This is a genomic window from Vibrio tapetis subsp. tapetis, from assembly GCF_900233005.1.
Lineage (GTDB): Bacteria > Pseudomonadota > Gammaproteobacteria > Enterobacterales > Vibrionaceae > Vibrio > Vibrio tapetis.
Genome location: NZ_LT960611.1, coordinates 2,191,277 through 2,248,947 on the forward strand (window position 1 = coordinate 2,191,277; position 57,671 = coordinate 2,248,947).

The 57,671-nt window shown below is 43.6% G+C and carries 45 protein-coding genes, 1 tRNA gene, 2 pseudogenes and 1 riboswitch (2 of these 49 running past the window's edge); of the genes and pseudogenes, 29 read left to right on the top strand and 19 right to left on the bottom strand.

The features are described 5' to 3' along the window. Positions 1 to 316 carry the 5' end (the start) of an Hpt domain-containing protein gene (locus VTAP4600_RS09705; RefSeq protein ID WP_102522614.1) on the bottom strand. It extends 1,010 nt beyond the left edge of the window, so only the first 316 of its 1,326 coding nucleotides appear in the window; it begins with the start codon at positions 314 to 316; its stop codon lies beyond the left edge, outside the window. 91 nt (positions 317 to 407) lie between these two features. Next, positions 408 to 1,412 carry a nucleoid-associated protein YejK gene (gene yejK / locus VTAP4600_RS09710; RefSeq protein ID WP_102522615.1) on the bottom strand — a complete coding sequence of 335 codons (1,005 nt, stop codon included), beginning with the start codon at positions 1,410 to 1,412 and terminating at the stop codon, positions 408 to 410. An 82-nt stretch (positions 1,413 to 1,494) separates the two neighbouring features. On the opposite strand from yejK, the gene VTAP4600_RS09715 reads away from it, so the two are divergent. The 5 genes from VTAP4600_RS09715 to VTAP4600_RS09735 all read left to right on the top strand — a co-directional run bounded on the left by VTAP4600_RS09715 (position 1,495) and on the right by VTAP4600_RS09735 (position 7,110). Next, positions 1,495 to 1,722, top strand: coding sequence for a YejL family protein (locus VTAP4600_RS09715; RefSeq protein ID WP_102522616.1), 228 nt, complete (start codon positions 1,495 to 1,497; stop codon positions 1,720 to 1,722). Between the two features lie 26 nt (positions 1,723 to 1,748). Beyond that, positions 1,749 to 3,551 carry a DUF3413 domain-containing protein gene (locus VTAP4600_RS09720; RefSeq protein WP_102522617.1) on the top strand — a complete coding sequence of 601 codons (1,803 nt, stop codon included), beginning with the start codon at positions 1,749 to 1,751 and terminating at the stop codon, positions 3,549 to 3,551. 248 nt (positions 3,552 to 3,799) lie between these two features. Beyond that, positions 3,800 to 3,890: transfer RNA gene (locus VTAP4600_RS09725), tRNA-Ser, on the top strand. A 527-nt stretch (positions 3,891 to 4,417) separates the two neighbouring features. Continuing rightward, positions 4,418 to 5,194, top strand: a complete 777-nt coding sequence (locus tag VTAP4600_RS09730; RefSeq protein WP_102522618.1) for a hypothetical protein — start codon at positions 4,418 to 4,420, stop codon at positions 5,192 to 5,194. Between the two features lie 59 nt (positions 5,195 to 5,253). Next, complete coding sequence (locus VTAP4600_RS09735) at positions 5,254 to 7,110, top strand: hypothetical protein (protein WP_102522619.1); 1,857 nt, start codon at positions 5,254 to 5,256, stop codon at positions 7,108 to 7,110. An 82-nt stretch (positions 7,111 to 7,192) separates the two neighbouring features. Here VTAP4600_RS09735 and VTAP4600_RS09740 read toward each other — a convergent pair whose 3' ends face one another. Next, a complete protein-coding gene (locus VTAP4600_RS09740; protein ID WP_102522620.1) occupies positions 7,193 to 8,101 on the bottom strand; it encodes a histone deacetylase family protein in 909 nt (302 codons plus the stop codon). Positions 8,102 to 8,317: 216 nt separating this feature from the next. On the opposite strand from VTAP4600_RS09740, the gene VTAP4600_RS09745 reads away from it, so the two are divergent. Beyond that, positions 8,318 to 9,004 (top strand): SDR family oxidoreductase, encoded by a 687-nt coding sequence (locus tag VTAP4600_RS09745; RefSeq protein WP_102522621.1) that lies wholly within the window; start codon positions 8,318 to 8,320, stop codon positions 9,002 to 9,004. 85 nt (positions 9,005 to 9,089) lie between these two features. On the opposite strand, the gene VTAP4600_RS09750 is transcribed toward VTAP4600_RS09745, so the two are convergent. The 3 genes from VTAP4600_RS09750 to VTAP4600_RS09760 form a co-directional block, all read right to left on the bottom strand. After that, positions 9,090 to 11,054 (bottom strand): DNA topoisomerase III, encoded by a 1,965-nt coding sequence (locus VTAP4600_RS09750; protein WP_102522622.1) that lies wholly within the window; start codon positions 11,052 to 11,054, stop codon positions 9,090 to 9,092. A 101-nt stretch (positions 11,055 to 11,155) separates the two neighbouring features. After that, positions 11,156 to 11,704 (bottom strand): NAD(P)H nitroreductase, encoded by a 549-nt coding sequence (locus tag VTAP4600_RS09755; RefSeq protein ID WP_102522623.1) that lies wholly within the window; start codon positions 11,702 to 11,704, stop codon positions 11,156 to 11,158. A gap of 144 nt (positions 11,705 to 11,848) precedes the next feature. Further along, entirely contained in the window at positions 11,849 to 13,861 is a 2,013-nt protein-coding gene (locus VTAP4600_RS09760) for an NADPH-dependent 2,4-dienoyl-CoA reductase (protein WP_172443110.1), read from the bottom strand. Positions 13,862 to 14,025: 164 nt separating this feature from the next. On the opposite strand from VTAP4600_RS09760, the gene sppA reads away from it, so the two are divergent. Then, positions 14,026 to 15,876, top strand: coding sequence for a signal peptide peptidase SppA (gene sppA / locus VTAP4600_RS09765; protein WP_102522625.1), 1,851 nt, complete (start codon positions 14,026 to 14,028; stop codon positions 15,874 to 15,876). Between the two features lie 105 nt (positions 15,877 to 15,981). Then, positions 15,982 to 16,995 carry an asparaginase gene (gene ansA / locus VTAP4600_RS09770; protein WP_102522626.1) on the top strand — a complete coding sequence of 338 codons (1,014 nt, stop codon included), beginning with the start codon at positions 15,982 to 15,984 and terminating at the stop codon, positions 16,993 to 16,995. A gap of 81 nt (positions 16,996 to 17,076) precedes the next feature. On the opposite strand, the gene VTAP4600_RS09775 is transcribed toward ansA, so the two are convergent. Further along, entirely contained in the window at positions 17,077 to 17,358 is a 282-nt protein-coding gene (locus VTAP4600_RS09775) for a YeaC family protein (protein WP_102522627.1), read from the bottom strand. 111 nt (positions 17,359 to 17,469) lie between these two features. On the opposite strand from VTAP4600_RS09775, the gene VTAP4600_RS09780 reads away from it, so the two are divergent. Further along, positions 17,470 to 18,285 (top strand): DUF2989 domain-containing protein, encoded by an 816-nt coding sequence (locus tag VTAP4600_RS09780; RefSeq protein ID WP_102522628.1) that lies wholly within the window; start codon positions 17,470 to 17,472, stop codon positions 18,283 to 18,285. Between the two features lie 74 nt (positions 18,286 to 18,359). Here VTAP4600_RS09780 and msrB read toward each other — a convergent pair whose 3' ends face one another. Next, positions 18,360 to 18,791 carry a peptide-methionine (R)-S-oxide reductase MsrB gene (gene msrB, locus VTAP4600_RS09785; RefSeq protein WP_102522629.1) on the bottom strand — a complete coding sequence of 144 codons (432 nt, stop codon included), beginning with the start codon at positions 18,789 to 18,791 and terminating at the stop codon, positions 18,360 to 18,362. A gap of 300 nt (positions 18,792 to 19,091) precedes the next feature. Between msrB and gap the strand changes: the two genes are divergently transcribed. From gap to VTAP4600_RS09865, 16 genes are all read left to right on the top strand, one after another. Next, positions 19,092 to 20,087, top strand: coding sequence for a type I glyceraldehyde-3-phosphate dehydrogenase (gene gap / locus VTAP4600_RS09790; RefSeq protein WP_102522630.1), 996 nt, complete (start codon positions 19,092 to 19,094; stop codon positions 20,085 to 20,087). Between the two features lie 88 nt (positions 20,088 to 20,175). Beyond that, positions 20,176 to 21,060, top strand: coding sequence for a D-hexose-6-phosphate mutarotase (locus VTAP4600_RS09795; RefSeq protein ID WP_102522631.1), 885 nt, complete (start codon positions 20,176 to 20,178; stop codon positions 21,058 to 21,060). A gap of 508 nt (positions 21,061 to 21,568) precedes the next feature. Further along, complete coding sequence (locus VTAP4600_RS09800; RefSeq protein WP_102522632.1) at positions 21,569 to 23,605, top strand: methyl-accepting chemotaxis protein; 2,037 nt, start codon at positions 21,569 to 21,571, stop codon at positions 23,603 to 23,605. 143 nt (positions 23,606 to 23,748) lie between these two features. Further along, the gene (gene rlmA, locus VTAP4600_RS09805) at positions 23,749 to 24,567 is read left to right on the top strand and encodes a 23S rRNA (guanine(745)-N(1))-methyltransferase (protein WP_102522633.1); all 819 of its coding nucleotides are present in this window, start codon (positions 23,749 to 23,751) and stop codon (positions 24,565 to 24,567) included. Positions 24,568 to 24,644: 77 nt separating this feature from the next. Continuing rightward, positions 24,645 to 25,547: an AraC family transcriptional regulator gene (locus VTAP4600_RS09810; RefSeq protein ID WP_102522634.1), complete on the top strand. Its 903-nt coding sequence runs from the start codon at positions 24,645 to 24,647 to the stop codon at positions 25,545 to 25,547. A gap of 140 nt (positions 25,548 to 25,687) precedes the next feature. Then, positions 25,688 to 27,811, top strand: coding sequence for a TonB-dependent siderophore receptor (locus VTAP4600_RS09815; RefSeq protein WP_102523957.1), 2,124 nt, complete (start codon positions 25,688 to 25,690; stop codon positions 27,809 to 27,811). Positions 27,812 to 27,995: 184 nt separating this feature from the next. Further along, positions 27,996 to 28,631, top strand: coding sequence for a siderophore ferric iron reductase (locus VTAP4600_RS09820; RefSeq protein ID WP_172443111.1), 636 nt, complete (start codon positions 27,996 to 27,998; stop codon positions 28,629 to 28,631). Then, the gene (locus tag VTAP4600_RS09825; protein ID WP_102522636.1) at positions 28,609 to 29,376 is read left to right on the top strand and encodes an ABC transporter ATP-binding protein; all 768 of its coding nucleotides are present in this window, start codon (positions 28,609 to 28,611) and stop codon (positions 29,374 to 29,376) included. The genes VTAP4600_RS09820 and VTAP4600_RS09825 overlap by 23 nt, the downstream gene beginning before the upstream one ends. Continuing rightward, a complete protein-coding gene (locus tag VTAP4600_RS09830; RefSeq protein WP_102522637.1) occupies positions 29,370 to 30,290 on the top strand; it encodes an iron-siderophore ABC transporter substrate-binding protein in 921 nt (306 codons plus the stop codon). The genes VTAP4600_RS09825 and VTAP4600_RS09830 overlap by 7 nt, the downstream gene beginning before the upstream one ends. Beyond that, the gene (gene fhuB / locus VTAP4600_RS09835) at positions 30,290 to 32,266 is read left to right on the top strand and encodes a Fe(3+)-hydroxamate ABC transporter permease FhuB (RefSeq protein WP_102522638.1); all 1,977 of its coding nucleotides are present in this window, start codon (positions 30,290 to 30,292) and stop codon (positions 32,264 to 32,266) included. Before VTAP4600_RS09830 ends, fhuB begins: the two co-directional genes overlap by 1 nt. 156 nt (positions 32,267 to 32,422) lie before the next feature. Then, on the top strand, positions 32,423 to 32,785 hold the full coding sequence (locus VTAP4600_RS09840; RefSeq protein WP_102522639.1) for a hypothetical protein: 363 nt from the start codon (positions 32,423 to 32,425) through the stop codon (positions 32,783 to 32,785). Positions 32,786 to 32,863: 78 nt separating this feature from the next. Then, positions 32,864 to 33,166, top strand: a complete 303-nt coding sequence (locus tag VTAP4600_RS09845; protein WP_102522640.1) for a ribbon-helix-helix domain-containing protein — start codon at positions 32,864 to 32,866, stop codon at positions 33,164 to 33,166. Between the two features lie 89 nt (positions 33,167 to 33,255). Continuing rightward, positions 33,256 to 33,651 carry a VOC family protein gene (locus VTAP4600_RS09850; RefSeq protein ID WP_102522641.1) on the top strand — a complete coding sequence of 132 codons (396 nt, stop codon included), beginning with the start codon at positions 33,256 to 33,258 and terminating at the stop codon, positions 33,649 to 33,651. A 45-nt stretch (positions 33,652 to 33,696) separates the two neighbouring features. Beyond that, positions 33,697 to 33,987, top strand: a complete 291-nt coding sequence (locus VTAP4600_RS09855) for a putative quinol monooxygenase (protein WP_102522642.1) — start codon at positions 33,697 to 33,699, stop codon at positions 33,985 to 33,987. A 107-nt stretch (positions 33,988 to 34,094) separates the two neighbouring features. Then, a complete protein-coding gene (locus tag VTAP4600_RS09860) occupies positions 34,095 to 35,993 on the top strand; it encodes a BCCT family transporter (RefSeq protein WP_102522643.1) in 1,899 nt (632 codons plus the stop codon). 189 nt (positions 35,994 to 36,182) lie between these two features. After that, positions 36,183 to 36,370: riboswitch (cobalamin riboswitch) on the top strand. 38 nt (positions 36,371 to 36,408) lie between these two features. Then, a complete protein-coding gene (locus VTAP4600_RS09865) occupies positions 36,409 to 37,086 on the top strand; it encodes an energy-coupling factor ABC transporter permease (protein ID WP_102522644.1) in 678 nt (225 codons plus the stop codon). 48 nt (positions 37,087 to 37,134) lie between these two features. Here VTAP4600_RS09865 and VTAP4600_RS09870 read toward each other — a convergent pair whose 3' ends face one another. Continuing rightward, positions 37,135 to 38,073: a LysR family transcriptional regulator gene (locus VTAP4600_RS09870; RefSeq protein ID WP_102522645.1), complete on the bottom strand. Its 939-nt coding sequence runs from the start codon at positions 38,071 to 38,073 to the stop codon at positions 37,135 to 37,137. A 100-nt stretch (positions 38,074 to 38,173) separates the two neighbouring features. Between VTAP4600_RS09870 and VTAP4600_RS09875 the strand changes: the two genes are divergently transcribed. Continuing rightward, positions 38,174 to 39,517 carry an MATE family efflux transporter gene (locus VTAP4600_RS09875; RefSeq protein WP_102522646.1) on the top strand — a complete coding sequence of 448 codons (1,344 nt, stop codon included), beginning with the start codon at positions 38,174 to 38,176 and terminating at the stop codon, positions 39,515 to 39,517. Positions 39,518 to 39,582: 65 nt separating this feature from the next. On the opposite strand, the gene VTAP4600_RS09880 is transcribed toward VTAP4600_RS09875, so the two are convergent. Beyond that, on the bottom strand, positions 39,583 to 40,083 hold the full coding sequence (locus VTAP4600_RS09880) for a GNAT family N-acetyltransferase (RefSeq protein WP_102522647.1): 501 nt from the start codon (positions 40,081 to 40,083) through the stop codon (positions 39,583 to 39,585). A gap of 607 nt (positions 40,084 to 40,690) precedes the next feature. Continuing rightward, positions 40,691 to 44,971 carry an NACHT domain-containing antiphage protein HyoA gene (locus VTAP4600_RS09885; protein ID WP_102522648.1) on the bottom strand — a complete coding sequence of 1,427 codons (4,281 nt, stop codon included), beginning with the start codon at positions 44,969 to 44,971 and terminating at the stop codon, positions 40,691 to 40,693. Positions 44,972 to 45,315: 344 nt separating this feature from the next. Between VTAP4600_RS09885 and VTAP4600_RS09890 the strand changes: the two genes are divergently transcribed. After that, on the top strand, positions 45,316 to 46,275 hold the full coding sequence (locus VTAP4600_RS09890) for a transposase (RefSeq protein WP_172443112.1): 960 nt from the start codon (positions 45,316 to 45,318) through the stop codon (positions 46,273 to 46,275). A gap of 829 nt (positions 46,276 to 47,104) precedes the next feature. After that, positions 47,105 to 48,244, top strand: coding sequence for a hypothetical protein (locus tag VTAP4600_RS09895; RefSeq protein WP_102522649.1), 1,140 nt, complete (start codon positions 47,105 to 47,107; stop codon positions 48,242 to 48,244). A gap of 45 nt (positions 48,245 to 48,289) precedes the next feature. Here VTAP4600_RS09895 and VTAP4600_RS09900 read toward each other — a convergent pair. After that, a pseudogene (locus tag VTAP4600_RS09900) lies at positions 48,290 to 49,501 on the bottom strand (IS256 family transposase). Between the two features lie 587 nt (positions 49,502 to 50,088). Between VTAP4600_RS09900 and VTAP4600_RS25935 the strand changes: the two are divergent. After that, positions 50,089 to 50,238: a hypothetical protein gene (locus tag VTAP4600_RS25935; RefSeq protein ID WP_172443113.1), complete on the top strand. Its 150-nt coding sequence runs from the start codon at positions 50,089 to 50,091 to the stop codon at positions 50,236 to 50,238. A gap of 82 nt (positions 50,239 to 50,320) precedes the next feature. On the opposite strand, the gene VTAP4600_RS09905 is transcribed toward VTAP4600_RS25935, so the two are convergent. The 7 genes and pseudogenes from VTAP4600_RS09905 to ltrA form a co-directional block, all read right to left on the bottom strand. Further along, positions 50,321 to 51,232 (bottom strand): AbiJ-NTD4 domain-containing protein, encoded by a 912-nt coding sequence (locus VTAP4600_RS09905; RefSeq protein ID WP_102522650.1) that lies wholly within the window; start codon positions 51,230 to 51,232, stop codon positions 50,321 to 50,323. A 27-nt stretch (positions 51,233 to 51,259) separates the two neighbouring features. Then, complete coding sequence (locus VTAP4600_RS09910) at positions 51,260 to 51,784, bottom strand: hypothetical protein (protein ID WP_102522651.1); 525 nt, start codon at positions 51,782 to 51,784, stop codon at positions 51,260 to 51,262. A 90-nt stretch (positions 51,785 to 51,874) separates the two neighbouring features. Further along, the gene (istB, locus tag VTAP4600_RS09915) at positions 51,875 to 52,615 is read right to left on the bottom strand and encodes an IS21-like element helper ATPase IstB (protein WP_012397030.1); all 741 of its coding nucleotides are present in this window, start codon (positions 52,613 to 52,615) and stop codon (positions 51,875 to 51,877) included. Between the two features lie 9 nt (positions 52,616 to 52,624). Continuing rightward, on the bottom strand, positions 52,625 to 54,157 hold the full coding sequence (istA, locus tag VTAP4600_RS09920; protein WP_102521770.1) for an IS21 family transposase: 1,533 nt from the start codon (positions 54,155 to 54,157) through the stop codon (positions 52,625 to 52,627). 514 nt (positions 54,158 to 54,671) lie between these two features. Further along, positions 54,672 to 56,209 (bottom strand): annotated as a pseudogene (locus tag VTAP4600_RS09925) (transposase). An 85-nt stretch (positions 56,210 to 56,294) separates the two neighbouring features. Further along, on the bottom strand, positions 56,295 to 56,537 hold the full coding sequence (locus VTAP4600_RS09930) for a hypothetical protein (RefSeq protein WP_102522652.1): 243 nt from the start codon (positions 56,535 to 56,537) through the stop codon (positions 56,295 to 56,297). Positions 56,538 to 57,053: 516 nt separating this feature from the next. Next, positions 57,054 to 57,671: the 3' portion of a group II intron reverse transcriptase/maturase gene (ltrA, locus tag VTAP4600_RS09940; RefSeq protein ID WP_102522654.1), read on the bottom strand. The gene runs 597 nt beyond the window's last position; 618 of the gene's 1,215 nt are visible here — the last part of the coding sequence; the start codon falls outside the window, past its right edge; the stop codon is at positions 57,054 to 57,056.

A 57,671-nucleotide genomic window follows, 5' to 3' on the forward strand; every position in this document is an offset into this window, starting at 1 on the left:
GGTTTTTAAACCGGTCGGTAAGATAACCTAATTGAGTAAGATCGCTCGAAATCAACCCGTTGTTGTTAGTCTCATTAACCAATTGAAGAGCGGATGATATTCTTACTATACCGCGCTCCAACTTCGAAAGTTGCGCCATTCGATCATCTTGAGGCGTCGCTAGCGAGCTTCTAAAATTTTCAAATTCTCCAGCCAACACTCTCAAAGAAACCCGCTGAGATTGCACAGCTTGATGTTGGATCAGCACCAAAGTAGCACTCAAACCCCATAGTAAAAATGCAATCAGCAGGTACCACTTCAAATGACGCTTATTCATCTATATAGCCATCCTTTGCTACCAATCAGAAATTGGGTAGACTTCAGCCCACCCTATTACTGTTGAATTATCACGTTCTAATTATTGCTTGTTACGAATTTCTACGAGTAAGCTGATCTCGTAAGTTTGGTGGAGTACCTTTGATCGTTAACGTGTCTGTCTCTGGATCATAGAAAATACGCTCACCTAATAGCAAACTATCAAAGTTTATTGATACGCCACCACCTGCGCCAACAAATTTAGTTAGCTTTCTTACTGTGGTACGATCACCAGGGAAACTTTCTTCTAAATCATAACCCTGCTCTTGAGTGTAGTCCAAAAAGCTAGTGCCATCACTGCTCGCTGGCAATTCACCAGACAACTCTTTTATTGCGACTTCATCGCCAGATTTGATCTGCTCGTTACAATAATCAGCCACTTGCTTACGATAATTAGATGCTTCTTCTTTTTCTAGTTTTTCATCACTGCAAAAATCCTCTACCGCTTGCATCAGTACCAGGTTTTGCTGCTTAGAGTCCAAACCCACTTCCGCTTGAAGAAAATCTAGGAAGAAATCCGACACTTTACGACCCACACGACCTTTAATAAAAGCCAGGTAACGGTTTGACTCTGGATCACTGTGGTAAGTAGATAGGTCAATTCTTGCCGCGATGTCCATTTTTGTGATATCTAAATAGTCAGTCGCACTGATATCTAAACCTTCTGTCACTTTAAGGCTTTGGTTTGATGGCAACAAACCAATAAACAAGAAATCTGTCGCAAGCGATTGATATTCAGCAAGAACCAAAATCCCTTCATCCGCAAAAGGATACTTAGAGAGTTCTTCTTTCAAGCGATTTGCACTAATTTGTGAGAAATCGTAAAAATCTCGCTCACCTTGGCGAAATTCTTGCAACCATGATTTAAAATTGCTGTCGGAACTAAAGGTACCAAAGCCTTTGCCTGCTTTGCTATTAAATACACGATGCAGTTCAGCAACAAGGCTTTCTGAAGATGCGTCGTTTTCCAAAGCGGCTTGGCGAAAGTTAACCACTAGCTCGTCTTGGTCATTTTTCTCTAATTGATGAAGAATTACGTTAGAAAGATAAAGGCTCATAGGGATTTTTTACGTTCTAGTTTCAGTTGTAAGTGAGAGTAGGTTATCATAAGCCGCTTTTACTATCATTATTAGAGTCTATATGCCTATTACATCGAAATACAGTGACGAACAAGTTGAAACTATTCTGGCAGAAATTGCTGCCGTGTTAGATAAACATGGAGCGGGTACTGAGCTAACATTGATGATTGCAGGGAATATTGCGACCAATGTACTAAATCAAAACGTTGCGGCTTCACAACGTAAAGCGATTGAAGAAAAGTTTGCACAAGCACTGACTTCATCTGTTGATGGCCATGCTTCTCACTAATACTAAATATTAAGAACGATTATTAAATGGTAGATAGCGGAAATTCATACAGTGAACGTGTTTCAAAGCTAGTAAGCTGGGGACATTGGTTTGCCTTCTTTAACATCATTGCTGCGATGTTAATTGGTACACGTTATATCACTCAGTCTCCATGGCCTGAAACAACGTTAGGGCAAGTGTACCTTTCTATTTCTTGGGTCGGTCACTTTAGCTTTCTGATTTTTGCTATCTACATATTAATCCTGTTCCCAACCACGTTTATTTTGCCATCTCGCAAACTATTCCGCTTTGTTGCCGTCTGCTTTGCAACCGTTGGCCTAACTGCACTATTGCTTGATACCCAAGTTTATCAAGAGATGCACCTGCATCTAAGTCCTTTAATTTGGGAGCTATTAGTCAGTAAAGAAGGGAATTTGGCGCCAAAATGGCAGCAGTTATTTATCCTAATTCCTGTCATATTCCTGCTCCAGCTCGCCCTCTCTGAATGGGTATGGCGCAAACAAAGAAAACTTGCACACAAGCATATTGGTAGGCCACTCGCGGGCGTCTTTTTTGTTTGTTTCATGGCAAGTCACGTCTTATTTGCATGGGCTGATGCGTATTTCTATGGCCCGATAACGAGTCAGCGCGCTAATTTTCCTCTTTCTTATCCGATGACGGCAAAAAGCTTCATGGAGCGCCATGGGCTTTTGGAACGCACAGACTATCTACAACGATTAGATGAATACAGCGGTGAAGTGAAGCTAGTGAAGTACCCACTTGAGCCTTTGCAGTACAATAACCGTGGTGACAAATATAACGTATTGGTTGTCATGTTAGATAACATGCGTGCCGACACGGTATCAGAACAAAATACTCCTAACCTGTATCAGTTTGCACAAGAGAGTCAGTACTTCCAAAATCACTACAGTGCTAGTAACGATATGTACGGCGTGTTTGGTTTGTTCTATGGTTTACCAAGCAGTTATGCCGATAGTATTAAAGCACAGGGTGATAACCCTCTTATGCTCTCTTTACTACAAGAAAAAGATTACCAGTTTGCGCTATTTAGCGGAGACAACTTTGATGATGACCTTTATAACGAAACCATTTTTCGCAATCAGTCTTCAAAAAACAGCGAGACTCCAGCAGAAGAGCAAAATGACGAACGCGCTGTGAATGATTGGCAAAATTGGCTAGCAGACTCATCATCTGAGCCTTGGTTTAGTTACATTGAACTAAATACGTTGGCAAATTCACAGCATATCAAGACAGAGCAACTATCAAATAATGATACTTCTGTTCGTTTGAAAAAGGCCTATTTGGAAGCAACATCAAATGCAGATGAGCTAATAGGAAGCATCATAGAATCGCTTCAAGAAGCAGACCTAATAAAGAACACGGTGGTTGTATTTACGTCCAACCATGGCACCGAATTCAACGACACAAAAACAAATTCTTGGGGTTCAAACACCAACTACAGTAAGTTCCAACTTCAAGTTCCGATGATCATTCATTGGCCGAACATGGAACCGACTAAGTACACCCATAAAACAAGCCATCTCGATTTCTCTGCGACGATTTTACATGAACTGATTGGTGTATCGTCTAACCCAACGGATTTCAGTAGCGGTAAGAATTTATTTGATAAAGAAAATCGCAGCTGGATCATTGCGGGAGATCGACGAGAAGTTGCGCTGATTACAGACAAATCCACCACTGTGGTTGATAAGTTTGGTAACTACAAAGTTTACAATCAAGACTATCAACGCCTTTCAGATGCAAAACCGAAACTGTCTATTCTGATGCAAGGTTTATCTGAGCAAAAACGCTTTTTCAACGAACAGTAGTTGTTGCTTGTAACATCCTTAGCTTCAATACGTAAACGCCGTAGACTGAGTCTGCGGCGTTTTACATTGTGCAGGTTTTGTTTCTCCTTTAGTTCGGTACTGGCTCCCACCCCGTCGATAAGTACCTAACAATTCACCATAAAATGATAAAACCCTATTTTTTACCCTAAATTGCGCACAAAACCAGCAAACGATTCATTTGGGGGTTTACAAGGTTTCCAGTCCCCTATATTATTCGCTTCAACAACGGAGAGATGGCTGAGTGGTCGAAAGCACCGGTCTTGAAAACCGGCAGTCGTTTGTAGCGGCTCTAGGGTTCAAATCCCTATCTCTCCACCAATTCGAAGAAACCGCTAATTATTTAGCGGTTTTTTTTCGCCTTGAATTTGGGAGGTAAGATTTGAAGCAAATCCCCCCTAGTCCTTGTCTGGCTCCACCAATTCAAAAAAACCATTAATCATTTAACCGCTTTTTTCGTCTTGAATTTGGGTGGTAAGATTTGAAGCAAATCCCCCCCTAGTCCTTGTCTGGCTCCACCAATTCAAAAAAACCATTAATCATTTGGCGGTTTTGTCGTCTTAATTTTGAGAATAATACTCAAAGCAGCGTCTTCAAATTCCAAACCATAATCACTCGCCTTTTCCGATGCTATTGAAAATAAAACGTTTATCTCGTCGAAAATCCAAATCGTAACCGCGCTATAACCAGTGCTACCCATCTATAAAATGAGTGATAGTGATCACTAATATATAAAATATCAATAACTTCACCTTGTTTGTTAGCTTATGATTGCATACGAAAAATCTAATATAAGAAACACGGCACTAAGCCACTTTATTGATATATCTATTAGGGAAGAATACTGAATGAACACACGTTGGTTGTATAACAACAAAACCATACTTGCGACGGCGATTACTGCGGCACTAGTTTCTGGCTGTGGGGGAGGCAGCGATGACTCTACATCATCAAATCCGTCACCATCTAAGAGTTTCACAGTAACAGCATTGGATGGCTACTTACATAAAGCGTCCGTAAACATTGATAGCGATGGTGATGGTATATGTGAGACAAACGTCGGGTTAACTGATGATAAAGGTCAAATAAAGGTTAGTGAGCTACATAAAGGTAAAGCGGTATGCGTAACCGCTACCGCAGGAACAACGATTGATATGACCCGTGGTCTTATTGCTCAGGCCTTCACGCTTAAAGCACCTGCAGGCTCAGAGGTCGTTAATCCTCTATCTAACTTAGTTGTGGAAAAATTAGAAAAAGATAACACCCTTACATTAGCTCTTGCTCAGAAAGCAGTGGTTGACGCTATCGTTGAAAGTGGTGTTCAAATTGATGAAACCGATGCGTTTGGGGATTATCTTGCAACGTCTAACTCTCCGGAAGATAAACTTAAGAGCAAGCAATTAGAAGTTATTGGCGAAGTCCTAGTTGATAACCATGCTAAAACTAACATCACGCCAGAAGCAAAACTCACCATCGTTAAGCAAGTTGCAACTGAAGTCAAAAACAAAGCAACAGCGAACGATTTAGAGGGTTTCAACCCAATTATTGGTGACATAGCAGAAGATGGAAGTGTCGCGCCAATTACAGTTAACCACCGACCAGTAAGTGCTGGTGAAAAAACCTGACAAAGACAGCAGAAGCATCCGGTGGGACTGCCAATTTCAATCTAGTAGCCGATCATGGCTTGTTATTTAATGACAACGACACCGGTGACGTTTTCACCTACAAAATTGCCGTCGATAGCGGGCACCAAAATGGGGCAACGATCAGTAACGATGGTGTGCTTTCTGGTGTGAAAATGGATAAATCCGGAGTATATGGCTTCTACATTTCGGCAGTCGATAATCACGGTGCAAAATCTAACCCAGTAGAGTTTATTCTTACCTTAACTTCAACAAATGCAGCGCCTACTATCGATTCAACGGTTCAAGCGGCATTAGAACAGACTCTTAAAAGCCTCGACTTCACAAAAGGCGTTGAATTTCCGAGCCAAACATTCAGTTTAGATGGGTTATTCCTTGATGAAGATGTTGCTTCTTTGACTATCAAAACCCATCTAGACGGGTTTGGGCTTTCTTCATCTATTGTAGATAGGCAATTGGTTATCGCAGGCACCCCTACTGTCGAAGGTGAAGTTAACATCGCTATTTGGGCCGAAGATGGAGTCAACCAAGATCAAGCCAGTACCACAATTTTCTTCACGGTTAAACCTTCCGATGTAGCGGTCACCCACCCACTAGAAAATCACGCATTTTATAATATTGATAATCAGAGTATTTCTGAGCACCCTCAACTTACGTGTAACGGTGTCGAGTTTAAAAACGGCCTTGTCTATTTCTCGCCAAAACAAAACGAGCTCACCTATGCGTGTATTGAGCCGACGGAGCACGTGGGAACATATCAAGTGAATGGCGATACTCTACGAACCACGGTTACTGAAGAGAACAAAACCGTCGTAGATGACTTCACAATTCTAAAGCCAATAGATACTTTCACTAATAACGGCTACTTCGTCCGGGCAACCTCAGTCGCCGGACAAAATACCGGAGGACCAACGGTCTGGTTAACAAACTTCTTTGGTAATACAAAACACGCAGATTTGGCACTAAATATGGAAAGTGGCTATAGCTTGTATCGTTACTTTGTTTGGAAAAATGATCAGTACATAAACGGTGACGTAGGCATAACACTGAATGGCCGATCCAACCTAAATGAACAACCTATTGCCGCTGTTAGTTTCAGCTCTACTCTAACATGTGCAGATTTAGGAACAATTTATGGTAGTTTCTATCTCTCTAACGAAAATCGCTCAACAGCCATCACAACGCTATGTCAGGACACCAGCAATGGAGAACCGGTTATTACGTTCAACAATTTGAACGGTACCGGAGATGACAACTTAATCGATGGTAAGTATTACACCATCACATCTGATCTCACTGCGGGCTACCAAGATAAGATGGCACCACTAGCAATGCGTGTGAAATACATAGCGACCAAGGCGTGTAACACCTCAGATGATGCGGTCAATCAAAATGATATTCCGACTTCATTAACGACACCAGAGCAGTACCAACAAGCCATCTCAGAATGTAAGAGCAATAGCGCAACAGTCACAAACGTCGAGTCCGTAATCACCAACTTTGTTCGAACCTTAGCCTCTAAGTCATTTTCTTTACGTAGCTCCCAAGATAACTACGTGTTCTATGAAAATAACCTTGGAGAGCGTTCGGTTCACATCAAAGAACTGAATGATTCAGGTCAGAATGGTGATACCGTCACTGAACAGCTAGTCGCGAAGGCTAAGTGGAAATATGAAAATGGAGATATCGTCATTTTCGAAGCAACACATCCGACTAATAACAATGCGATGAATGTGAAAGAAACCATCGCCCTTACCAGTTGGAGCTACGAAGAAAAAAACCTTGCTCTGAAAAAACTATTTCAAAGCGATGAGTACGATCAACACCAACTTGGTGGTTGGGAGACTCATGGAAAAATGTCTTCTATCGTTTACTCATTAAAAAGCATTTCTCACTAAGAAGTAGCGTCCAGTACAATCTTTAACATTAGGTGACTGGTATCCCAAAAGGCGCTGTTATTTCAGCGCCTTTAATTTATTCTCAGAAAACACGCTCCACCGCGTGTAGCAACTGCATATGTAACGGCACCAATTCAGCATGATCAGCTCGATACCCCCCTCCAACGACGGCTGCAATAGGTATCCCTTTTTCTTTAGCCATACTTAGCATCAAACAATCTCGCTTGTACAAGCCTTCCGTGGAAATATTCATATAACCCAGCTCATCATCGATATGAATATCAACACCCGCGTCATAAACGATAAGATCCGGTTGGTGGTGTGCAACGGCCATTGTCACGACGGACTCAAAATATGACAAGAACACATCGTCCTCGCACTCTCGCTCCAGAGGAACGTCGTAATCGGAACTTGGTTTTCTTGCGGGGAAGTTCTTTGCGCAATGAAAAGATAAGGTGACAATGTCTTCTCTGTTAGCGCAAAGGGTCGCCGTACCATCGCCATGATGTACATCAGAATCAATAATGAGCACTTTATCAACGCCATCTTTGTCAAGAGCAAAATGAGAGGCTAAAACCAAATCGTTAAATAAACAAAAGCCACTGCCGTAATCGTAATGAGCATGGTGATACCCACCACTTAAATGTACTGCAACACCTTCTTGTAAGGCCATTTGAGCTGCGAGCACTGTTCCCCCAGCTGAAGTCAAAGAACGCTCAATCAGCTCTTTACTCCACGGGAAACCGATGCGTCTCATTTTGGCGGCAGGTAACTGGCCTTCAACCAATGACTCAACGTAAGCCAATTCGTGTACTGAACAAACGTCTTCAACGCTTAAAGGCTCCGACTTGCATACCTTTATTGCGATGCCCTCTGTTTGCTCCCATACTCGTACGTGCTGGTACAACAAACGATATTTATTAATCGGATAGCGATGGCCTGAAGGCAGGGGCAAATCAGAATAGATAGGGTGATAAATAACAGCTAGCATGGCAAATCAATAATACGAGATAACAAAAAGTTATGTCTATGTTAACGGTTCAGGCACTAGAAATCACCTTACTAAAATGGCTCGCTTGCGAGATATGACTTAGATCAAGGCATCCTATTAATTACATCAGACTCTACTTAAGGATTGATCTCTTCACTTCCAGCTTACAGAATAATTCGCTACAGTGATTTTCCGATAAAACAAGGTGGAGGCTCAATGAGCCATGTAATGATTACCGGCGCCAATAGAGGCATCGGATTAGCACTAGTGCAGCAATACTTAACCAATGGCTGGCAGGTTTCTGCTACTTATCGACTGGCATCGAGCGCTCAAGAGCTGCTCGAGTTAACGGAACAATACCCAAACCTGACACTTTACTGCATTGATATTACCGATTACGACGAAATTGCCAGTTCCGTGTGTGAGATTGACCCCATCGACGTTCTGATAAACAACGCCGGATATTATGGACCAAAAGGATACGGCTTCGGTAAAACCGATGTTAATGAATGGCGAAAAGCTCTAGAGGTGAATACCATTGCACCATTAAAACTAGTCGAACTCCTGCACGAGAAGCTAGAAAACACCTCAGGAAAAACCATTGTTTGTATTTCTTCAAAAGTCGGCAGCATGACAGAGAACACCTCTGGTGGAGGCTATATCTATCGCTCTTCTAAAGCGGCGCTCAATTCTGTCGTAAAAAGTCTTCACAATGATTTATCAGAACAAGGTTATAAAGTCGCTGCATTACACCCTGGCTGGGTTCAAACTGAAATGGGTGGACCAAATGCTTTAATTTCCACAGACGAAAGTGCAAAAGCATTATTCAAGCTTATCTCAACACTCACGCCACAACAAAGCGGGCGTTTCATTAACTACGATGGTAACGAATTACCTTGGTAATCGTCAACGCCCCTCACACCGTTAAGAACCGAGAGTAAACTGCCTCACCGCCATACTGATAAAAGAAGCGCACGGATACGCGCTCTTACTTTTTGTTAGATGAACCTCTAGTTTTCGCCGCTCCCTTTTTGGCTCCTGTCGCTCTTCGTTTTTTATAAGCCGGACGTTCAACTTTTGGCAAATGACGCAAAGATTCCGGAACTGGCCCCGTTTTTACTTGAGTCATTAATCCGTCAATTTTATCTTCTAATGCTTGCATGAAAGGTTGGTAAGCTTGATTCTTTTCTGCCATCCCCTGCAACTGATGCTCCCAATGTGCGGTCATGTCTGGAAAAGTGGAATCATTGGGTAACGCGTGTATTAATCCTCTTCCAGCCACAGAACTGTGGATAGCTTTACCCTGTCTCGTAAGCAATTGTCGCTTAAATAGCGTATCTAAAATACCGGCACGAGTGGCTTCTGTCCCGAGGCCATCAGTATCTCTCAGTATTTTTTTAAGCTCTTTATCTTCAACAAAACGAGCTATGCCTGTCATCGCTTGTAATAGGGTAGCTTCCGTAAAGTACTTTGGTGGTTCGGTCTTTCTATCTTTGATGTCACCCTCACGGCAAGTTAGCACTTCCCCTTTATTTAACGGTGGGACGGTATCCACCCCGTCATCATCTTCAGCGGCTGCTTTGCCTAGCAAGGCTTTCCATCCAGGTGACAGCATCTGCTTACCTTTCGCAACAAACTGACCACCAGCGATATCGAACACCAGCTTAGCTTCGGCATATACCGCCGCAGGATAGAACTGCATCAGGTATTGACGCGCTATCTGCTGATAGATTTTCATTTCATGGCCAGACAAAGCGTTGGCCGACGCCTTTTTGGGGGTTGGGATAATGGCGTGGTGGGCATCCACCTTTTTGTCATTCCAAGCTTTAGATTTAATCGACAGATCAGCCCCGTTGACCGCTTGTGCCAACTCGCTTGTATTGTTTGCAATCGCACTTGTGACCGACGCCGCCTGAGCATAATGTTCATTGGGCAAGTATCGGCAGTCCGAACGCGGATAGGTGATGAGCTTGTGTTTCTCGTATAAAGATTGACAAGTATTGAGAACATCTTGAGCACTCATGCCAAATCGTTTAGCTGCGTCAATTTGCAAAGAAGATAACGAATAGGGCAAAGGCGCATTTTGTTTGGTTTGCTTTTGCTCAGATTCAACCACGGTTGCCGGTTGCCCCTTAATTCGATTAGCGACATTCTCGACCAGCTTGCGGTTCAGAACTCGCCCTTCTTCATCTTGCCAAGGCGCACAGGCTTCACTTGGTATCCAACGAGCTCGAATATCAAAAGTACCATGAGTAGATTGATAAGGAATAAGAGCATGAAGTGTGAAAAAATCTCGCGGAACAAAGTTCTCTATCTCTTCATCTCGGCGAACCACTAGGCCTAAAATAGGGGTTTGTACACGCCCAACAGACAGCACACCCTGATATCCTGCCTTTTGGCCAAGCAAGGTATAAGCGCGAGTCATATTCATCCCGTAGAGCCAATCAGCACGAGAACGAGCGAGAGCAGAAACAGAAAGAGGAATGTAATCGCGATTAGAACGCATCGTCGTCAACGCTCTTTTCACTGCAGGTAAGTTCAAGTCGCTGATCAACAGGCGTTGCATCGCGCTTTTTTTTGTTTTAGACACTTTACAATAGTCGATGACCTCATCGACCAGCAGTTGCCCTTCTCTATCAGGATCCCCTGCATGCACTATGTCACTGGCACTTTTTAGCAGCTTTCTTATCACCGTAAGTTGCTTGCTCGAGCTTTTGCGAGGACGTAGTTGCCATTGATCTGGCACGATAGGTAAATCGCCTAAATTCCATTTTTTGTATCGGTCGTTATAAGCGTCTGGTTCGACTTGCTCTAACAAGTGACCAATGCACCAAGTAACAATGTCGCCATTACCACAGCGGATAAAACCTTGATCATTTTTATGAGGTTTAGGTAACGCTGAAGCAATAGCACGACCAAGGCTGGGTTTTTCGGCAATAAACAGGCGTGACATGCAAGATGTTCTTTTATAGGAATAAGAGCCACATTATCCAATCTGGCTCTGGGAATGCAAGAAAAACTGGCTGTATATACAGCTACTAATTTCTATAAGTGCTATAGGTACTCAACAAATTTACCAAGATCGCGTTTTGGCGCACCCATCGGTTCACAACCAGGAGTCCCCAAGTGCAGGAATCCGACAATTTTGTCTTCGCCCGTTAAACCCAAGCCTTGCTCAACATGAGGATGAAACATTAACGGCCCTGAACGCCAAATACCCTGAAAACCTTGCGCTACCGCTGCCATTTGCATCGCTTGCACTGCACAGCCCGCTGACAAGTGTTGTTCAAATGCAGGGACTTTAGGGTGTTCCGATACTTTTGCCACAACAGTAATAACCATGGGTGCTCGGTGCGGCGCGTTCTGAGCTTTTCCTTGAGCGATTTCATCGCCACCCTCTGCCACTACGGCGTCGTGCAATAGTGTGCCTAACTTGGTGAGCCCCTCTCCTTGAGCAATCAAGAAACGCCACGGAGTGAGACCACCGTGATCCGGAGCTCGTAGCCCCGCTTGAATGATGTTTTCTAACGCGCTTCCCTCAGGGGCAGGCTCTGCAAGACGAGCAATCGATCGGCGATTTAGTAGCAGTTCTAACGCATCCATTATAAGTACTCCATTGTTTTTCTTAACTTTAGCATAACACTCAATATTTATTGACGCGCAAAAAATAAGGGTATTGAACCTTTCTAGGTTCAATACCCTTTTATATCATGTAGGCACCAGTAAGAATGCGCTGGTTATTTGATATTACAAGCTTATTGCCAGTTTCACACCTTGACGAATGGCACGAACGGCATCAAGTTCACCGGCCTGATCTGCGCCGCCAATAACATGTAGCTTATCGCCCATCTCTTCCCACATTTCATGGAATGGACGAACCGATTCTTGGCCGGCACATATTACAACCGTATCGGCTTCAAGCAACTTCGCTTCGCCGTTATGTTGAATATGCAAACCTTGATCATCGATCTTGTCGTAACTCACGCCACCCATCAGGTTGACACCGCGTTTTTCTAGCGTGCGTTTATGTATCCAGCCCGTGGTTTTACCCGGCCCTTTACCCACGCGACCTTTACGACGTTGCAATACCCACACTGTTTTTTCTGATGACTCATGAGGGTATGGATACAAACCGCCAGGGTGGGCAATCTCTTTATCAATGCCCCAATCATGTAGCCAATCATCAAGATCATGACCATGAGGTTCTGTCAGCATAGACGCAACATCCACCCCAATACCACCCGCTCCGACAATCGCTATTTTGTCTCCAACGAGGGACTTTTCTTTTATCAGGGTTTGGTAATCAATTACTTTTTCAGGGTTGTCTATCCCTTCTATCTTTACTTTACGCGGCGCAACACCGGATGCCATGACGATTTCATCGTACTGATCCAAAATGTCATAAGTGGCTTCTGTTTCCAGTTTGAGATTGACACCCGTATCATCAATACGATTAGCAAAATAGCGGATGGTTTCTCTGAACTCTTCTTTGCCCGGGATTTGCATCGCCAACCTAAATTGGCCACCAATGCGGTCATTTTTCTCAAATAGGTCAACATCATGACCCCGTTCCGCAGCCGTCGTTGCACACGACAAACCAGCAGGGCCGGCACCGATAACAGCAATACGCTTTTTAACCGTCGCTGGTTGTACGACAATTTCTGTTTCATAACATGCTCTTGGATTCACCAAGCACGTGGCGCGCTTGCCTTTAAAAATGTTGTCCAGACACGCTTGGTTACAGCCGATACAGGTATTGATCGTTTGTGCTTGCTCGCGTTCCGCTTTGACAACAAATTCTGGGTCCGCTAAGAAAGGCCTCGCCATCGACACCATATCAGCATGACCGGACGCCAGTGCTTTTTCTGCTTCTTCTGGTGTATTAATTCGGTTACACGTAATAACAGGAACATTCAAATGGGGTTTGATTTTTTCCGTCACCCAAGAAAATGCCGCTCGCGGCACTTGTGTGGCAATCGTCGGGATTCGAGCTTCATGCCAACCAATACCAGTGTTGATAAGAGTAACACCTGCTTTTTCGAGTTCTTTCGCAAGCAACAACACCTCTTCAAACGTACTGCCCTGCTCGACTAAATCCAGCATAGACAAACGGAAGATGATCATGAACTCTTCGCCTACGGCTTTACGAATTGATCTGACAATTTCTAATGGAAAGCGGATTCTATTTTTGTATTCTCCGCCCCACGAGTCGTAACGCATGTTGGTTCTTGCACAAATAAATTGATTGAGTAAGTAGCCCTCAGAACCCATTACTTCTACGCCATCGTAACCCGCAAGTTGAGCCAGTGAGGCACTGTTAGTAAAGGCTTCAATGGTTTTCTTGATTTGTTTTTCGCTCATTTCACTCGGCGCGAATTTGGCGATAGGTGCTTTAATCCCTGATGCGCTTTGCGCGAATGGATGCATTGCATAACGACCAGCATGCAGTATTTGTAGCGCTATTTTACCGCCGTGCTTATGCACCGCCTCAGTCACAACCTGATGCGCCTTGGCGTGTTTCGGTTTACTAAACTCAGCACTTAACGGGTGTAATCGACCCCGTAAATTGGGAGAGAAACCACCGGTTACAATAAGGCCAACGCCACCTTTAGCCCGCTCCTCATAAAACGCCGCCAATCGGTGCATGCCTTTTTTGTCTTCTTCAAGACCGGTGTGCATTGAGCCCATAAGGACACGGTTACGTAGTTGAGTAAATCCTAGGTCAAGCGGTTCTAATAGGTTCGGATACATAGGCGACATCACTTATTCACGTTTATAGTTATGGTCTGACCAGAATATCCACTTCAACACAAAATATCAAACACCTGTTTACATTTCTACAACATAGATCAATCTTCTATGTTCAACCCTACAAATATGACGTAGGATTACTTCATCTTTAATAAGGCCTAAACTGGTAGAAAATGAAGAAGCTATTCAAATTTATCGGCATGATTTTTAAAGGCATATGGAAAGTGATCAACTTTATCCGTGTGGCTATTTTTAATGTATTTTTTCTGATCATTCTTGGTGGGGCGTATTTCGCCTTTACTCAAGCTGATTCTCCTCAACCAACAGTGAAAGAAGAATCTGCACTGGTTCTTAATTTATCTGGCCCTATTGTCGAGCAGCGCAGTTACATCAATCCGATGGACTCAGTCACAGGATCTCTGTTTGGAAAAGATCTTCCAAAAGAAAATGTCCTGTTTGATGTCGTTGACTCGATCCGTCACGCCGCAAAAGATGACGCTATTTCAGGGCTAGTTTTGGCATTACGTGATATGCCAGAAACAAACTTGACCAAACTTCGCTACATTGCAAAAGCCATCAATGAATTCAAAGCTTCAGGCAAGCCAATTTACGCAATCGGTGATTTTTACAACCAGAGCCAATACTACTTAGCCAGCTATGCCGACAAGGTATATCTTTCTCCTGATGGTGGCGTTTTACTAAAAGGCTATGGCGCCTACACGCTTTACTATAAAGAGATGCTCGATAAGCTCGACATCAACACCCATGTATTCCGTGTTGGTACTTACAAGTCGGCCATTGAGCCTTTCATTCGAAACAGCATGTCTGACGCTTCAAAAGAGTCCGCTTCTAATTGGCTAACCCAACTGTGGGATGCATACGTACATGACGTATCGATAAATCGCAATGTTGAAATGCAAACCCTAACGCCATCAGAAGATGAATTGATTGCTCAGATACGCAGTGTCAAAGGTAATGTTGCCCAACTGGCCTTGGATCTCAATCTTGTTGATGAACTTGCTACACGCCAGCAGGTACGTAAGGCATTGGTTGAAGTCTTTGGAGACAACAGCAACGATAGCTTTAAGCACATTAGCTACTACGACTATTTAGCGACCATGCAGGCTAAATCCAACGAATCTGCTAACGACATTGCCGTGATCGTAGCCAGTGGTGCCATTATGGACGGCTTCCAACCACGTGGAACCGTCGGCGGTGACACTGTTGCCTCTTTAATGCGCGATGCTCGTATTGACGACAAAGTGAAGTCTGTGGTTCTTCGAGTCGACAGCCCAGGTGGCAGTGCTTTTGCCTCAGAAGTCATTCGCAATGAAATTGTTGCGCTGCGTGAAGCGGGTAAACCAGTTGTTATTTCGATGTCTAGCCTAGCGGCTTCCGGTGGCTACTGGATCTCGATGAGTGCAGACAAAATCATCGCACAGCCAACCACCTTAACCGGCTCCATCGGCATATTCAGCGTGATTACGACGTTTGAAAAAGGCTTAAACAAATATGGCATTCATAATGATGGCGTTGGTACCTCACCATTCTCGGATAGCGGAATCACTCGTGGTCTCACTGCCGGCGCATCGGAAGCCATTCAGCTTGGTATTGAACATGGCTATCAACGCTTCATCGGATTGGTTAGCGACAGCCGTGCTATGTCCCTTGAGTCGGTAGATAAGGTTGCTCAAGGTCGAGTTTGGACAGGTAAAGATGCGCTCGAATTCGGTCTTATCGATCAGATAGGAGACTTTGACGATGCGATTAACGTTGCCGCTGAACTGGCAAAACTAGACGACTATAATATCTACTGGATTGAAGAACCGTTGTCCTCAACGGAGCAAATTATCCAAGAGTTGATTAAAAACGTCAGTGTGTCGCTCGGGATGGACTTTGAAAGCTTAATTCCTGCCGCCTTGCAGCCTGTATCTAAACAATTAGTACAAGATAGTAACTTGCTAACAAGCTTTAATGATCCCCGTGGTCAATATGCATTTTGCTTAAATTGTCAGGTTGAGTGACCCACAACTCAATACGAATTAAAATAGGCGCAATTGCGCCTATTTTTGTATCTGCCTTTCTTCTATACTTCCGCCACTGTTCCCACGAATCGAATCATTAAAGTCATGTCTAAAAAGCACATCTATATCGCGTACACTGGCGGCACAATTGGTATGCAAAAATCCGATCACGGGTACGTCCCGATTGCGGGTTTTATGGAAAAGCAACTGCAACGTATGCCAGAGTTCCATCGTCCTGAAATGCCAGATTACACGATCCATGAATATGAACCGTTGATCGACTCTTCAGACATGACCCCAATGGATTGGCAACAAATCGCCGATGACATTCGTGACAACTACGAAAAATACGACGGCTTCGTTATTCTTCATGGTACTGACACCATGGCCTATACTGCATCTGCGTTGTCATTCATGCTAGAAAACCTAGGCAAGCCTGTCATTGTTACGGGTTCTCAGATCCCGCTAGCTGAATTGCGCTCAGATGGCCAAGCCAACCTACTCAATGCGTTGCACATTGCCGCTAACTTCCCGATCAACGAAGTCACCTTGTTTTTCAACAACCAACTGATCAGGGGTAACCGCAGCACTAAATCTCACGCAGATGGTTTTAATGCATTTACGTCACCCAATATCCCGGCTTTACTTGAAGCAGGGATCAATATTCAAGTAAGCAGTCACGCAACGGTTGACGAAAAGCCAGAAGGCGCATTCAAAGTACACAACATCACGCCACAACCTATCGGTGTGATTACCATGTATCCGGGAATTTCTCACGAAGTGATCCGCAATACACTGCTACAACCCGTGAACGCGATGATCTTGCTGACTTTTGGTGTAGGTAATGCCCCTCAAAACCCAGAATTGCTCGGTCACTTAAAAGAAGCCTCTGAGCGTGGTGTGATTGTTGTTAATCTCACCCAGTGCCTGGCAGGTAAAGTTAACATGGGTGGGTATGCAACAGGCTGTGCCTTAGAGGAAGCGGGTGTAATCAGTGGTTACGATATGACCCCTGAAGCCGCATTAGCAAAGCTTCATTACTTACTCAGCCAGAATTTGGGTTATGAAGAAGTGAAAGCGCAAATGCAGAAAGTGCTGCGTGGAGAAATGAGTTTGTAATCAAGCCGACAGGCTATCGCTCTACAGGTTATAGGCAGTCCCTGTAACCTGTAACCTGTAACCTGTAACCTGTAACCAAGCCTATTCTTCAATCTTCATTCTAGCGATATCATCTGCGCCATCGACGAATTGTCTTTTCAGCTCAGACTTGGACTTAAACTCTATTTCACCGCCCGCAGCTACGCTCATGTGCTCTGGCTTATGATTGTGCTTTGACTGATACAGCATCACCGCTTGCATACAAGAAGCACGTTGCTCTTGCGCCAGTGGTGTTCCGTCTGGCCACTTTCCGGTTTCGACCGCATAGCTCAATCGTTCGTATATCTCTGGCGTCATTGACGCAATAAGTTGCTCTACATTCACTTTCTGTCCTATTAATAAGTAAATGAGTTTAGATCACGAGCATATCCAGTTAGTATTTCTGGTCAAGTATATGCATTTGAATTAGAGCTTTAGATCACAAGCGGAACGCCCATGACAAACAAACAGCTACTTTTAATATTCAGCTCTGCTTTTCTTCTTTCGGGCTGCCTCGAAGGCCGTAAGAATACAGACCAACTGTGCGAAGACAATGCCCCATTACGTTGTGAGAGTCTGAACATGAGAGATGGCCAGTGCCGTATTCCTAGAACAGATCTGGTTTGGCACCGTTTTGATGCATTGAGAGACAATACGGTTGAAAAACGAATTAAAGAATACAACATTTTACATGAATACCAACAGTGCCTTGAACTCGCAGCTCAAATCCAACCCATCGATCAAGGCAATTTAAAAGAACGCCGTTTCAATGCATTAATGCATACTTATGATGAACAAGAACGTGTCATCAATGAACTTGCAATGAGCAGCGATCCCAACGCTTTTTACTTCCGCTGGATACATGGAGACGAAGATGCTAAACGTTCCTTCTTGCAGTTAGAAGGATCAGGCAAACTTCAAACCGCAGAATTACAATATGCATTAGCAACATATTACGTAAATAGAGATCGACTAAAAACATTATCACTACTTGAGAATGCATTGCGGTTAACAAAAGAAGATGAATTGAATACGGACGTAATTAAATCTTTAGCCAGTACAAACCAAGCGCTTGGCCGATACGAGCATGCTTACATTTGGGCAATGGTAGGCAAAGAATTTAACCTACCAATTACGTCCGAACGAAATTTACAACGATTATACGCATTTGGTGATGAGAAAAGAGCGGCACTCAATGAAATAGCCGACAATATCAGCAGTGACATTAAAGACGGCGAATATAACCCCTCGTTATTGCCACCTATCGTGTAAGCTCGTTAACTAAACTGACAAAAAGTTGCAATAAAGTGAAAGTAAATTTCAATTACAAGGTAATTTGCTTCACTTTAACTTTCATTGTTGAAAACTAACGACACAGAGTTCACACAAAATCTTTCGCCTGTAGTCTTAGGCCCATCAGGGAATACGTGGCCTAAATGGCTATCGCATTGAGCACAACGAATCTCTGTTCTACTCATTCCATGAGAGTGATCGCTAATGTAGTTTATCGCTGAATCATTGATCGGCGAGTCAAAACTTGGCCAACCACAGCCAGAATCGTATTTATTACTAGAATGAAATAAAATCGAACCGCAACATACGCACTGATAGTCACCAGTTTGATGGTTATGCAACAGCTTTCCAGAAAACGGAGCTTCCGTACCAGCTTGACGACAAACCTCAAACTCTTTATTAGTCAGTGAGTTACGCCATTCCTCTTCTGTTTTTACTACTTTTTTCACTCTTACCTCTCTCTTTAGAAAACCATTTTTGAACATTATTTGCACGAAACCTTAAACAAACTCTTGCTTATCAATGCGGTTGTAGCACATACTTTCAAGCCAAAATATGACGAGTCCTCCATTTTTTACTTTTTATAGTTGACTCATTCATCAATAAGATGAATGTAGACTAAAAAGTGTAAAAAATGAACATTTGCAACGATATGTTAAAAAAAGCCACGCTTTTTTTTGACTTTAGACAAGTTAAACGAGATTATCGCTTGCAGAAACTTACTGGGTTTTGTAATTTTACTACCAGTTATCTTTATTCAGAAATTAAGTTGTGGAGCAACTATAATGACTATCAAAGTAGGTATTAACGGTTTTGGCCGTATCGGTCGTTTCGTATTTCGTGCAGCACAAGAACGTGCTGACATCGAAGTTGTAGGTATCAATGACCTTATCGACGTAGAGTACATGGCTTACATGCTTAAGTACGACTCAACTCACGGCCGTTTCAACGGTACTGTTGAAGTTGAAGGCGGTAACCTAATCGTTAACGGTAAAACTGTACGTGTAACTGCAGAGCGTAACCCTGAAGATCTTAAGTGGGATGCTATCGAAGTAGACGTAGTTGCTGAAGCAACGGGTCTTTTCCTAACTGACGAGACTGCACGTAAGCACATCACTGCTGGTGCTAAGAAAGTTGTTCTTACTGGTCCATCTAAAGACGCAACTCCAATGATCGTTATGGGTGTTAACCAAGACACTTACGCTGGTGAAGATGTTGTTTCTAACGCGTCTTGTACTACTAACTGTCTAGCGCCTGTTGCTAAAGTTCTTAACGACAAGTTCGGTATCGAGTCTGGTCTTATGACTACAGTACACGCTACTACAGCAACTCAAAAGACTGTTGATGGCCCTTCTGCTAAAGACTGGCGCGGTGGCCGTGGTGCTTCTCAAAACATCATCCCATCTTCAACTGGTGCTGCTAAAGCGGTAGGCGTTGTTCTTCCTGAACTAAACGGCCTTCTAACTGGTATGGCTTTCCGTGTACCAACTGCTAACGTTTCTGTTGTTGACCTTACAGTTAACCTAAAAACTGCTGCATCTTACGAAGCAATCTGTGCTGCTATGAAAGAAGCATCTGAAGGCGAGCTTAAAGGTGTTCTAGGTTACACTGAAGACCAAGTTGTATCACAAGATTTCATCGGTGAAGTTCAAACTTCAGTATTCGATGCTAAAGCTGGTGTTGCTCTAACTGACAAATTCGTTAAAGTTGTATCTTGGTACGACAACGAAATCGGTTACTCAAACAAAGTTCTTGACCTAATCGCTCACATCTCTAAGTAAGCATTAGTTAAAGACTTTCTTTGAAGAAAGATTAAAAAAGGCGGCCATTGTGTCGCCTTTTTGTTTATCTAAAATCTAGGAATTTGAAATGGACCTACACACACTTCCAGCGTTAACCGTGCTATCAGACTGCGTGACCATTGTTGAGCACGATGGCGTAAAAATCGTTCGAGTCATTCATGAAAAAGCGACCGCTGGCATTGCCCTACATGGCGGTCACGTTGTTTCTTTCAAACCATCAGGTCAAGATGATCTCATTTGGATGAGCGAGCAAGCTAACTTTAATGGTGTTGCTGCGTTACGTGGTGGTATCCCTGTTTGTTGGCCTTGGTTTGGTCGTATTGCGGCACCTGCTCACGGCTTTGCTCGGACAAGCGAATGGTCACTTGTTGAACATCGTGAAAGTGAAGAGGGTGTAATCGTAAGCTTAGGCTTGCAAGACAGCATAGACACTCACGCAGTTTGGCCACATAAATTTCAAGCCCGTCTAAATATAGAAATCTCTGAAGCACTTAAAGTCACGCTCGATGTTATGAACACAGACGAGACTCCTTGGACATTCTCTGGCGCACTGCATACTTACTTAAATATTGGTGATATTAAGCAGACGATCACTCGAGGCATGGGCCCTGAGTTCATCGACGGTTTACAGGATGCAGCGCTCTGTCAAGGTGGTGAAACACTGGCGCTCACAGATACAATTGACCGAGTTTATACTCAACCTGAATCCGTGATTTGTGTTGAGGATATGGCTTTATCTCGTAAAATTTCAGTCCAAAATGAAGGTCATAATTCTGCCGTATTGTGGAACCCGTGGGCCGAAGGCGCTCAAGGTATGGCAGATATGCAAGATGATGGGTACCTTACCATGCTGTGTGTCGAGTCTACACTGCACGCACCATCAATAGAGGCAGGAAAAACGCTTAAGCCTGGTGAAACTCATCAACTAACGACAGTCCTTTCTGTCGACTAATGTCCTTTTAACCTCCTCTTTACACACAAACGTCAATGCTTCATTCAGGTCGCATTGGCGTTAATTGATAAAATACATAGCAACAATTGACCCTTCCGTGAAATTTCTTTGGTCTAAACTCTTTCCTATAGATTCGAGACTATGGCTTTTTAATACGCATTCATCGACTGTATTTATGTCTCGTTAGCAAACGTAAACTTAATAACTTATTTATTAATAATAATCAATTAAGCTCGTTACATAAGTTTGTAGAATACAACACGCAACCTATAACGAAGGCTTATGCCATTAGTAGCACTCATTACAAAATAAAGTGAGCTCTACCAGGTAGTATCGGCGTCGATTTAAAAGGTATTTGCGAAAATTGCAACCTACCCGAACCGACCAGCCAAAAGATTTGAGCTCCATGTGAAATGTGTTTTTGACGTAACACAACGAGCCCATTCATAAGTCAGTTTGTACTACCAACAATACTAATAACAACTCATTATTTACAGGGTCTAAATTCATGTTCAATAGATATAAAAGCCAGAGTGTTGGCTTTCAACTCAAGTTGGTCATTTTGCTTTGCTTGCTTGTCGCGTTTGGTTCGGTAGGCACACTTGTATACCGAAATGCATCCCAAGTACTGCTCGATAACACATTAAAAGAGCATCAATCTAAAGTGGAAGCCATGGCAAAGACCATCGCAGGTCAATTTGATGCGTACTTGCATACCGCTAAGGTGTTGGAATCTACTTTTCGCAACGGCTATCTAGCGGGGATCTACGTCGAAGACTACGAGGTAGAGTTTCAAGGGAACAGCATCCTTAATATGACGCAATATGGTGAAAGCTTGATAGACGACACTAAGTTAGTCGACAGTTTCACTCGAGATACCGGAGCGGTAGCAACGCTTTTTGCTCCTTTTGGTGACGACTTTATTCGCGTATCCACTTCGTTAAAGAACCCATCGAATAAGCGTGTAGTGGGCTCCACACTTGGAAAAAATCACCCAGGTTATCAAAAAATCAAGTCAGGGCAGCCCTACTATGCTCAAGTAAAATTGTTTGGTCAGCGTTACATCACTTACTACGCACCATTGATGAATCACGAAGGAAAGGTGAATGGCATTTCGTTCATCGGATTGCCTGTCGAAAATGCTACACAAAACCTGTTTGAGTCATTGAGTTCTGTCTCTTGGGGCGATACGGGCTACACCATCATCGTCGATAACGCGCAAGACAACCAAGGTCAATACTTACTCCATCCAACACACGATGAGTCCGATGCTCCGATCATTGACGTTTTAGATTACGAAGGAAACAAACCTTTCTATCAAATTTTTGAACAGCCTTCTGGCCTAATTCGTTATCCTTATGAGTACAACCAAACCGTAGGCGAAAAATATCTGGTTTATACAGAGGTACCCGGTTGGAATTGGAAACTATTGGGTGGCACCTTCATCAGCGAAGTCACCAAAGGCAGCGAGGCATTGCTACAACTTATCGCCGTCATAGCAACCTTAGTCGCAGCGGCGACCATAATAGTACTGACTGTCTTCCTTAATAGAACGCTTAAGCCACTAACCACGTTGAATGGCTACATGCATCGTTTAGGCAAAGGCGAAGTAAGCCTCAATATTCCACATAGCGGGAAACAGACAAAAAATGAAATCAGCAACTTGAGTAATGGTGTTGCGGTAATGGCCACCCAACTGAATACACTCGTTGGAGAAATTCGCAACACAAGTGACCAAGTTCAAAGCAGCTCTCGCAGCGTGTCTCAAGACGCAAACCACAACCTTTCTCAGTCTGATCGTCAGCAAGATCAAGTTGAACAAGTTGTTACTGCCATTGAAGAAATGGCGACCTCTGCGAGTTCCCTTGCTCAGCAAGTTGGCAGTATCGCCGAAAATGTTCGTCAAGCAAACGATGATAGCCAGCAAGGGCTAAATGTTGTTGAAGGTGTTTGTATAGACGTAGCTCAGTTAAACGACCAATTGGATAAATCGGCGGCTGCAATCGAACAGGTTAACAACGACAGCGGCAGTATCCAAACTGTCACTAAAATGATCGATGACATTGCTGAACAAACGAATTTGCTCGCCCTTAACGCAGCAATTGAAGCCGCACGCGCAGGTGAACAAGGCCGAGGGTTTGCCGTGGTCGCAGATGAGGTTAGAACGCTGGCTCATCGTACTCAAACTTCCGTCCAAGACGTGGTGAGTATTATTACCAAACTAAAATCATCAACGGACAACGCGGTCGGCTTGATGACCGAGAGCCAAAATAATGCCAATCAAGTTTTAGATAAAGCGCAGGAAGCAGGGGCGGCATTGGAGTCAATTGCGTCGCAAGTTCAATCCATTGCAGAGCAAGCAAAAACCATCGCCGCGACTTCTGAAGAACAAGCTCAAGTGTCTCAAGAAATTGCCGCTAACGCCCATGCAATAAGTGGCTTGAACCAAGAAAGCCGAGCCACCAGCGCACAAACATCCAAAAGTGCTGAAGAACTACAGAAACAAGCTCAATCGCTAAAAAATCAAGTCGATTTCTTCAGCTAACAGGCAACCATTTAATCGTCGTTTTATAGGGTCAGATGCATATTTGACCCTATCCTGCCTCCCCATTCTCGCCTATCCAGATGCTAGCGAACACCTTAGCTTCCTGTTAAACTCTGCCGCTAAATTTCTATCCCGAGATCGTGATGACTTATCAATGCCCTTTATGCCACCTTTCATTGTCGCAACATGACCGTTTGTTCAAATGTGAGAACAATCATCAGTTTGATGTTGCTAAAGAAGGGTACGTCAATTTGGTGCCAGCTCATCACAAACGTTCTAAAAATCCCGGTGACAATAAAGAGATGATCCAAGCTCGTCGTCGTTTCCTAGACGGTGGGTACTACCAACCTATGCGTGATGCTGTCGCCGCGATATGTGGCGATCATCTAAAAGGCAGCCAATATCAATTATTAGATATTGGCTGTGGTGAAGGCTATTACACTCAAGAAGTTGCTCGCCATTTATCTAGCCTGTCAGGTGACGCACGTACGTACGGCCTAGACATTTCAAAAGTCGCCGTGCGTTTCGCAGCAAAGCGCTACTCAAATTGTGAGTTCACTGTCGCTTCTAGCCATCGTCTACCGTTCGAAGACGCAAGCCTAGATGCCGTATTACGGATTTATGCGCCGTGTAAAGCAGATGAATTGAACCGTTGTGTGAAAAGTGGCGGCATCGTTGTCACCGTTACTCCAGCGGGTCGTCATTTATACCAACTTCGTGAACGCATTTACCCTGATGTGCGCATGCATGACGAAACACCTGAAAATATCGAAGGTTTCCAATTGGCACACCAAGAAAAGCTAAATTACACCATGGCACTTAAAGGTGGCGATGCGTTTGACTTGCTTCAGATGACGCCGTTCGCGTGGAAAGCCAGTGATGAGCTGCGCCAAGAACTCCAATCTTGTGGTAACTTCGACTGTGAAGCCGATTTCGTGATCAGAGTGTACAAAAAAGCGTAACCTGAGCTCTAAAGCATACGGTCAACTTTTGCTCACAACGTGTTACCATAAGAAAAAGCACTTCATACTGACTGACGATGAACCCTTCTTCCGATCCGAGCCTAACCAGAATCGACAAGATCTTATCTTATATTCATAACAATATAGATAAGCCTCTTTCGTTGGATATCTTGGCCAAGCAAAGTTGCTGGTCTCGCTGGCAACTGCAACGAGTGTTTCATACTAAAACCGGTGTGAGCGTAGCTCAATATGTGCGTGAACTTAAGCTTAGCCTCGCGGCCGAAAAAGTGCTTTCAGGCAACGAACGTATCGTTGATTTGGCCTTGGCATTTGGGTTCAATTCGGAAATTAGCTTTAGTCGCGCCTTTAAACAATACTTTGGTTTAAGCCCACGAGATTATAAAAAAATAGGTAAGCTCAGCGGGATCAGAAAACCGCTCACAAGGCCCGATACCTTCTCTTTGCCCACCGACTCTGATTTGGGCTTTTGCCAAATTAGAATAGAGCACAGAGACGCCTTTAAGTTAGTCGGCTTACACGACACCATCCATGGGCCTTTTTCCAGCACTCCTGACTTCAGTTCTAAAGTCCCTGAAATCTGGCATGCGTTGATCCAATTCGCCCCACAGCACACCGCTGTCTACCCTCAATATGGGGTTATCGACACCACACATTGCGTGCTAGGGGACGAAGGTCTCGTCTACTGGGCGTCTATCGATGACGATAAAATAGAACCTTCTATAGCGGAGCAGCTCTCTACGCTAACTATCCCGCAACAAACCTACGCAGTGTTACCGGTATACGGCCCAATCAGTAATCTCGCTAACCTAGTGGAATGGTTTATGTTGTACTGGCTACCCAACTCTGAATATCTTGGTGTCGATGGATATGAGCTAGAAGTCTATGACACCAGATTCTCAATAGATTCCACTCCCTCCTACATGGAATACTGGCTACCGATTCAAAAGCGCCTTATCTAGTCAATTATCAGTAAAACATGCACCAAATTGTTAATTTTTCCCAAGCAGAAAACTATATTATTCCGAAATGATAACGATTATCATTGATGTTAAGGTTTAAGCCTAAGCATGCAGTGTCTAAAGTTTTAGCAGAGGTAAAAATGAACCACCTTCTACAATCGCATGCTATGCGTTACTCCGTACTCGCATTGGCCGTGGCATCAACTTTCAGCATGCCCGTTTTCGCCGAAGATGAGCCACAGCATGAAACTATTCAAGTTCTAGGAAAGACGTATCGCAATACTGCGACTAAAACCTCGCTAGAACCACTTGAAACCCCTCAAGGTCTTACCATCATCGAGGGTGAGCAACTTGAACAACGCGCGGTTAAATCTTTGAATCAGGCTTTACGTTATGCCCCGGGCGTTATAACGGAGAACAAAGGTGGCTCAGTCACCATGTACGATACATTCACAATTAGAGGCTTTAGCTCACGTAACAGCTACTACGATGGCCTTGCGCTCCCGAGCCTACCAGGGTGGAACTTACAGCCTCAAATCGATCCCATTGCAATGGAACGAGTTGAGATATTTAAAGGCCCAACCTCCGTTCTTTACGGGGCTATGCCTCCGGGCGGCATGGTTAATATTATAGCCAAATCGCCCCAATTAACGCCAAAGACCACGGTTAACGTCGCCACCGGGACTGGAAACCTACTTGAAGCATCATTAGATACAACGGGAGCCATTGGTGACAACATAGCTTACCGAATTATTGCTCTTGGTCGTAAAAAAGATGGGCAAGCGAACCACACAACGGAAGAGCGCTATGTATTTGCCCCCTCTCTGGACTGGTACGTTTCAGACAACACGTTTGTAAACTTCAATTTGTACTATCAAAACGATCCATCAATGGGGATGAACTCCGCGCTGCCATCATCGGGAATGATTACGGCTAACCCTAACGGTAAGATCTCTCCTAACACCTACGCTGGTGACAAAAACTGGAGTACTTTTAAAAGAGAGTACTTACTTGCCGGCTATAAAATTAATCATGATTTCAACAATAGCTGGTCATTCTTGCAGAATTTCCGCTATATGGATTCAAAGCTGTATCAAGAAAACAGTTACCACACTTCCGCTAATTGGAATGCATCTACAGGTAATCTGACCCGTAACTTCTATAGCACAGATGAGAAATCTAAAAGCTATTCAGTCGACAACCAACTTTCAGGGTTGGTGTCCACAGACAGCGCCGATCACTATCTATTGTTTGGCCTAGATTACCAAGACCTAACCGGTTCATCTAATTACCAAGAGTATTCTGGCGGAGCTGGCGTTCATACCATTAATATCTTCAACCCAAACAACAATTTGGTTAATCGCGACAAAATGAATTCGGTTTACGATAGTACGACTGATGTCAACTCGAAACAGTTAGGCCTGTATGCACAAGACCAAATCACATTCGATAAGCTTATCGTCGTTGCGGGCGGTCGTTTTGATGACTATAAAAGTAAGTCTGGCGCGACATCAGAAGCCAATCACCGCGCTTTCTCTTATCGGGTAGGCGGCATCTACCAATTAGACAACGGATTTTCACCCTTTGCTAACTATGCCACTAGCTTCGAACCAAAAGCAGGTTTAGACAAAGACGGCAACGCATTTAAACCTGAAATTGGTGCTCAAGTCGAAGCCGGCGTGAAATATCAATCTTACGATGAGGCTAAAACCGCGACGGTTTCAGCCTACCACATCACCAAAAGTGACATGGTCGTTTCTGACGGTTCGGGCAACTTTCAAAATATGGTTCAAATTGGCGAGGTACGCTCACAAGGTATCGAGCTCGATGGAAACGTAGCCTTGAACGAGAGTCTGAATGTTTCAGCAAGCTATACCTACACGGATATGGAAATTACCAAAGATGGTAACACTTCCATGATTGGTAAAACGCCTATCTATGTTCCTGAGCATACCGCAACATTGTGGAGCAACTACTCATTCTATACTGGCTCACTAGATGGGGCTCGTATTGGAGGCGGGGTTAGATATGTTGGCGAGATGCAAATGGACGCCGCAAATACAGCCAAAGTTCCCGCTTACACATTGGTTGATTTATCTATTGGATACGACTTGGGTAAAGTGAATAGCTCTTTGAATGGCGTAACAGCCAACCTTATTGCTAACAACCTATTTAACACTGAATACTACACCTGTTACGACTCCGCTAACTGCTGGTACGGCCAAGAGCAAACGGTTGAACTTAACGTGAAGTTCGACTTGTAAATAAACTGGAATTAACCCAAGGGATAAGTGCTTAGTCGCTTATCCCTTTAATGCAATGAAGCTCTTGAGACAACAATGAACGACGACCACCCAGAATTTCACGAACAGCTATTTAAAGCCTGCTTACAAGTTTCGCCCTATTTGGTCGGTTCTATCGGCACACCAAACGATACCCACCTACAAAGTGGTCAAGACAACGCCGCCTTTTTTTTCCGATCTTTATCAGAACATTGCAGAGTCTTCACCAGAAGCAGGACACAGCTACTGGCTTTCTCGCACTTGGGATGTGTCAGTATGGCAGCCTGTTTACATTGCTTTTATCAGTGTTTACGGATTCCATACCGCTCCGGATTTCACTCAATTCTCGCAACAACGAAACGGCGACTATGTGGCTGGGTTCCATTTTTTCAGTCATGAACACCAACACGGAGACATTCCGCACTTAATTGCTGTTGTCGGCAAACAGTTGGCTCATTTATTGGAAAACTACAGGCTCCAATTAGACGAACTGTATCGCTGCCGCCCTGGGTTTGTTCGTCATTTACTGGTTGATTTAATCATTAGCTGCTGCATTCGAGCTTCAACGGTTATTCCCAATTTTTCATACAGTCAAATTAGGCAACATGCCAAGTTATGGTTAGAGGCACTGAGTTTACCACCGCAAAGAATTGACTCGATATACCAGCAAGAGCACGGCATTTACTATCCGCGAAAATCGTGCTGTTTAGTTTATAAAACCAAAAGTGGTCAGCTATGCGCAGACTGTCCCCGTCACTACAAAAATAAAGAACAGATGCATGTATCAATTGTCGGAAATTAAAGTCATTCGAGACCAGCAAACCATTCTAGATATCGATCAGTTAACGATTGATCCTCATGGTTTTACCGTCATCTTAGGTCATAACGGCTCGGGAAAATCCACTCTGGTCAACCTTCTTGCGAACGAGTTTTCACCAGAGCAAGGCTCGGTTCAATTGAACGGTAAAGCACTGTCGCAATATTCCCACAAAGCGCTAGCAAAAGACGTTGCATTTTTGCCACAAACATTGCCAGAGGTCGATGGGCTCAATGTAGAAGAAGTTGTACGGCTCGGGCGTTTTCCGTGGCGAGGAGTCTTTGGGCAATGGAAAGAACACGATCACGACATTGTAAAACAAGCGCTGCATGACACGGGTATTGAGCGATACAAAGACCACCTCACCTCTAGCCTATCCGGAGGTGAACGCCAACGAGCTTGGATCGCGATGTTACTGGCTCAACAAGCTCAGTTTTTGATTCTAGACGAGCCAACATCCGCGCTGGATGTTCAACATCAATACCAAGTATTGCAGCTACTTAAAACGCTGAACCAAGAAACAGGCAAAGGCATTTTGGTGATCTTACACGACCTCAACTTAGCATTGCGCTTTTCAACCCATGTGATTGCGCTGCATAGCGGCAGTGTACTGTTCCAAGGAGAAAGTGACCTATTACTCGATGAGCAGCGGCTTTCATCTTTATATTCCACCCCTATCAAGCTTATTGACCACCCAACTCATCACCATAAGGTAGCCGTTGTATGTTAACTCGATTTTTGTCATTCATTGCATTAACGAGCTTCACGCTGACTTGCTATGCTCAAATTCAAGTCACCGACAGCTTAGGTACGCATCAATTAGACAAACCCGCAGTGCGTGTGGCCGCTTTAAATTGGGATATCGCTGAACAACTGCTCGAGCTAGATGTCACGCCCATCGCAATACCTGATATCAATGGCTACCGAGAGTGGGTGGTTAAACCAGCCATTCCTAACTCTGTTGAAGATATAGGGACACGCATGGAGCCCAATTTATCAGAGCTAGCAAAACTGCACCCCGATCTCATTATTATCGCAGGCCCCCAGCAACCACTGCTCGAAAAGCTAGAGAAAATTGCACCAGTACTGGTTTACGAGACATATAAGGCCGATCACAACAACATTGATAAATCCATTGAGCACTTTAAATCGATTGCCGTTGCCGTTGGAAAAGAGCAACGCGCTCAAGACAAATTAAACACAATGTATCGTCGACTTGACAACCTAAAAACTGAACTGACTGCACTTTACCCAAATGGAAAACCAAAAGTTTCTGTTTTCCGCTTTGCGAGTACAACCACTATTTACCTCTATGGTGACAACTCAAGCGCTATGTATGCGCTTAATAAATTGGGATTCGAAGCCGCTCTTCCTATGCCAGCGAGCCAATGGGGGGTGACTCAAAAACGAGTCAAAGACTTGTACAAAACCGGCGATGGCCTTGCTCTTTATTTCAAACCTTTTCATCAAGAAAAAGAACTGCAAGATTCGGTTATGTGGCAAGCCATGCCGTTTGTGAAAAATAACAAGGTAGCGGCAGTCGAACCGGCTTGGAACTACGGCGGCGCAATCTCTTTACTTTATGTTGCGGAAGTCTTGTCCGACAGCTTAAAACAAATGGCTCAAAAGGGTGATACTCAGTAATGCTGAACCGTTATTCTTGCTTATTTGCTGGCATACTTCTGCTACTGGGCGTTGCCATCACGACAGGCAGTAGCCTCCCACCTAGCCAGCAATGGTCGGTACTGGTCAATTTCATCACGACCCCAGAATTTGAACCACAAAATTTTGAACAAATTCTCTTTGTTGAAGCGCAATTGCCTAGGCTTACCATCTCAATTTTTATTGGCGCTGTACTCGGGCTCGTTGGCAGTTTATTGCAACAGCTGACTCAAAATCCGATGGTTTCTCCACTCACTCTTGGCACAACTTCTGGTGCTTGGTTGGCTCTAGTGGCTGTAGGTGTCTGGGCGCCCTCTTTCGCCGCTCAGTATGGCGCACTCATCACATTCATTGGGGCTATTGTTAGCTTAACGCTGGTTGTGCTGATCGTCGGTTTTAAGAACCTTTCAGGCTTACCGGTTATTTTGGCTGGCATGTCGGTCAATATCTTGTTCGGAGCCTTAGCCACCAGCATTATCTTACTTAACGATCAGTTTGCTCGTGATCTGTTTATTTGGGGGGCTGGAGACTTAGCTCAAAACGGTTGGCAAGCTGTAACACAACTCTTGCCCCACTTACTAATTGCACTCCCGATTATTCTTTTCGCGCCGCGAGTATTAGCTCTGCTTCGTTTAGGGCATAACACTGCTAAAGGTCGCGGACTTAGCCTAGTCCCCGCTTTTTTATTGCTTTTCATTGCCGCATTATGGCTGTTATCCGCCGCAATTTCTCATGTTGGAGTTATCAGCTTTATCGGGCTGATCGCACCTAATATTGCGCGCTCTTTGGGTGCCCGAACGCCTTCTAAAGAGCTACTGTTAAGTACCCTTATGGGCGCTTTGTTATTGTTAGCCACCGACACTTTGGCTCAAAATCTAAGTTTCGTTTCTATTAATATTATCCCTACGGGCACGGCAACGGCTCTCATCGGCGCGCCAATATTAATATGGCTGGTAAGAAAACGATTAACGGCAAACGATCAACTCAGCTTAAAGTTGCCTGCAAGCCAAATGAAATTTAGCGCGAAAACTCTGGCTGTCATGATTGGGTTCGTTATTCTTGCGACGATACTTCACTCATTTGTTGCTGGCGATACTTGGCGCTTTGCCGTTCCCGACGACTTTAATTGGGCACAACGTTGGCCTAGATTACTCACGGCACTCAGTGCAGGGTTGGGGCTAGCGATAGCCGGTACTGTGCTGCAAAGAATCATTTATAACCCATTAGCCAGCCCAGATATTTTAGGGGTTTCTTCAGGGGCAAGCTTATTCTTAGTGATTGGATTTTTAATTTACGGTAGCAATTCAAATGCCTTTTCAATGGGGCTGGCTTTCGCGGGCAGTCTAGCAGTACTTATTGCCCTGTTATGGCTAGTAAAACGCAACAATTATGCCCCTTCGATTGTGATATTAACGGGCATCTCACTGTCGGCCTTGGTCGATTCTCTAATCCAATTGGTGCTCGCACAAGGCAATGAAACCTCTTACATGCTACTTACTTGGCTTTCTGGTTCCACTTATCGAGTCTCTGGTAACAGTGCGTTATTTTTATGTGCTTGCGTACTCATTCTGTCTACCATGATCCTTGGCTTGCATCGATGGCTAACACTGATTTCAGGAGGGCGACGTTTTGCCTCATCAAGAGGACTCAATGTTTCACTCTCTTTCGCCTTATTGTTAGTGCTTTCTGCCTTATTAACCGCACTCGTCACTGCAACAATGGGGCCGGTCGCCTTTGTTGGCTTATTGGCACCGCATATTGCTGTCATGATCGGCGCGAGAAAAGCTCACCAACAATTACTGATCGCAGGATTAGCCGGGGCTGCATTACTCGCCTTTGCTGATTGGGTTGGGCAAGTGGCCATCTACCCAAGCCAAATTGCAGCAGGTACGTTAGTTTCGGTCATTGGCGGGTTATACTTTTTACTGCTATTACTACGAGCTCGGCAACACCAATAAGCATCGATTCTAAATTGGGCATCATAATTGCTTACATATACGGCATACTTGTTTAAGTATCATTACATTGCTGACTATCTGGCCAATCAATACAAAAAACCAAAAGTTTTTACATGATTGGCCGATAAGTAATCAAGGAAAGAAAAGGAGCGTATTATGACATCCATTGGAGCGGATACAGCCAAGATGAACGCCAGCCAAACAACGGTGCCGACTGCGCCTAAAGATAAGGCTCCCATCGAGGCTGCACCACCGCAAACAAAGGCGCAGCAGACTAAGGTAACGCTTTCCGCTGAAGGAAAGGCGCGGCTTGCGGCTCTCCAACAAATTGAACACGATGCCAAGAAGTCTGAAGCTCAAGATAAAACCGTATCAGATAAAGTAGAATCTTTTACTCACGGTGCTTTGGGGATGGATCACCCGGACAACTTTAAAGAAGAAACGGATGCATCCTATTCTGCTGGGCAATATTTGTCCGCAGCGGCAACGATTGGTGGTTTAGTTTTGCTCCTAGCCTAGCGTTAAGCAACTATCGTTAGTTGACCTCACTCTCTGCTAACGCCAATATAAACACTTTTATAAAAAGTGGGCATTTCTATGTGCGAACTATTCTCTAAGCAGCCACTCGAAAACTACCAATACAAAACTCGCTCAATTCGGTTAGACGGCCATGTCACTAGTATCAAACTGGAAGCCAGTTTCTGGCAAGTTCTAGAAGAAATTGCGGCCAAACAACAAATGCGTCTTTCTCATTTCTTAAGCAATTTGTATAACGAAGCATTAGACCATGCAGGCGATGTTGCTAACTTTACTTCATTGTTGCGCTGTACTTGTTTGATTTATCTGCGCCAACCAAACGATGTGATTGATATCGTCAAGCAACAACTCGAACTGCAATAATTTCTTATTGCGCTCTTACGTCACACCCCAGTACTACCTTTTTATGAATGTCTGTCTTTATCATAAGTCATTCATATTAAGGGGATACTATGACCAAACTGATCCACAGCATGATACGAGTCAGCGATCTCAAAGCTTCACTCGCTTTCTATTGCCAAGTTCTTGAACTTGAAGTTAAACAACAAATTGAATTTAAAGATTTCACTCTCGCGTATCTCGCTAACGATGAATCAAGTTTTGAACTAGAACTCACTCACAACCACGATAGTTCAGAACCCTATCAGCTTGGTAATGGCTATGGTCACTTGGCCGTAAGTGTTGGCGATCTTGAACAAACACACCAACGCTTAGTCCAGCAGAATATAGAAGTTGGCGACATTAAAACCTTTTCACATAAAGAAAAACATCTGGCCACGTTTTTCTTTATCCAAGACCCTGATGGATACAAGGTTGAATTTATTCAACGCCAAGGCCGCTATCAATAAGCCAGCACAATAGCCCATTACATAATTAAAATACAGGAACCCAAAATGATTCATTTGACTGCTACTTTTCACGCTAAACCTGGCCTCGAGCATCAATTACGCACTTTATTACAAGGTATGCTCACCCCTACTCGTGCTGAGCCTGGCAATTTACGCTATCAATTATTTCAAGCGAAAAGCAACAGCGCAAAGTTCACATTCCAAGAACAATTTGCTGATCAAGCTACATATGATGAGCACTGCAAAGCAGAACACTTTACCGCTCTACTAATAAGCCTTGAAGGTCTACTCAGCCAGGAACCAGAGATCATTTTCTACAACGAACTGGCTGCCTAAGTATCAAATACCAAACACAGTTGTTTATCCTTTCAACAAATAACTGTGTTTGTCGATAACTCCCCATAAGCTCCATAATAATCTATTCTTATTAATGGATATCTACCGTGAGCAAACCTTTTGCGCTTATTGATAAGCCGACTTTTTTCGGTGCCATCGCCCTTTTAATTACCGTTACCCTTCCTTTAATCATGTTTCCTGAACAAGGAGCACACTGGATCGCGATCGCCAAAACGTTCATGACTGACAAACTTGGGTTTCTTTACCTTGCCCTTGGGATCAGTGCTTTCTTCTTTATGATATACGTCATATTTAGTGACATGGGCCAAATCAAACTAGGCGATGCTGACGAAAAACCTGAATTCGCAACCGCATCATGGGCTGCAATGCTATTTTGCGGTGGTATCGGCGCCAGTATTCTTTATTGGGGTTGTATCGAGTGGGCTTATTACTATCAATCACCGCCATTTCAACTAGAACCCGGCAGTGAAGAAGCCGTTCGCTGGGCCGCAACTTATGGCCTATTTCACTGGGGCCCTATTGCGTGGTCTATCTATTTGATCCCTGCTCTGCCTATCGCGTATTTTTTCTATGTCCGTAAACAACCTGTATTAAAGGTATCCAGTGCATTAATGCCGGTTTTGGGTGAAGAACGCAGTAAAGGCCCATTAGGCAAACTCATTGATGTGCTGTTTATTTTTGGCTTACTTGGTGGTGCTGCCACGACATTGGGTCTAGCGGCCCCATTAATTGGTGAGGGTCTGCACCACTTATTTGGTATCCCACAAACAACCATCAGCCAAATCGCGGTGTTATTGGTGTGTACAGCAATCTTCGCTTACTCCTCTTACGCTGGGCTTGAGAAAGGCATTAAGATCCTTAGCAATATCAACTTCTGGGGAGCCATGGGCTTACTTGGCTTCGTCCTTGCGGTTGGGCCCACTATTTTCATGTTAGAAACCGGTCTAGATTCACTCGGCCGTATGCTTTCTAATTTCTTCGTTATGGCAACATGGGCCGAACCTTTCGGTGGCTATGGCACCTTTGACAATACCCATTTCCCACAAGATTGGACCATTTTCTACTGGGCATGGTGGTTAGTTTTCGCACCAAGCATGGGGTTGTTTGTTGCTCGTATTTCGCGCGGCCGCACAATTAAGCAAATGGTATCGGGTTCCATTTTCTTTGGTTCATTAGGTTGCTTCTTATTCTTTATGATTTTAGGCAACTACGGTTTGTCTTTGCAGCTTTCAGGGCAGTTAGACGTCGTCGAGATTTTGAACAACCAAGGGGCAACTAAAGCTATTTTCTCTATGTTAGACCAACTGCCAATGAGCACCCTTGTCATTGCAGTATTTACCCTGTTATGTGTGATTTTTACCGCGACCACATTCGATTCGATCTCCTACATTTTGGCTTCAGTAGTTCAGAACGATGTGACGGAAGAACCAATGCGTTGGAACCGACTATTCTGGGCATTTACGCTGTCTCTTTTACCGACGGTATTAATGTTCCTCGGTGGATTAAGCACCCTGCAAACGGCCGCAATCGTAGGCGGGCTGCCTCTACTGGGTATCTCTGTGATGCTAATGATTTCGGCGGTTAGGGCTACCTCCCTAGATCTTCGCCATCAAGAAGATTATGTCGAACCAACCATTAACATTGAAGAGCTGCCAGAGATGGATCCGTGGTCAGCAGAAGGAATGGCCTTGGCTCGCTTTGAGAAAAGTCGTGATGCCGCGCAAGAAGCCGCAGAGTACGAGCGCGAAGCCCTGACCGATGTGATGAACATGAGAAAACGTATTCGAGCTTATGCCTTAGAGCATTGCGAGGTGGGTGAATTTGAAGATCATCATTTGCCTGCAGAGATGAAGACTGAACTGCAATCTCTACTTGATAGAGTGCTGGAGGCTAAAACCAGCAAACAAGAATTGTCTGAAAAAGCGCAAGCTGCACGAATGGACTTCAACAAAATCGTTGCTGATGCCGCTCTAATTCAGGCTTAAGTGCTCGATAAGGTCAGACGTAGCTCGCCGTCTGGCCTTATTCATCTCATCCGAGATCTTTTCATCCCCCCCTATTTTCTTACTCACCCCATATAACTTTCGCGACTTCATTGAGCCAGACAACGTATTTGTTGATTGATATCATCATAATTATTTAGCCTGGGAATATACTGCAACGGAAAGTTTACTTTCAACATCAAGGGATTGAGTGGCATCATTGCCATAGGAAGACTGGTAACTCAGGATGAGTTTTATAGTCACTGCCCCCGCAACGGTACGCGCATCATGGAAGAATCAATAACTTGCCACTGGCACACTGGCTGGGAAGGCTGTTTGTAGCGCTAAGTCCGAAGACTGACTCAATCCCACATACTCACGGCTGTTTTACGGGGATGTAAAACCAAGGAGCTTTACTGTGCATATTGAACCGGGGCTTGTCAGCCCAGAAAAAATCATACTAAGTTACGCCACCGCAACGGGCGCGTTAGGCTATCTCGCCACAATTTACTGGCAAGAAATGAATATCCGAGGGGCACTTTCGCTAGCGTTGCGCTCATTAGTGACCACGCTGCTGGTCTTTGGCTGTTTCGAAGTATTACCTCACCATGCGATTGGTGTCTCTGAAGTCCATCTAATACTCGGCTCGACTCTGTTTCTAATCTTTGGAGCAGCGGCGACGGGAATTGGCCTAGTTTTTGGATTGTTAGTTCAAGGTTTTTTGTTCGCCCCCTTCGATTTACCCCAATTTGGTATGAATGTAACCACGTTACTCGTCCCACTTTTTGCCATGTCTTTACTGGCAAGAAAAGTCATTCACAAACAAACCGCATACGTTGATCTGACATTCAACCAAGCATTTAAACTCTCGGTTTCTTATCAGGGCGGTATTGTCATTTGGGTGGCATTTTGGGCGCTGTACGGTCAAGGAATGGGCGCAGAAAACATGCAGTCTATTGCCAGCTTTGGGCTCGCTTACATGAGCGTTATTCTGATTGAACCCTTCATCGATTTAGGAATATTGGCTATCGCCAAATTTGCAAATGCAAACAAACACTCTTTATTCATTACACAACGCTTATATAACGAAGTCTAATAGTGATTCACGGACCACATTGTGCTCCGTGGACGCTTCAGTTTTTCACTAATCGGAAACCACGCCGCTCCAACTATTTTTATTCGCTAACCGCTTTAGCTGCATCAATTCTTTTTCTGTCTCTAGTTTTAACCACTCGATCAGGTCATTGATCTCTGGCGTATGAGTTCGCTGATGACCCAAATATTGCCACGCACTATTTTGTACTCTTACCCCTTCCGGGCAACAGAAGTATTCACGCTCAAGTTCCGGCAAGATTAACAACAAATCCGTCACGGTCGCCCCCTGCCCTGATAAGCAAGCACTTAACGCGAGATCTAAAGTAAAGAAGGTGGTATTTCTTACAGGATGCAGAGTTTCTCTTTTTTCCTCAGCCAACCACACTTTCCAGTCATGGTGATCAAGCGTTGAGTGAATCCGTGGCATCGCCAATATCGAAGCCACATCCCCAGCGTTAGATGCGCACACAGGAGCCATATATTCGTCTCGTAAAAAGAACATATTACTTCTCCCCTGATAACGCTCTCGAATGCGAGTATGGAATATCAATAAATCGTAATCTGGCGTTTCTAAGCACTCATCTTCTTCAATAGAAGGAATGATCACAATCTCATGCTCAGGGTAACGTTCGTTTAATTCTCTTACTTTTGAAATCAGAATCCGCGTGGCAAAACTGAGCGTCGCTTTAATCACAATACGCTTTCGTTTTGGTTCTTGCCAAGAGGAGAGCAACGTTTCAAGCGATAAGTAACTCTCTCGCAAGGCTTGAAATAACTGCAGCCCTTCAATTGTCAATTCAATAGAACGATGTTTACGCTCGATCAATTGCGTATTTAAGTCTTGCTCTAATTGCTTTACTTGCCTGCTGACGGCGCTTTGAGTCACATTCAACTCATCAGCGGCTTGAGTAAAACTCATAAATCGAGCGACAGATTCAAATGCTTTCAAGCCATTATGTGAGTATGGCAAATTTGTGTATGGCGTCATATTAAATTCGCATTCCTTTAGGGAATACCAGAGTGGCATAAATATTAATTGAGTGCGAATAGTTAATCATCTAAAGTTCCGAATTCAACTTGGAGCTTTCATGAAAAACATTCTCTCTCTCGCATTCCCTTTGGTTATCTCCCAACTTATTGCTATGGCATTGGTATTAACTGATGTTTGGATGATGTCTCGCATTAGTGTTAGCGCCATTGCTGCCGGTGGCTTAGGGGCATCTGTATTCTTTCTCATTTTTATGATTGCGAGTAGCACCGTGGGCTGTGTGGCTAACCTCATCGCCATTGCGTATGGGCAGCGCATATCGAGACCCGAGTTTGGCAATCAACAAATCCGTCTTGCGATCAAAGGGGCTGTCTTGTTGTCTGTGATTCTCTCGGTTGTTCTGTTGTCACTTTTTGCTTTTGCACCTAATGTGCTTGCATTGGCTCAGCAACCTCAAGAAATCATAGACCTTGCAATGGAATACGTTGATGCGCTGAAATGGTCGATGCTGCCATCGCTGCTTCTTTTAGTACTTCGCGGATTGACCAGTGCGCTTGGTAATGCTCGCTCCATTATGTTGATGTCGGTTGCAACCGTTGCTCTCAATATTCCAGTGAGTTACCTGCTCGCTTTTCCACTCGGTTTTGGCTTAGCTGGCTTAGGCGCAGGTACGGCCTTAGCTGCAGCGATTGTCATGCTAGGTTATGGGTCTTGGGTCTTTGGTCATGCTCAATATCAGCAATTTGCACCTTGGCTTAACCTTAACGAGTATTCACTTAAACTCACTCTCCCTCTATTAAAAATGGGATTGCCTATCGCCATCGCTGCTTTGTTAGAGCATGGGCTCATTTATGGTGGCACACTCATGGCTGGCACAATCAGCATCGCCGCGCTCGCTCTGCATCAAATTCTATTGCAATGTTTAAGCTTCACTTGGAATGTAAACTTTGGCTTCTCTCAAGCGGCGGCTATTTTAGTAGGGAGAGACTTCGGAGCGGATAATTCAGAGGGCATCAAGCGCACCGTATTTAAGAGCTTTATTCTTGTCAGTATTATTAGCTTAGTCTTCTCTGCCATCTTCATTGCATGGCCTGGGTTAGTTGCCACTTTCTTTGGTCTTACGGATCAAGCGATGATCGACCTATTAACAGCGGTCATTTGGATTGTTGCGGTGAGTTTTATTGTTGACGCTTGGCAGTTATTAGCGATAAACCTACTTCGTGGAATGAAGATTGTTGCCACGCCAACACTGCTCACGGCAATCGGCTATTGGGTCGTCGGTTTACCGGCCGCTTGGTGGCTAGCCGATAAGTATGGGCTAGGTGGGATCTGGGCCGGTATTGGTATTGGTTTGGCCGCTACCGGTGTTTTACTATTAATGCTCTTGGTAAAAGCAATACGTGGAGAAGACACCGCCACTTTAGCGGTTTCTAAAGGATTTTAGGGCGAGAATCACAAGCATCGATCATTCAATACCTCGGCCGCCTTGAGGCTTAAGGCTGAAGCAGATTACAAGAATTTTTCGATGAGGACTTCATCCACATAGACGTCACGGATTTTGGCATGTTTCTTCGCAATGCCAACCACTTCAAAACCTTGTTTTTTATAAGCTGCTAGGGCACGTTCATTATCGCTACGAACATAAGCAAACAGTTTTTCGTAGCCTTTTTGTCTTGCGACTTCAAATGTCGATTGAAATAGTTGCTTGGAAACGCCTTGTCCGCGGCTGTCGCCACAAACAAATGTGCCTATGATGCCCACATGATCAAACGCTTTGGTGTATGAAGCGAATGGCTCTATATTTTGAAAGCCGATAACCTTAGTGCTGCCTTGGTTTAGCGCAACGGTAAACACGCCTCGCTTTGGAAACTGGTCAATGAATTCTTTTTCTTCTTTAACGGTAAAGGTGTTATCCAATACCGTGAACAAACCTTCTGTGATAATCGGGTTAAGAACGTCAATGATACCCTGAGCATCATCGGTCGTGACTTGTCGTACTTCTATCGCCATGCAACTGCACTCCTACATTTCTTTAGCCATGTTTTTACAGGAGTTTTGAAGAGTCGGCAATAGCGCCCACCGGACAATTCCTAGCTATAAGCAAGAATACTTCGACAAAAAAGGCCAACGATCGTTGGCCTTTTTCACTAAAATCAGTTTTGACGGTTGGGATGGTTCAAAATATGCAAAAATTAATTTTTGTTTTTATGAATCATGAGAGAAGCCAGTAATCTCAATGGATTCAGAGCTTTCTCAACAAAAAGCCCTTTCTCTATCCAAAACCTGAGAAAATCATCCCAAAATTCTCAACTATCCCATCACGTCGATCAAAGCAATTCTCGATATTTTGTTGCTAACCAGCACTCTGCTATACAAGCAAGGTCTACTCCTTTACATCATACAGCCACCACAGTGACTACATACACTCGACCATCCGCTGAAACACGTATCTGGACAGAAGTTTGTCAGTGACTTTACTCGATTAGCCTTTAACGGATTGTCTGAGATATTGTAAACGTCCAATCCAGTGGCCAAACACCCTCATCCACTACAGTTTGCTAAATTAGCAAAATTCATGCTTGTTTTGAGCTTTGTAGGCTACATTGTGGCGGTGTCATCATGAATCAGAGACTAAAGCCCTTTTATTCATATCAATGACTATCACTTCTATCTCATCGATACCTACATAACCGTGTGCAATTGACTTCCAATAGTCTTTTAGTGCCGAAGCGAGCTTATCAATACCTACTCGCTTGCCGCCTATTTCCCAACATTTGGTCGACTTCTGTGATACTAAAAGAAATACGCCACAACCAGCAGTACCCTCTCTAAGGTAGTCACCAACTAGTTGGTTTCGAAGCCGCTCGCATAATTCAGGGCCACTCCAACCTTTATCGAGTAACTTTAACTCAATCGGCACTGGGGACATGACGTTCGGGTTAGCAAGCCAGATATCCATTCGTTGTTCATTAGCTAGCTCTGGCTCTTCTGCAACCGAGTAGTGTCCGTTGGCACTTTTTCTTAGCTCAGCAGCAATTAGCGTTCTAACCTCATTTTCTTTGGTCGCTCTCTGCCACGTCATCCATGGGCTATCATTACCATTTTCTACCCAATCCTTAATCGAAAGAATCTGTTGGATACCCAGTTCAAATAGTTGCCTGTGCGACTCAGGAGAGATCTGCTTAGTCTTATGGAACTCCTTAAACTGATTATCCGACCATAAAGGAACATCTCCATAAGCTTCAGCCATTTTGTATGCGCTCTTTCTCATCCATGGTCGATGTGATTCGTCAGGATGATCTTTTATCAGCTGTGTCAATGCGCAATAGCTCTCTTTAGAGGGAAGCTCAACCAAGTAGTTGAACAACATATCTCTTGCTTCTTGAGCATGATCTCTTGTTGTGGGGCTATAGACCCCTGTACCTGCTCGATTAAGATCATCACTGACTCTGATATATTTATGCATCAGCACGTACAAAGCCTTTAGGTGAGCAACCACTTTAAACTGTCCTATATTATAAAGAGATCGATGTGAGCTCCTCCCACCTAACAAAGCTTCCAGAAATACTTCCGCAGCGTGCGTTGCCTGTTCAGGCTCAAGCGTTGCTAACCACTCCTCTAAACCTGGAATACCTTGGTCAGGCTCACTATCGACTAACAGCGCATACCACCATGCAATTTCATGATCGTCACCTTGACTTGCTGATATGTATTTTTGGGCTAGCAAAGATAGTTGCCTAGCACTAATACCACCTTCTATCAAGAGTCGTAAGCAGTATTCCTTATTGGCTTGGATTAGATGGGCTGAACGAATTAGGTACTCAAATACAGCACCAGCGAGATGTTGTTTGAGCCAAGGTACGTGATACACCAAATCGTGTAGAATATGGCTTGAAACCTTTTTGGCTTTACTATTATTCTCTAGCTCCCAAAACACCTCTTTAAGAATGGCGTTATTCGTTTCCTCTGGATAAGTTCGGTGTACTACCTCAAGCCAACTTGGGAATCCGTTTATATCCCATGTTATATAACGCAATAGGGTGCCAAGATCTTGACTACTCAAAGACTTAGGAAAGTTAGAGTCTTCCTTTGCTTGAATTTCTAGCCCAGCTAAGCCAAGTAACAAGGCATACGGGATTGAATTGTCAATCTCATTCTCTGAATGCAACTGTGGGCGGAAGTTGCGCCAATGATCCATACAGAACTCTTTGTATGCATTTGCCACTTCCAAGCCAAATTCAGGAATTAGCCTTTCCCATTGGTTTATACTACGTCGACTTATAGCTGAACTATCTTTTTCTAGGTCACTTAATAGCCAGACATGGATATTAGTAATTTCGCCAGACTTCACATTTGGAGCAGTAATCTGAGACGGGTTTTCTTGTAGTGACTGTATCCATTCTATTCGGCTACTTTCTCGCTCTTTCCGTTTTTTTTCTACTTGCCGGCGATACTCCGCTTCCTTAGCCTCGTATCTTAGTGTTGATTCAGGAGTTATCGGATTTAACAAGTTCTCTAATCGTGAAACTAAGACTTCTTCACCATACACAGCAATACGAAGCTCCTCTAACATGTTTACAGGTGAGCCTAACTGTTGATAGAGCCTGAATGCAGCATTCAGTGCGACTAATCGGTCATCTTGCTCAAGGCGTGTGCTGACAAATGATACTAACCTTGATAAGTCATCACCGTTGAAAGCCCAAAAATGGTCTAAATATGAGATGCTCCAATCATCAGTCAAGGGCTTATCTTGCTCGCTTAGGTGTTTTCTTGCTTTCTCTATGCTATACCAATAAAGCGCATCATTAAGCTCTTGCCATTCAGGTACTAGATTACCAAGATCATGTTCAACATCGTCTAAGTTATCTTCTCTCCAAAACTGCAAAGCACCTACATTTGCCAGAATGGATAGCGGAACCTCTGACAAAGCAAATGGATCTCTATTGACCACTAGCTTTTCCAAACACTTGATAGCAGAGCCAAACAACCACGCATATTGTTCAGATACCCTGCAATCTCTTCGTTCTACAAATGGAGCAACATCAAGATAACTACCGATCCCTTTTAGTAACTCCGGAATGAATTTGATTTCTGCTCTCTCGATAAAATCATGCAGCGTTCTATCCAACATCGATGATTCAAATCTTTTTGGCTCTACTAAATGATGAATTGAATCAACTAGGTATTTGATAGAGTCATCGCTGGGTGCTGTATGGTCAACCAACTCACTCAGCAGATCCCGAGGAATATCCCCTCGACTAATAACTTCTCTCCAGACGAAGTCTTTTTGCTCTTCATACCCACAAGTTAGCACAGCACGAACTGATGCAATTCTGGCATACTTACCTCGCTCACCAGATACCGCAATTTCTGTAAATGGTTCGGTACAAGCGTCCATCTTTCCTTGCCAGACTAAACGACCAAGGAAGAAAATTGCATCATCATTGTCTGCATATTTATGAATGAGATTGAGCACACCCTCTGTCAGGTCTGGCAGTGCAATTCGGGCAATAGCTGCATTGTCTCGACCAGAGTGACCATCAGTATCATCGGCAATTTGAGCTACAACATCTGAAAGAATTCGCCTCCTGACTGACAACGGCAACCGTGAGGGATCTCCTTCTTCTAAAGCTATTTCAGGCTTGATATCCAAGATCTTTGCTCGTAGACGATCATCAAACAAAATCAACCATGGCAAAATCGGACGAAATAAAGGGGTAACGACGGTTTCACCGAAAACTTCCCTAATAAAGTAAGACTCTATTTGTGAGCGCAAACCTTCTTCTTTCAATAAGCAACCAAAAAACTGCGCTGCTAATAGCTCACGAATATCCCTATGTCTGAATCTTACTGCACCATAAATAATGTCGTTAAATAGACCACACTCCAGCAACGACTTAACGTCTTCTCGCTCCCAATCGTACAAAATGATGTCGGCATCAATCCCTTGCTTTACCTTTTCGGCATCAGGCACATTGATCCCTGCATTACCCGTTAAGATAACGGCAGCAGCCAACCTTTGAGCACCTTCACGTGCCTTGTCTAAGTTAAGAGGCTGTCGAACATTGTTATGCCTCTCACTAAGACGAACATCAACACTGTGTTGTAGCAGATGTAGTCGCCCATCAAGAGATTGATCATCCAACCACTTCGTGATGATGATATCCAAATCAAAAGGTCTTTCTGCTAGATTCCACAGGCCTAACCGCTCAACTTCATCAAGGAGTTCATCAATGTTTTTAACTCCATTTTCGATACAATAGGTGTGAACCTTGCTTCGGTCTAACGGTCGTAAGCTGTAGACATTTAAAGCACTTTTGGGATGCTTATTTTTGTTGTTATCTTCTTCTCGATTACTAGTAGATGGGTAGAATAGATGAGTATCAACTAGAGCTTTGTCTGACTTGGCACGCCAACTATAAGGGCGACTAGAAATGTAAATATGAGCCCGTTTTGCCCCCTTCCCAATCCCTTTAGCAAAACGTTTGATAGCTCTTTCAAAAGCTCTAGGGTGAGCTAGTTTTGCTTCATCCACCGAGTCTAGGAAAAACCAAGCCTCATCATTTGAGTTGAGCCAGTCTTCAAACTTATCTTCATCACCTATTTCGAAAGCATCATCAAAATTACGGTCAATATCTTCAATCCGAATAAAAAATGACCACTTCCCTTCGTTTGAGAGCTTACTTGCCATTTCCATTAATTCGACCGTCTTACCAGCGCCAGCTTCGGCTAGAATTACAGTGCGGTATTCGCTTAATAGAGACTTCCAATTGCCTGCTTTTTTCATCCCCAAACTAAGAGAAGCATCTAGCTCTTCAGAGTCCTTGTGATTTTCTATTACAGGAGAAAACTGCCGATCTAAGGCGATATACTTCCGCATAACTACATTGGGTTCCATGTGACATAAAAACTCCCTGTATTCTACTAATTACACGCGACTTACCCAACCAGTTTAGCTCTCATAAAGTGATTACAAATTTTAATAAGTTGTCCCACCAATTCCATTTCAATGTTAGGAGGTGTTCTGATCAATGTTTGTCCAACAGTTAGCAGAATACAATCAAATAACTGGGATTTGATACAATACATTTGCTTATTGGCTATTAGTCGCGCTACAGGACACACACCAAATAGTATGACGAAACGACTGACTTAACCTCGATACAACCCCAATTCTATGCATCCAACTTTTCCTACTTAACACAATTGCTATCTTGGTAAAAAAACTAATGGGTAACTTTCATGGCTACCGCAAGAAAACAACTTATCTCGGTCGATGCAACTCCTTACTATCACTGCGTTTCAAGGTGTGTAAGACAAAGCTATTTATGTGGTGAGGATACCACCACTAACATGAGCTACGAACACCGTAGAGAATGGATTGAACATAAAATTCAGTCACTCACCCATACCTATTGCATTGATGTATGCGCCTATGCCGTGATGAGCAACCACTATCATGCTGTCTTGCACATTAATAAAGACAAAGCTCTTAAATTATCGCTTGATGATGTTGTTGAACGCTGGGGTCATACCCATAAATTACCCGTATTAATTCAGCGCTGGCTGAGGAAAGAGTTGAAGAGCCAAGCTGAAGAAAGTAAATGCATAGAAATCATAGAGGTATGGAGAGAGAGACTATGGTCATTAAGTTGGTTCATGAAAGAACTCAACTACGATATTGCATGTAAAGCAAATCAAGAAGACCAATGCACAGGGCACTTTTGGGAAAGCCGCTTCAAAAGCCAGGCGCTGCTTGATGAAAAAGCCTTAGCTGCAGCTATGACGTATGTAGATTTAAACCCTGTTCGTGCTGGTATAGCGACAACCCCTGAGCAATCAGACTTTACCTCAATACAAGCAAGACTGAGGGCACTTAACAGCAACCTTGAAAGCGCACCATGTTTGCATCCATTCATTGGAAATCCAACCAAAAAGATGAGCGATGGGATTCCTTTTAGGTTAATGGATTACATAGAATTGGTAGATTGGACCGCAAGGCAGTTTCGAGATGGTAAAGCATCAATGGCTTCAGATTTTCCACCAATTTTAGAAAGGCTTAACTTCAACCCAAATAGTTGGTTGGAGGTCTGCACAACATTAGAACGAAGGCGTTCGACAGCAATCGGAGCTCCTTGCTGCCTCGAGCAGGCAAAATCCGCGCTAGACAAATCAAAAATTCATTATTATCAACTTGAATAGATGCCCCACCCCACTTCATTACGCCAGATACCACGCCAGCATTGAGTTGGTTAACTGCGTTTGTTTAAAGCTCAAAGTAAAGTCGACATTTACCTAAAACCAACCAATTTGTATGCCTTTCTTTGGGAAAGAACACCACATTCAATAGAAAACATCAGATGACATTGCTCACTTAACATATTGCTTTCGAGTCGTTTTTCCGTGTGTGTCTATTTAAGAAAAGTGTGCGTACAAAAAAATAGGCCAGCGATAATCGCTGGCCTATTCTCTAAAATCAGTTTTGGCGGTTAGGATGATTCAATGAAAGCAAGAATTAATTTTTGTTTTTATGAATCATGAGAGAGACCAGCAATACCAATGGGTTCATGGGTTTCTCAACAAAAAGCCCTTTCTCTAAGAAAAATCTGAGAAAATCACTCCGAAATTCTCAACTATGCCATCAAGTCGAACAAAGCAATTCTCGACATTTAGTTACTAATCAGCGCTCTACTCCTTTGTATCACACAACCACCACAGCGACTACACACTCGACCACCCGCAACAATCGACCATCCGCTGAAACACGTTTCTGGACAGAAATCATTTAGAGTCGATAGCCTAAATACCAACCACTACATTAGTTTATGTATGTTAACTTGCGACACCCAACACCACCTTAAGTACGAAAGGGTTTCGCAATCTAAAGTCGCTAACCACACCTTTAATTCCACCTAAACATCTGTGATAATTACAAAAATCTAGTTTTACTAAGGCTTGGGGAAAGTCCCAAAATAAATTGCTCACCTACCAATGTGGGGCCTTGTAATTTGAGTAAAGGTACGAAGACAGTATGGATAAGGACACAAACTTTTTTACGGCATCGCAAATAGCTAGGTCTATTTCGATTCCATTCGCTGATATAGAAGAGATGCTAGACCCCTACATATACTTCAAAGGCCTAATTTTTAAAGGTGACAAAATCAGTTATGTTGACGGTTATTTTATAGTCCACAAAACTGAAGTCGTTGGTCCCAAATTTACCCTAGAGGAAATCGAAAGTGGCTATGCGATCTGTGATCCGGATATGCCAGTTTTTAATTTCGTAGTTGAGGTTAAAGGCACAAAATACAGCAATAGCGAGGAATTAATTGGGAATGTTTACCTACTAAAAACTAAGACCGAGGTAGAAGATGAAGCGTTATTCTCATATGAACAGCTTTGCAAAATAGCATCAGAAATTGGATACCCTAAGCCAATCGAAAAACTTCAACTTCTCGCAAAAGACCATGCTTATGATGTGAAGTTTATCAACCAAAAAAGTAACTTTACTTTAAGTGCCGCCGCAAAAATAGCTGCGAATATTGAACCTACGACATCAATAGAAATGCCATCTCAGAGGTACTCATACAATCACTACCTTGAACTATTAAGCGACTGTATAAAAGGAACAAATCAACATGGATTTAAATTACATACAGTAGAGCTTTGGACATCATGTAATGATGAGTTCGGTGAAAGGTATTCTAAAAGTTACAAGAATGGAACGTTACTAAAACAGCGAGCAGTATTGGATTACGAGCTTACAATAATCTCAAAGCAAGAATTTTTAAGATGGTCTGAATATCAAGGATTAGATATTGGTTTGGATTATCAACCTGAAAGCATAAGCAAGTCAGTTGAATTACTAGAGATGAGACTTTCTGAATCAGAAGAGGAAATTTCACGATTAAGAGATTTACTCATTAATGAAGATTCGATGACTCCAGAAACCACAAATAATTCATACCCGCCTGAATTACAAATAGCTATTGATGCTTATGAAGAGCTATGTTTAAACGAAGCTACTCCTCCAACAAACAAAGTAATACAAGACTGGCTGAAAGCAGAAAGCAAACAGAGAGGGATCACCCACAAGGATGGTTCTGATCAAGTTCAGGGATTGAGCCAAGTAAAGCTAGAGCGAATAGCTTCAATGATCAAATCTAGGTAGGAGAAAAACTAGGGGAGGCTGTAACAGATTCTGTGTAACTGCCATTTAGTTAACGTGTTTATCGAGACGTTCCTCGAACTCGATAATAAACCGACTCATAGCCTGACGCCAGTTTTGAATGGGCATCGTCCATTTCTTGCTGGCGTCTTTGATTGCTAAGTACACCATTTTGGTTGCGGCCTCATCGTTAGGGAAGATCTTCCGCTTTTTTAGTGCTTTACGGATCACGCTATTGAGAGACTCAATAGCATTGGTTGTGTAGATGGCTCTACGGATATCTTCTGGGTAGTTGAAGAGCGTGTTGAGGTTCTGCCAGTGATTGCGCCAGGACTTAGATATTTGCGGATATCGCCCCTCCCATAATTAGCCGAGGCGCGCCCATTCGAGTAGAGCCTCATCTTCTGTAGTAGAGCGATACACTCGTTTCAGGTCGGCAGTCACCGCCTTATAGTCTTTCCAAGACACATACTTCAATGAGTTCCGCACCATATGGACGATACAAAGCTGAATATGCGTTTGGGGGAAGACAGTATTGATAGCGTCAGGAAAGCCCTTCAATCCATCTACACACGCAATAAGGATATCTTCAACACCACGTTGATTGAGTTCAGTTAGAACACTCTGCCAAAACTTAGCCCCCTCGTTTTCGGCTATCCACATGCCCATTAGCTCTTTCTGACCATCGGTGTTAATACCTAAAGCAAGGAAAATCGACTTATTGATGATACGCTTGTCTTGACGGATCTTGACCACAATACAATCGAGATAAACGATAGGATAAATGGCATCGAGTGGCCTTGATTGCCACTCCACTATTTCTTCTATCACCGCATTTGTGACGCGCGATACGAGGCTGGGTGATATCTCCGCACCGTACCACTCATCGAAAGCGTTTACGATGTCACGCGTACTCATTCCTTGGGCGTAGAGCCACAAGATTTTGTCATCCATAGAGGTAAATCGTGATTGGTGTTTTTTGACTAGCTTGGGGTCAAACGAGCCAAGGCGATCCCGAGGTGTATCGAGTTCAAACTCGCCATCTTCGGTTTTTACGCGTTTGCTACTCTTTCCATTGCGGCTATTATTCGATCTAGAGGGTTGGTGTTTTTCATAGCCAAGATGCTCATCCATTTCCGCATTGAGTGCGGCCTCAACCGTAATTTTTTTCATCATTTGGCTGAACTCAGTTAAGTCCTCAGGGGTTTTAATTCCTTTTGCTGCTTCCTTGGGGAAAGCTTCAAGCTCTTTCTTGTTCATATTGCCTATCCTTAGCCTTTAAGGCTTAGTTTAGGCAATTACACAGAAATTGAGACAGTCTCAACTAGGGGTAACCTAGGTAACCCCTAGCCTTTTAACAGGTAACCCCACTTGCCTAACCTCCCCTCTAATAAGTTTTAATTTACCTAAATCGACCCACAACCGACAAAGGTAACTTATGATTGATTTGATAAAGGTTTTAGCCGAGCTACCTACAGAAAACCTTCTGCTAATAACACTGATAATTTATATTCTCAGTGAACGGAAAAACTCATAGAACTGTAACCGTTGAGTCGTAATAATCAACATATACGCAAAGTAAAGTAGTAGCCTCTGTATTGGGGATAAATGGTTAAAAGGATTGCTAGATTCGTTATTTATGTATTGGCTCACGTATTGAAAATTTTCATTCACAAGAAGTTCGGCTTTTGATTGACTGCAATCAACTGATTTATATAATGTGCAAATCAGTGCAGTCAGGTTGCCATCACCATTGCGACTGCTCGTAAACAAAATAGATGGCAAAGTCTGAACTCCTCTTCCTGACTCTTCATGAGACTGAGAGGAACGTATTTGAGGAGTAGCCTATGGTGAAACGAGATAATGCGGGTTCAGCATCCTTACCAAAGCTCATCACTGCTTTTGGGGGATTGTTTGTAATTTTGGTTGCAAGCTTTGAACCCGTTACAGCTTTTGTGTGTGCATTGAGTGCGACAGGATTTCTGTCACGCTTATAGGGTTGGTAAGGTAAACCCGCTCGCTAGCTCAACAGCTAGCGGGTAGCCCTCTCCTTACTGTGCTTACTTAGACTGCCCTGATCTACTCTAGATTTTTAGCCAGCAACAACATTAAACTTGTAAGTCGATGAAAGAGATACTCAATATGACTGCTATCAGTAAGTTTAATCTGGCTTATCTCTGAGTGACGAATGAAGAATGCGTTTCCTATATTTGTCAAAGCCTTAGCTTCTGCTTCTAGTTCTGCTCGAAAATCAGGGTCAGATGAACAGTTGTCTAGTAAGGTGGCCAATGATTGCTTTTTTCTTTTTTCTGGTTCAGCGACTGTCTTTATGCGTTCAAAAGCGTCCCAAAGCTCTTTTAAAGCTTCATACCTAACTCGTACGTCAGTATTACAAATTTTTCTATTTGCATGCTCAAGTAGGTCATTGAGCTCCTGCTCAGATGTTCTCGGTGCTTGTTGAATAACAGAACTTAGAGCCCCACTCATAACCCTTTTAATTTGACCGTCAGCTAGTAGCTCATAAGCCAAACCATTTCGAGTGAAAATGGTATTAACCTTCTCTAAGAAATCGGCTCGTCCAGTTGTACGATCAAACGAATCTATATGGTGATGCCCATAGTACGAATGATAACTCCCTTGTGTAGGCTTAGATACATTTGCGTAGCAAAACTGTACTAAATCTAGTACGTCTAAGTAGTTAGGAACAAACGGGACTTTTTTATGCGACCAACCATTAGGATTTTCGTCTTTTTCTGTAACAAGTGGGTATTCAATGCCCAATATTTCAGCTTTTAGAGCAAAGGAGAACCCTGTCTCATCAGTACCACAGCACCCTTGTCCATCAAGGCAAAGCTCTGGAAAATCATCTCCAAAACATCCCGTATTGATTAACTTTTGAATTAAAGCAACGAGCCCACACCAGACATTGTGCGGGATCTCATTGTTTGTTCGAGGCGTAGCGCCTCTTTCTTGATCACTAAAGTACTTCATAATTGCCTAAATTTAGTTGACGCCTTGTTAGCTTTCATTTTTCGAGTGATCAATTAGGTCATTTCTCCACTCTGAAACTAAGTCGGAAAGTGTTTTATAACCATATTCTGAGTCAATTAACCCCTGAAATTCATTTATCAGAAATTCACAGTCCATTGAGAATGCTGTTAGAACACGTGTAGTGTAATTATCAGGCCAAGTATCGCTCCACTCATCTCGGTGTTTGAAATAATTGGCAGTACAATTAACCATCTCTATTAGAGAGTAACCCTGAACTTTTACACGGTGATTTTGATATGCTTTTTCTTTGGTCAATTTATTGAGCCCTAAGCTGACTCGGATTTCGTTAATATCTCGTAAGCTACTGATGCAGTAAGCTTGAGCCGAAACAAGTAAAGAGCCATAAAGAACTTCACCGTATTCGTTCATCCACACCCCATCGAACCAAGGTTCAGTGCGGTTCCTCTCAAGCAGCTTTGCGATACCTGCTTGGATCGTTTCCTCTACATCGATTAATAGGCCAAGGCCATAGTCAACCTCAAAAATATTCATATTACTCCTGATGCGTATTTCGGCGATTCCGATCGGGCGTTTCGGTTTAATCCGATCACCTGACCCTGCCGTTTTTCTCTACCTCTAGTTTTACTCTAACTGATCGGATTGCGCCAGTTTTCTCATTGATTCCCCTCCTAGTTCTAATCGGTGGCTGTTATGGATTAATCGGTCTAAAACAGCATCAGCAACCGTGGCGTTACCTATCATGTTGTACCATTCTTTTACAGGAAGTTGGCTTATCATCATCGTGCTGCTGACCTGATATCTGTCTTCAAGTAACTCCAGTAAATGACCTGCATGATCCTGAGTGAGCTTTTCCATTCCCCAGTCATCTAGGACGAGTAAGCCTTTTTTCGATAGTGCCAGTAGCTGTTTTTGATATGTGCCGTCAAGACGGCCTGAACTTAGATCATCCAGTAAGCGACTCAAACGGTAATATCGAACGCTATGTTGCTGCTCGCAAGCCTGAGCCGATAAAGCGCAAGCGATATAGGTTTTTCCTGCTCCTGTAGGGCCAGTGATCAAGATATTTTGATGTTTGTGCAGATAGATTCCTGTCAGAAGTTCACTCATCTGACTCCGCATTAGACCTCGCCCTTCTTTGTAAATAATTTGGCTTGCCTGCGCATCTACTCTGAGCTTGGCTTGTCGCTTGAGCCTTTGGATCTTAGTTTGGTTTCGGTTAAGCAACTCACTCTCTAGAAGTAAGCTTAACCTTTCTTCGAACGCTAGCTCTGCGTAAGTGGATAGCTGCTCACGTTGCTGCTCTAAAGCTTGTGCTGCATGACCAAGGCGAAGTGCTTTTAGTTGTTCATTTATCTGGTTCATTACGTACTCCTAGTGGTAAAAGTCAGGGCCACGAACATTGCTGTGCTCTATGTTGGGTGTGGTTTGAGTTTCTGATGAGAGTTGGCCTTCCCGATGGTTTACTAACAAGTTTTTGACGAACTTAAGATAGGGTTTATTGATTAGAAGCGCATCCTTACAGGCTTGCTCTAGACGAACATCACCGTATTTTTTACTCAGGTTCAATAAGCCAAGACAGCTACGATAAGCTTGTTCAGGGTGTGCCTTTTTCATCAATTGAACATTCACCATTTCACGAGTTGCAGCGCCAATATGTTCTCCCCAGCGCAATAATCGTTCAGGAGACCATTTCTGATACCGATGGTTGCTGGGCATGTGTTCGGGGTAAGTGCTTATCCCTCGTTCTTTTGGGCTACATGGATGTTGTGAGACTAGGTTTCCTTGATAATAAATGCGTATCAAGCGGGAAGTGGCTTCAAGTTCAACATGTTGTCCCACTAACTGGTGAGGCACAGAGTAGTAATGTTTTCTGTACTCTATGTGGTAGTCAGGCCCAACTTTCGCCCGCTTAGTTTCGGTATAGATGTAGCGTTGGATTGGAAGTGGTCTCAATGCTGGTTTATCTAACTGCTCGAACAGTGCCTGACGGCTGGCTCCTAGCTGTTTCATTTCCCTTTGGTTCAAATCATTCATTAGCTCACGGATGGCTAGGTTTAACTCTTTGAACGTGTGGAAGGTATTGTGTCGTAGTCGCATCATTATCCAACGCTCAACAATGAGCACTGCATTTTCAGCTTTTGCTTTGTCTTTAGGTTTGTATGGTCGAGCAGGCATGACAGCCGTCTGGTAATGGTTAGATAGTTTCTGGTAACTATCGTTGAGCTGAGGTTCATAGCGGTCATGTTTAGTGACAGCCGAACGCAGGTTATCAGGGACTAACAACCTTGGAACCCCGCCGAAGTGTTCGAAGGCATTGGCATGGGCTTCCAGCCAGTGTTCTAGTTTTTGACTCTCACTTGCTTCCACGTAGGTATAATTGGATGCACCAAGAGTGGCAACAAAAACCTGGGCATGACGGATCTCTCCCGTGTCAGGGTTAACGACTGGGATCGTTGGGCCACAGTAATCAATGAACAGCTTGTCACCTGCGATGTGGGTCTGTCGCATGCTACGCTTCTGCTTCTTTAACCAACGCATGTAATGTTCACAGAACTGAGTATAAGCGTAGGCTCGCTCCTGATATTGCTCGTAATATTCTTCCCACAACAGCAGTTTCGTCATGCCTTTTCTTTTTAGTTCCGTACAACAGTTAGCGAAGTTTGGCATCGCTTTGGCTTTATTCGCTCCTTTTGGGTGATAAAGCGCATTGGTTAACTCTGTATCTGAACAACTATCAGGGAGCGGCCAACCTATTTGGCTTTGATTAAAACGACTGATGATTTCAGATACGGTCGCACAACCAATTTTCAGACAGGAAGCGATATTTCTGTGTGACAATCCGCACTCGAATTTAAGGCGTAAAACCTCTTTGATTTTTGTCATTGGTGTTCTCTTTTTTGGCATCATCACTTCCTAGTTGTATACGACTACTAACAAGGATAGCGACTGGTTGATTTAAAAGAGAAAAAGGGAGGGTTTCGGAGTATCCGATCAGTGATTTCGCTATTCCGATCGCCCATTTCGGAGTTTGGGCTAAAGTGATCGGATTATTGCGGAATGAGCGATCGGTTTAAACCGAAACAGGTGATCGGATAATGCCGAAATAGGTGATCGCAATGCTCCGAAATACGCATCCTGAATGCTAACGCCTTGTTAGGTACTCTTGCTCAATCCAATGTTACGCCTCAACACAGAACCAGACTTTATAAGGCTTTTCTTGGAAAGTAACTTAGGATGCAGTTGAGGCTGTAGAATTTCTCGATTTTTCACCGATTTCCCATGTTTTTATCGTCATTAATCCTACTGGCAACGGCGTAAATACTGCTCGATGATAGCGACCTTTACCATAGTAAGGAAAGATAGAGCGACAGGATGAGAGGGAATCTGGATTTTTCGTTGATTTGAGAGGTTTTACCCTCTAGATAATGCAATTTCTTAGCTTTTCTATGTTGTGAAGCATGCTGAACATCGCCCATTGGGCGTTCACTTTCTCTTGTCCTCTTAGCGTAAATCGATTCATCTGTTTGTTGACGGTGATGTTACCAAAAACAGGTTCAACACACCCAAGCCGTTTACTGTATTGCCGCCTTCCTTCTGGGCTATCAATCTTGTCTTTCATGGCCTGCATGTGGTCAAAGTCTTTGGTATTTTTGTAGATGAAGAAGACTTGTCGACCGACTTGCTTGCTTGCTTGCCAGGCGGTTTTCTCATGCACAGCGGTTGATGCACGCATTGTCTGCAGTCGTTTAGGTATCCACAAAACTGAGCACCACGCTCCCCACGGATGACGGCGTTTTTGCTGCTCAGTCGCATCATATTTCCTGCAGGGCATCGGCAAGTCATTTCGTCTTGGTTGAACTCGAACATAGAAATGGAGTAACAGGTTTTACCTGTTTTCGAGCGTTTCTTCCGTTTTTTCTCTTGCTCGGTCTGATAGGTTTCACTGTTTTGAAATAGTGGATTACGACTGCGAAATCCAGTGTCTGCTATGTAACAATCATAAGGGGTCTCAGATAGGAACTTGAGGTTAGTTTTACTGTGAAATCCACTGTCTGCGGTGAACTTGGTGGTGCGCTCTGAGCTGTTGGGTAGCTTCTCTAATTGTTCTTTCAAAGCGAGCACTGCAGGCTTTAATGTTTGCTGCTCACCAACGCTTCCCCACACTTGGCTGTGTAAAATAATTTGGTGCTTGTCATCTGTGATGGCGATGCCGTTATAACCTTGAATCGTGCCTTTTGAGGTGGTCATTTTGGCGCTGTCATTGTCCGTGATGTTGCTTTTTACGGGTTTTTTACTGCTGCCCAATTTGTCTTGAGTGCTCGCCAGAAATGCACCTATTTTATCGGCGCTGCTATCAAGCTTTTGTTTTTGTCTTAGGTCTTGTTCGATAACTTCATTTGGGAGCGAATCTTGGCTTTGATGACGCTCGATAATTCGCTGGCTCGCCCGCTGTAGTTTTTCTTTTTTACGGAGAAGCTCTTCGTGTGTGCCACTCCATTCTTTACTAGCATTGGATGAAATTTTACAGCCATCAATAGCAAACATGTTATGGCCAATTAGGCCTTGTTCATCGCATATCATGAGAACCTGAGTGAACAGTGGTTCGATGGTGTCTTTCATTTGTGCGATGAAAGCCGCGATAGTGGTGAAGTGTGGTCGCTCGTCGCCCGATAAGCACATGAAAGTGACATTGTTGATGCAGGCTCTTTCTATGCGTCGGCTAGTTAACATGCCGAGGGAATAGGCGTAAAAAATAACCTTAAGCATGATGGAGGGTGGATAAGCCGCCGCCCCGTTTTTGTCGTTGTGGTAGTGCGCATCAAAGGGCGAGAGGTCGAGGTGGTTATCGACAATGTGGGAAATCGCATACTCAATAGTTCCGGGGATGAGTTGTTCATCGATGATGATAGGGACGAACATGTTTTGGTTCGAGTAATCGGTTTTGAAGTTGGGCATAACCGTGTCTTGTGGCGAATAATTTAGATTAGATCACAAGGAGTTAGTGCGTTCAAGTTCATATCGTGATGAAATGGCGGCAGGATCAGAATTGAGACGGGCGAGGAGAAATTCTACAGCCTCGTTGGTCTTCCAAATAGTCTGTAGGTAAACCAGTGTCTTCACGAACAACCCAAGAAGCATATGGTCGCTTTTCACCTAAAAACTGCTGTCCAACACTGCGAGGTAATACTCCCAACACCTCAGCAACAGCACCATAAGTAGCACGCACTTCAATTTCATTTAGGTAACCCAGTATTTTCAATACTACTTCTTCTTTTGCGCTCATAATGCTTGCCTATATTTATGATTTTTCGACGTTAAATCATTGTATATATTTCAAGAGTACTTGCTGTTTTTGGAGTCTTTTAACGCAAGTGCCTACCAGCTTAACATGTTGATGTTGGATGTTTATTACATCCTTTCACCCCAAGCATACCTAAATACTGGATTGAATATACGAGGATTTTTGTGTTTGCTCTGTGTTCCATGTCGAAACATTAGCATAGATAGGGATAAATCAAGCTAGCAGTTTTCTTATTGAAAAAGGTCTAACAAACTTTGGGACAAAAAGTGAATCAGGGGCTTTGCTAATTGAGCAATACAAAGATAACTATAAGTATTGCAAAGTGAAATTGTGGGACGTAGCGCAAGCAGTAAACTTGCGCTCGTTGGAAGGTTTGATTTTTTGGTACGCACTAATTTACGTTACGTTAAATGGCAATGATGCTGTAACATCGAGTAGGGTGAGGCGTCTCCGCCTCATCCCTCTCACAGAACCGTACGTACGGACCTCGTATACGGCTCATGCACATTTCCATTCAACATAATGGCTGAACACATATCCTGTCCTAACGTGTTCAAGATTCACTAATCCAAGGTCGTTAAACCATTGATTTGGCATCGAGTAACTGGCTAATGGACTCGCAGCATTTCTCCAACTATCCATACAGATATACCTGAATGACCCTTCATAACCTAGCTGTCTTAGCCTGCGGTGGAGTCGGGTCGGTTTTTTCCATAATCGTAATTGGACGCTGCGAAGTCTTCGCCTTAACCACGCGGCCAGTTGTTTAATGACTTCTAACAATGGCTTACCGCCATTGCGTCTTGTCACTCGCTTCAACTTTCCTTTGAACGTCGACATTTTCTTTGGCTGAATACGGCTATAATGGCTACCGATTTCTATTCCAAGGAATTTCACACCTTCGCCGCTGTGCGCTATGTGTGATTTGGTTTCGTTCACCGTTAACTTGAGCTGTTTTTCCAGGACCTTCGTTGCCTGTACTTGCGCATTTTCTGCACCTTTACGGCTGCGACAGAAGATCAGTATGTCGTCGGCATAACGGACTATTCGATGTCCTCGCTTTCGCATCTCTTGATCAAACGCATCCAGATAGATGTTCGCTATCAGTGGGCTTAT

Bases quoted from the DNA above. Each gene is read 5' to 3' on its own strand.
- VTAP4600_RS09730 (WP_102522618.1), top strand. From the start codon at position 4,418: ATGAACACACGTTGGTTGTATAACAACAAAACCATACTTGCGACGGCG.
- VTAP4600_RS09910 (WP_102522651.1), bottom strand. From the start codon at position 51,784: ATGAATATTTTTGAGGTTGACTATGGCCTTGGCCTATTAATCGATGTA.
- VTAP4600_RS09795 (WP_102522631.1), top strand. From the start codon at position 20,176: ATGGACCTACACACACTTCCAGCGTTAACCGTGCTATCAGACTGCGTG.
- VTAP4600_RS09780 (WP_102522628.1), top strand. From the start codon at position 17,470: ATGACAAACAAACAGCTACTTTTAATATTCAGCTCTGCTTTTCTTCTT.
- VTAP4600_RS09880 (WP_102522647.1), bottom strand. From the start codon at position 40,083: ATGGCGATAGAAGTACGACAAGTCACGACCGATGATGCTCAGGGTATC.
- istB (WP_012397030.1), bottom strand. From the start codon at position 52,615: ATGAACCAGATAAATGAACAACTAAAAGCACTTCGCCTTGGTCATGCA.
- VTAP4600_RS09905 (WP_102522650.1), bottom strand. From the start codon at position 51,232: ATGAAGTACTTTAGTGATCAAGAAAGAGGCGCTACGCCTCGAACAAAC.
- VTAP4600_RS09825 (WP_102522636.1), top strand. From the start codon at position 28,609: ATGTATCAATTGTCGGAAATTAAAGTCATTCGAGACCAGCAAACCATT.
- VTAP4600_RS09875 (WP_102522646.1), top strand. From the start codon at position 38,174: ATGAAAAACATTCTCTCTCTCGCATTCCCTTTGGTTATCTCCCAACTT.
- VTAP4600_RS09840 (WP_102522639.1), top strand. From the start codon at position 32,423: ATGACATCCATTGGAGCGGATACAGCCAAGATGAACGCCAGCCAAACA.
- VTAP4600_RS25935 (WP_172443113.1), top strand. From the start codon at position 50,089: ATGGTGAAACGAGATAATGCGGGTTCAGCATCCTTACCAAAGCTCATC.
- sppA (WP_102522625.1), top strand. From the start codon at position 14,026: ATGAAGAAGCTATTCAAATTTATCGGCATGATTTTTAAAGGCATATGG.
- VTAP4600_RS09800 (WP_102522632.1), top strand. From the start codon at position 21,569: ATGTTCAATAGATATAAAAGCCAGAGTGTTGGCTTTCAACTCAAGTTG.
- VTAP4600_RS09720 (WP_102522617.1), top strand. From the start codon at position 1,749: ATGGTAGATAGCGGAAATTCATACAGTGAACGTGTTTCAAAGCTAGTA.
- VTAP4600_RS09845 (WP_102522640.1), top strand. From the start codon at position 32,864: ATGTGCGAACTATTCTCTAAGCAGCCACTCGAAAACTACCAATACAAA.
- VTAP4600_RS09745 (WP_102522621.1), top strand. From the start codon at position 8,318: ATGAGCCATGTAATGATTACCGGCGCCAATAGAGGCATCGGATTAGCA.
- VTAP4600_RS09815 (WP_102523957.1), top strand. From the start codon at position 25,688: ATGAACCACCTTCTACAATCGCATGCTATGCGTTACTCCGTACTCGCA.
- rlmA (WP_102522633.1), top strand. From the start codon at position 23,749: ATGACTTATCAATGCCCTTTATGCCACCTTTCATTGTCGCAACATGAC.
- VTAP4600_RS09810 (WP_102522634.1), top strand. From the start codon at position 24,645: ATGAACCCTTCTTCCGATCCGAGCCTAACCAGAATCGACAAGATCTTA.
- VTAP4600_RS09855 (WP_102522642.1), top strand. From the start codon at position 33,697: ATGATTCATTTGACTGCTACTTTTCACGCTAAACCTGGCCTCGAGCAT.
- VTAP4600_RS09885 (WP_102522648.1), bottom strand. From the start codon at position 44,971: ATGGAACCCAATGTAGTTATGCGGAAGTATATCGCCTTAGATCGGCAG.
- VTAP4600_RS09895 (WP_102522649.1), top strand. From the start codon at position 47,105: ATGGATAAGGACACAAACTTTTTTACGGCATCGCAAATAGCTAGGTCT.
- msrB (WP_102522629.1), bottom strand. From the start codon at position 18,791: ATGTTCAAAAATGGTTTTCTAAAGAGAGAGGTAAGAGTGAAAAAAGTA.
- VTAP4600_RS09870 (WP_102522645.1), bottom strand. From the start codon at position 38,073: ATGACGCCATACACAAATTTGCCATACTCACATAATGGCTTGAAAGCA.
- VTAP4600_RS09750 (WP_102522622.1), bottom strand. From the start codon at position 11,054: ATGTCACGCCTGTTTATTGCCGAAAAACCCAGCCTTGGTCGTGCTATT.
- VTAP4600_RS09890 (WP_172443112.1), top strand. From the start codon at position 45,316: ATGGCTACCGCAAGAAAACAACTTATCTCGGTCGATGCAACTCCTTAC.
- VTAP4600_RS09850 (WP_102522641.1), top strand. From the start codon at position 33,256: ATGACCAAACTGATCCACAGCATGATACGAGTCAGCGATCTCAAAGCT.
- gap (WP_102522630.1), top strand. From the start codon at position 19,092: ATGACTATCAAAGTAGGTATTAACGGTTTTGGCCGTATCGGTCGTTTC.
- VTAP4600_RS09760 (WP_172443110.1), bottom strand. From the start codon at position 13,861: ATGTCGCCTATGTATCCGAACCTATTAGAACCGCTTGACCTAGGATTT.
- VTAP4600_RS09830 (WP_102522637.1), top strand. From the start codon at position 29,370: ATGTTAACTCGATTTTTGTCATTCATTGCATTAACGAGCTTCACGCTG.
- ansA (WP_102522626.1), top strand. From the start codon at position 15,982: ATGTCTAAAAAGCACATCTATATCGCGTACACTGGCGGCACAATTGGT.
- VTAP4600_RS09715 (WP_102522616.1), top strand. From the start codon at position 1,495: ATGCCTATTACATCGAAATACAGTGACGAACAAGTTGAAACTATTCTG.
- fhuB (WP_102522638.1), top strand. From the start codon at position 30,290: ATGCTGAACCGTTATTCTTGCTTATTTGCTGGCATACTTCTGCTACTG.
- VTAP4600_RS09930 (WP_102522652.1), bottom strand. From the start codon at position 56,537: ATGAGCGCAAAAGAAGAAGTAGTATTGAAAATACTGGGTTACCTAAAT.
- VTAP4600_RS09755 (WP_102522623.1), bottom strand. From the start codon at position 11,704: ATGGATGCGTTAGAACTGCTACTAAATCGCCGATCGATTGCTCGTCTT.
- istA (WP_102521770.1), bottom strand. From the start codon at position 54,157: ATGCCAAAAAAGAGAACACCAATGACAAAAATCAAAGAGGTTTTACGC.
- yejK (WP_102522615.1), bottom strand. From the start codon at position 1,412: ATGAGCCTTTATCTTTCTAACGTAATTCTTCATCAATTAGAGAAAAAT.
- VTAP4600_RS09740 (WP_102522620.1), bottom strand. From the start codon at position 8,101: ATGCTAGCTGTTATTTATCACCCTATCTATTCTGATTTGCCCCTGCCT.